Origin of the sequence: Psychromonas antarctica, assembly GCF_022267535.1 — a bacterium.
In the GTDB taxonomy this organism is placed as follows: domain Bacteria; phylum Pseudomonadota; class Gammaproteobacteria; order Enterobacterales; family Psychromonadaceae; genus Psychromonas; species Psychromonas antarctica.
This window is the reverse complement of record NZ_JAHNZV010000004.1, coordinates 1-57,671: the sequence shown is the minus strand read 5'-3', so window position 1 is coordinate 57,671 and position 57,671 is coordinate 1. Positions and strand designations below refer to the sequence as shown.

Sequence of the window (57,671 nt, the reverse complement as noted above, 5' to 3'; positions counted from 1 at the left end):
TAAAACGCGTGGTGGTATCTGCTCCAGTAAAAGATGCTGCCATAGCCAATATTGTGGTCGGTGTTAACGAGCATATTTTTGAGCCGAACAAACACCGAATTGTGACAGCCGCTTCTTGTACCACTAATTGTCTTGCGCCTGTTATTAAAGTAATTAATGAGAAGTTAGGTATTGAACAGGTCTGTTTTACCACTATTCATAATCTCACCAATACGCAGACTATTTTAGATGCGCCACACAAAGATTTGCGCCGCGCCCGTGCATGTGGCATGAGTTTGATTCCCACTACCACTGGCTCCGCCAAAGCGATTGTGGAGATATTTCCAGAGCTTAAAGATCGCATTGATGGGCATGCTGTACGCGTCCCTCTCGCTAATGCATCGTTAACCGATATTGTCATTGATGTTAGCCGCGATACAAATATTGCAGAAGTTAATGCATTACTCAAAAGTGCTTCTGAAAACGAACTCCAAGGTATTTTAGGTTTTGAAGAGAAACCCTTGGTTTCTATCGACTATCGAGGCGATCAACGCTCGACTATTGTCGATGCTCTCTCGACGATGGTGGTGGGGGCTCGCATGGTAAAAATATATGCTTGGTATGATAACGAAATGGGTTATGCAACACGCACTGCGGAATTAGTACGCTTAGTTGGCCGAGCAGATAAGTAACCCCTGATGTTTAATAATTTATCTGCTGAATTAAAGCAATATTGCGTTATTACGGCCAATTACTGGGCGTTTACGCTAACCGACGGTGCCCTGCGCATGCTGGTTGTATTGTATTTTCATCAGCTAGGTTATAGCGCGCTAGAGGTCGCTTTTCTATTCCTGTTTTATGAGTTTTTTGGTGTGCTGACTAATCTTTTAGGGGGATGGCTGGGGGCGCGTGTTGGGCTTAATCGCACCATGAATGTGGGGCTGCTGATGCAGGTGATTGCCCTGCTAATGTTAACCGTTCCCGGTGAATGGCTGATTATTCCCTGGGTGATGTTCGCGCAAGCCTTGTCAGGTATCGCCAAAGATCTTAATAAAATGAGTGCTAAAAGTGCGATTAAACTGTTTGTAAGTGATCACCAACAGGATACGTTATATAAATGGGTGGCTATTTTAACAGGCTCAAAAAACACCCTGAAAGGGGTTGGCTTCTTTTTAGGCGGACTACTGCTGACACTCGTTGGCTTTCAAAGTGCGATGTTATTAATGGCGGCTGGTTTGCTGGTGGTTTTCTGTTTAAGTCTACTCTTGCTTAAAAAAGATCTCGGTAGGGTCAAACGCAAAGTTAAATTCACTGAATTATTTTCCAAAAGCGCCAGTGTTAATATTCTCTCTGCGGCGCGTCTATTTCTGTTTGCTTCGCGTGATGTCTGGTTTGTGGTTGCGTTACCTGTTTATCTCAGTGAAACCTTTGGCTGGAACGCCTGGACGGTCGGTGGTTTAATCGCCCTGTGGATAGTTTTTTATGGTGGCATTCAATCTATCACCCCCTATTTTACAGGTAAAAAATCAGGGCGACTGCCCGATGGTAAAAGTGCCGTTGGATGGGCAATAGCGTTAGCTGTTACCCCTTTGCTGGTGGCTCTTTCGCTGCAATTTTCTAGCGCGTTGTTTATCGCAGGTTTGTTCCTCTTTGGCGCGCTTTTCGCTATCAACTCTTCATTGCACAGCTATCTGATTGTCAGTTATGCACAGAGAGAGGGGGTCTCGCTGGATATTGGTTTCTATTATATGGCCAATGCACTGGGTCGGTTAATCGGCACGCTACTTTCGGGCTGGGTATTTGTTAGTTTTGGTTTAAGTGCCTGTTTGCTCGTTGCCTCGTTTTTTATCGCTATCGCTGCTGGCATTTCAGTGTTTTTGCCGAGACACTCTTCACTTAGTGGGGACCGTGATAGTCACCAAGATAATAATATCTGATAAAAATAGTCAACCTCCTTGAGGTGTTATAATATAACAAAATAGAAATTTATTGAGACTATTTTAATGTTGTTATTAAGTATTTTTGCACTTTTTCTCGGCCCAATTACCTACCGCTTATTTCAGCGCCAACCCGGTTGGCTGGATCTACTTGATGCTTTTATTTTCGTCACTATTTCTGGCCTAGTCTTTTTGCATATCCTGCCTGAAATCCTGCACACAGGCGGATTCATGGTGTTATTGCTGATGGCCATGGGTATGCTTGCACCCAGCTGGATAGAGAAATACTTTCATAGAGCGGCACATCAAGCACATCAGACAACCCTGTTCTTAGGCGTACTGGGTTTAGTTTTGCATGCCAGCATTGATGGCTCCGCTTTAATCGTTTCTGAAGCTGATCATACTGGCTGGTTACTTGCTATTGGTGTGTTATTGCACCGTTTCCCGGTGGGCTTAACGATTTGGTGGTTATTACGTCCTCAGTATGGACGGTTATTACCGCTCGCTATTTTACTGACCATGTCTGCTGCAACATTAGGCGGTGGACTATTAGCGGGTGACTCACTGTTACAACTGGATGGGCAATGGTTAGCTTGGTTTCAAGCCTTTGTGATGGGATCTATTATGCATGTTGTGCTGCATCGCCCTTATCTACACGGCCATGCTCACGTTCATAGTGCGCACGAGACAAGCAACGAAAATAGATACGCAGCAGGAATTGGTAGTTTGTTAGGTGTGATTGTATTAGCTTCTGTGCTTCTACCGCATTGGCTAGGTTATATTGAGGATAGTCATGATAATAGTACTGAAATTGTTCACTCAATGGCATTACAAAACAGTGATACGCTGCTAACCGCAGTACAAGATGATTCTCAAGCGCTGAGTATGCCCCTACATCAAGAGGAGATGGACGACGATCATCAGCAGCTTGGTGATGCGGTAAATCATCAAAGCCACGAGACCGCATTAACACTGCTAAATTTTACTAATATAGCCTTGCACAGCGCGCCGATGTTACTGCTTGCATATCTGTTAAGTGGATTAATGCATTACTTCAAACCCAAATTCGCCATACTGCCTCAACAAAACAGCCAATCTTTTTTAAAAGACAGCTTAAAAGGGGTTCTTTATGGTTTACCTTTACCTGTTTGTTCACCCTCTGCCCGTAAAATGCATCAGCAATTATTGGATATGGGGGCGAGCCAAACCTTTGCGACCGCTTTTTTAATTGCAGCACCGATTATCGGTTTTGATGCGCTACTTATCTCTCTGCCCCTGTTGGGCGTGCAGATGCTGCTACTACGTATCGCTTTGGCGACTGTTTTTGCATGTGCTGTCGCTTGGTTATTAGGACGCCACTTCACAACAGCCCCTTGTGCAGCGCTGACGATAAGTGGGCAGGGAGAAAAATCAACCTCTCGATTTATCAATGCCATCCGGCAGGGGTATCAACATCAGCTTGATCATACCGCACCATGGGTGTTACTCGGTTGGACACTGGCCGCGACACTCTCTGCAACACCTGCTTGGGCGTTTTTTGATCAGGCTTTGTGGTTGCAAATACTGGTGATGATTATCGTTGCATTGCCATTATCATTGTGCGCAACGGGTATTACCCCTGTGATTGCTGTTTTACTCATAGCAGGCTTATCGCCGGGAGCTGCGATCGCTTTCTTACTTATCGCTCCAACCATTAGTCTGGAATTTTTGCAAACATTCAAACAGCAGCAGGGTATTTTTGCTGCAATCAGTTTAGCAATGTTGATGTTAGGTGGTGCTTTTTTGATTGGTTTAGCACTTAATCAATATATCGATGTAATTTCACTGCCTTGGTTAGCGCAGCCGGATACGGCTTATAGTTGGTGGAATATAGGCAGTTTAACGATTATATTACTCTTATATTTCAGCTCTTTATTACGCCGTGGTGCGCGCCGTTTTATTGCTGAATTAATACCGCAAAGTTTACTAAAAAGTCATCATCATTAGTGCGCAGTGGGAAATAATAGGAAATAGATTAAGCACAATAATACCGCTTGGCAGTGAGAAATAAACTGGAAGTGGATTTTATTTAAGCTTCTGTTAAGAAATAACGCTGATAATAGACAACGTTAACAACTTGTTAACCCTATTACAGAGTTTGGAGCCTACCATGTCAAAAAAATTATTGTTATTACCACTACTTTTTATCGCCTCTTACAGTTATGCCGATCCACAATGTACACAAATGCCAGAAACACAGTGGATGCCATTTGCAACGGCCAAACAACAAATAGTCGATCAAGGTTATACTATCAAAAAATTTAAAAAAACGTCGACTAACTGTTATGAGTTATATGGCCATGACAGTAATGGCAAACGGGTTGAAATTTACTTTAATCCGACCGATATGAGTGTAATTAAAGAAGAGAGAGAGTAATGAAACAATTAGTGAAACAATCTGGATGGGACTTGCTGGTGCGCTTCACTCATTGGGGAGTCGCAGCACTCTTTTTTAGTAATTATCTGTTCACTGAAGAAGGTAGTGATATTCATCAATGGGTTGGTTATACCCTGCTTGGCTTGATCGTAATACGCTTATTATGGGGATGTGTTGTTCAGTCTCCAGCTCGGTTAACACGTTTTTTACCTTCATTTCCAGCTGCTATAACCCATCTAAAAGAACTACGTAAAACTAAGCAAGATAATCATGATGGTCACAATCCTGCGGGAGCCTTAATGGTTTGGTTTTTATGGGGCAGTCTACTACTTATCTGTTTAAGCGGTTGGGCGATGGGAACAGATCTGTTATGGGGTGAAGATTGGGTAAAAGAAGTACATGAGTTTGCTGTTAATATGACTTTTATTGCGGTAATTTACCATGTGATAGCGGTTATTGTGATGTCCAAAATAACTGGCAAGCGTTACCTGCGAGGGATGATTAAAGGGCGGCATTAGTTTTACCGCTATCTCTGTTGATTTCCGCTAATTGGGTTCTTGACCGGTATTGCTTAAGCAAAACGATTAGTTAAATAATCGATAATTGCCGATGACTCATAGAGCCAAGTGACCTTATTGTTTTCCTCTATGCGTAAGCAGGGCACTTGTATTTTTCCCGCTTGGCTCTGCAATACCTTTTTATTATCAGCCTGCTTGGCATCGACGATGACAATGTTTAGCCCCTGACGACGCAATGATCTGCGTACTTTGACACAAAAAGGACAGGCTTGATATTGATAGAGCTGCAGTGATTTTGTTTGCAGATCTATCTCTGCTTGTGCTGATTCTGTGCGCTTTAGTTTTTTCGGGCTAAAGATAAAATTAAGTAATAAAATGATACGGCCTAACAGCCAACGAATAATAAACATGGAAAACCTCTTCTTTTGTTATCAGTTTGTTAATTTAAAAGGAGTTTAACGTAATCTTTGTTATCATTAAAGGCAATAGCAATAGGTCGACCAATTAAACCTCATCCCAGCCATTTATAGAGGTACTAATGACTAAAGTGGATTCTCCCTGCATACGTAACTGTTGCCTGAATAATAACGATATCTGTATTGGTTGTTGGCGTAGTCTAACGGAAATATTGCAGTGGCAGGACTCTTCTGACGCGCAAAAAAGTGCGATCTTAACTTTAACCGAAACACGTCACAACGCGCAGTTATCGGCACAGAATAAATGGCAGGCTCTAGCCGATTTAAACGCTAAATAATAACCTATTGGGGTGAAAGATGAATAACAGCATCAGTATCTTAGGCAGTGGTTGGTTGGGCTTACCTGTCGCACAAAGATTGTCGGCTGAGTTTGCGGTAGTTAAAATTTCAACCCGCAGTGCAGGCAAAATGCGATGCTTGGCTGAGGCTGGTTTACAACCTTTTCAAATCGATATTGAAAATTTGCCTGATAATATACAAGACTTTTTACTGTCTGATATATTGATAATTAATATCACCAGCAAAAATATTGCCGCATTTAAAAACTTGATTGCAGAGATTGAAATATCAGCGGTTAAACAGGTTTTATTTATTAGTTCAACATCCGTTTACCCTGAGCAAACCTTGCCTTGCAAAGAGTCCGACAATTTACAGCAGTCCACCCATCCATTGTTAATGATTGAATCTTTGTTGCAAAATAACAGACATTTTCAAACCACGCTTTTACGCTTTGCTGGCTTGATCGGTGGTAAACGACATCCGGGGCGATTTTTTATTGCGACCAAGCAAACTGATAAAGTGATTGGTTTTCCTAATGCCCCCGCAAATCTTATTCATCTTGATGATTGTTTGGCCATTATCGGGCTGATTATTAAAAATAGATGCTGGGGAGAAACGTTAAATGGCTGCGCGGATACGCATCCCAGTAAAGCGACTTTTTATACATATAATGCTTTGGCATTAGGTCTGGATAAGCCGAAATTAAACACCCAAACTAAGGTGCTGCACAAAGTCATTTGTAATAAAAAATTAAAACGTTTGCTGGATTATCAGTTTATTCATGGCGATCTTATGGGCATCGATCCGTACAAGAGTTATGATTAAGTTTGCTTAAAAAAGGCATAACATCCTTTGCCTTTATTTTTTGCTTGATACATTGCACTGTCTGCATTTTTAATCAAAGTATCGACATCACCGCCATCTTCCGGCTAGATACTAATACCAATACTGACACCAATATTCAGCTGTTCTCCACTTAACTCTATTGGAGAAGCGATTGACCGTATAATGCGGCTGGCAATCTGCGAGACAATCTGTTTTTCTCCAATGTCCTGCAATACTATGGTAAATTCATCACCGCCAATACGTGAAACCAGCATATTGTTGGGCAGCTCTGCGAACTTGATACTATCTTGTTTACGAATCACGGCGTTAAAGCGCTCAGCTATAACAATCAGCAGCTTATCACCAACTTCATGGCCAAACGTATCATTAATCGCTTTAAAACCATCTAGATCTAAAAACAAGACCGTCACTTGTTTTTTCTGATTTGCGGCTTGTTGCAGGGTCTCATTAATATATTTGTTAAACATATTCCGATTGGCGAGCCCGGTCAGGTGATCGTGAAAAGCTTGATAATGGATTTCTTTTTTATTTTTAAGTAAACGACGATTCATTTTATTAAAGATGGCGGCCAGTTGGCCTAGCTCATCGGAGCGGTTAAGCTCAATTCTATTCAGGTGATCCCCCTTGCCTGCTTTTCGCGCATGCAGAGCAAGTTGATGAATTGGCTGTGTTAATTTATTGGCGGTGAATATTGCCATTATTATGCCGACAATCAGTAGCAGCAAGGAAGCGACAATGACGATGAAAATATTTTTTTGAAAATCCCTTTCACTAAGCTCAGTTAATTCCTTTTGTAAGGTCTTTTCCATCTTTGATATATCCTTTTGGATATACAGTAAAGAGAAACCCAGATGGATCCCAGCGATAACCTCGTCGTCAATTTTAATGCTGCGTGCAAAGATCACTTTATCCGCTTCAATACGTGTATATATATTATCTGATTTTCGAATCGCATTGAGCATCTGTGGATCGTTAACCTGATTGCCAAACGCCCATAACTCAACACTGCCATCATTGATGATATAGCCCTTAGGATCAAAAATTTCAATAAACAAGAGATCTTGTTGTGTCAAACTTGACTGTAGCGCTTGTGTTATTTTAGCTTGATTTTCATAGTAAATATCATCGACAAGATAACGCGAAAAAGAATTGGTCATAAATTCGCCGCGCTTCATTATTTGCAGGATGATTGCGTCAGAGATAGCTTCGGTACTGACTGTCTGTTGAACTCTGGCGTTTTTACTAAACTGGTAAAATAAAATAGCAGACATGAAAGTGACGGCTATGCCGATAAGAAGCACCATAGCGATTGAATATTGTGTTCTAAGGCGCATTACTGGGTCGCTTCATCGACTATGTTTAGTCGCTTATCAACTTTATTCGAGCGGCTTAATGTTTGTCCGTTTAATTCATCGAAATTTCGGGTTTGTTGATAGCTTCTGAGGATCTCATCGGCATCAGGATCTTTATCAATATTAAGCATCAGAATTTTTATGCGCGCTTTGACCGCAAAGGGTAACCCCTTACGGAGTACTTCTATGGCTCGCGGAATAGAGATGCTTCTATGAATTATTTTTAAATCAGGGTGAAAACTGTCAGGCATTCGGTCATTTTTTTGCCAATCTAGATTACTCATTGCCCCTGCATTAACACGCCCTTTATGCACCCAAAGCGAGGTGTTAATCACCTGCTGAGAGAAAATATAACCGGCAAAATCTGTTTTTGCTTTTTCCCGTGGTGAGTTAAGCTGCTCTAAATTTAGTCCTGCCGTAATCAGATCATAGGCGGGTATATAGTATGCAACTGTGGAATTAGGATCCTCAAATGCGATAGTTTTCCCTTTTAAATCTTGCAACCTATTAATACCGCTATCCTTACGTACAAAAATAACTGAATGATATTCTGCTATGCCTTTTTTCCATTTACGCAAAATAGGCTCTACCCCCGCCTCTGCTAGAAGATACATGGTTGAAAATGGCGTTTCAGTCACGAGATCAATCTCACCTTGCTGTAAGTGTCTGGCGAGCTCTTGTTCGCTGCGAGAAAGTAATACCTTGCCTTTTGTATAACCAAGATCCTGCATATGAGAAACAAGGTAATTAGCCAGCAATTTTAGGGATTTAAGATGTTTTTTGGGCGATCCACTTACTTTACCAATGACTAATGTTTTTCCTATTGTCTTATTTGAGGCTTCTTGCGCGGATAAGTTATGGGGCATAAAACAGATAACTAGCAGAGTTATTATCGCTGCAAGCTTAAAATTAATCATTGCATTTGTAGTATTGAGAAATGGGCACATGGGAAGCATTGCAGTGATCCTTCGAGTAAACTAGTTATTATACCTATAAGCTATTAGCGTATCTCGGCAGTAATATATTTTTATCGCGCCTATGTTAATTGTGTATATAAATATAATCTACAACATTAACGCGGAAGAGAGAACTATCGCTTTAAACTAGGTTTATTTCAGGCTATTTAAATAAGTTGGAATCTGGGCTAACTGAAATTGGTTAAAAACCTTAATACCGTGCGCTTCTAATAATTGCGTAGTTAACCCCTTCCCGTTGATTAATCGGCGTTCAAAGCGGCCATTATAAATTTGTGAGCTGCCGCATGAGGGGCTTTTTTCTGTTAAGATTGCGATCTTAATATTATTTTCTAAAGCGAGCTGCAGCGTTTTTAGCGCGCCCTTTTTAAATGCGCCACTGACATCTTCACCCGCTTCTGTTTTAATCGAACCATCCTTCTGGATTTCAGCTGCCGGGCGCGGTGTCGCTAAACCGCCGCATACTTCAGGACAGCAGCTTAATAGGCAACCTTGTGCTAACCAGTTATCAATCATGCAATGCTTAAGTTTGTTTATTTGAGCATCATAACGAACCCGTTCACCTAATAAACAGGCACTGATTAATATGTTGCAACCCTCTTCAGGCATAACCAACTTCCTCTTCGTTATTAGTTTGCTCTTAATATTTATATTACTACTTTAATAACAAGGCTATAGTTAATAAAATTTTTAGCTTTTGTTCGGTATGTTATTAATTTTAATAAAGTTTTCCTAGTTAGTTTTTTGAGAATATATTTAATCTGCTTTTAAGTTAACTTATTGTGGGTGTCATTAGGAAATCTAGTGAGTGGCGTGTTTTTCATGGGTTTCGGTTACTAGTTTTCAACACCGAAAGCAGAACGGCCTGCTTTATTCAATCAAGCACAAGACATTGAATTAACAGTTAGAGTAGCAAAGTGATAGCAACTCCTTATAAATAATCTAAAAAGGCGTTCAGGTGATTAACCTTAGCGCCTTTTTTGTTGAGCTTTCAGTTTTCTAGCTTTTAAATATTTATTCTTTAAACGTGCATATCTTTAAATAACCACAGCATATAAGCAAAGTAACCCGCTAATAAAAGAGCACCTTCTACGCGTCCTAATACACCTGTTTTTCCTTTGCGCCATGAAATAGAAAAAATGATTAATGCAATGGTTAACGCTATCATTACTGGATAATCACGGGTTAAGACTTCTGGTTCAAAGCCGCCAGGTTTAATTAAACCCGGCAGGGCCATTACGCCTAATAGATTAAAGATATTAGAGCCGATAATATTACCGACTGCTAGATCAAACTCTTTCTTACGGGCAGCTGTAATGGTGGCTGCTAGTTCTGGTAGACTGGTGCCGATAGCGACAATAGTTAGGCCAATGATAAGATCACTAACGGCAAAATATTCAGCAATTTCAACTGCACCCCACACCAAAATACGAGAGGAGGCGATTAATAGCACAATACCCAGTATTAGCCATTTTATAGCCTCTTTCTTGCTTACTTCTTCGGGCAGCTCATCGAGTCTCTCTTGCGATAGTTTATCATCGCCATGACTTTTTGCTTCATAAACAGTGTAAATCAACATGGCAAACATCATGGAGATTAATATCAGCCCGTCAAAAAAGCTAAGATACTGATCCCATAATAGAAATAGGCTAATGGCCATAATCGCGAGCAATACTGGCATCTCACGTTTTATCAGCTTGGAGTGGATGTGCAGCGGGTAAAAGAGTGCGGTTAGTCCTAACATTAAGCCAATATTAGTGATATTTGAACCGAGGGCATTACCGATAGAAAGGCCTGTTTTACCTTGTGCCGCTGCGATAGCCGAAACTAGCATCTCTGGCGCAGAAGTGCCTAAGCCTACTATTACGACACCGACAATCAAAGGTGAAATAGAAAAACTACGGGCCGTATTGGATGCGCCTAAAACAAATTTATCGGCACTCCAAATGAGCAGCGCGAAACCGCTAATTATCGCCAGAGTGGGTAGTAATAACGTTATCACAACAGATAGATCCCTATTTATTGAATATAAAAAAACGCCGGACATCTGCATGTTCGGCGTTTTTTATAATTTTTAAGCCGCTCGGTTTATATTATTAACCACGACCTTCAGCAATGGCTGCCACTGCGGCTAATTCAGCCGCGTGTTTCTCATTCTTCTCTTGACGATCTTGAATATCCATTAACTCATTAGTAATGAGATTCAGTTCAATTTCACGCAACGCGATAACAGTAGGTTTATCGTTCTCTGGCTCAACTAAAGGTGTTTTACCTTGAGTAGCAAGCTGGCGAGCTCGACGAGATGCCATTAAGATAAGATCAAAACGGTTACCAACTACATTTACTGCATCTTCAACGGTTACACGTGCCATTGTTGAACTCCAAAAAATTAATTACACAAAAAAGGGTGCTAATTATATGCGTTAAATGTGATTTGATCCAGCAACTTCGTTTTAAGATTGTTGTTGTAGCAGCTCATTAATGGTTACTTGATACTTAATTGCTTGTTTTGCGAGCTTATTCCGCTGTGATTTAACGATAGCTGAGAATTCCTGCTTAGCGCGCTCAAAGTCATCATTAATAATTAGATAATCGTACTCATCATAATGTGACATTTCAGATTGTGCCTCTGCCATACGTTTAGTGATAATCTCGTGGCTATCCTGACCGCGTTTATTGAGGCGCGCTTCTAATTCTGCGCGGCTAGGTGGCAGAATAAAAACACTTTTTGCTTGGGGCATCATTTCCCGTACTTGTCGTGCGCCTTGCCAATCGATATCCAAAAAAATATCAATTCCTTGTGCTAATGCTTGTTCAATAGCTATTCGTGAGGTAGCGTAATAATTGCCAAATACCAGTGCCCATTCAAAAAAAGCATTTTCTTTAATTAACTGCTTAAATTTATTTACATCCACAAAATGATAATGCTCACCATCTTGTTCTCCCACTCTAGGTGAGCGAGTGGTATGGGAAACAGAAACTTGTACTTTCCAATCTCTTGGTTCAGTTAATAGGGCGTTGATCAGGCTGGATTTTCCTGCGCCGCTTGGGGCCGATACGATATAAAGCGTGCCAACTTGGGACATAAATAATGTTTCCTAAAGCAATAATTGGTTCAATCAGAGGCTAATATCGTATACTATTTGCCCATCTAATTTTTACTTGTCGCGGATTATCCCCTATTTTTAAAGGCGTGTCTTTGCAATTGACAAAATAACTGGGTTTTACACATTATAGAATGTGGCGTAATACTTGCTTATTTAATGAGAACGTTAGATTAAGAGCCATATTGGGCGATAATTAGTAATGGCCGAGGGGTTAATTGTGGATAAACTGCTGCTTAAAGTAGATGCATTGCAAAGTGTATTAAATGAAGTTGGTGCCTATATTTATACTAAAGATGTGCACGGGAGCTACACATTTTGTAACCAACCTTTCCTGAAACTATTCAATAAGCGTTGCGATCAGGTTATTGGCAAGAAGACGGGCCATTTTTTTGATTTAACCTCTACTGATAAATTATGCCGTAACGACCAAAAGGTGATGAGGGAGAATCTTACCCTTGAAACTGTGGATTTGAATGGTGTTAAGGGGCTTGCGGAAAATCGTATTTTCAAAACCATAAAAAAACCATTACATGATAAGCAAGGTAAGGTCATTGGCATGTGTGGTATTTCTACGGATATCACCGATCAGAAAAAGCAGGACATTATTATCAAAGAGCAAAAACATTTATTGGATGCGGTGTTAGATAATGTCGATGCACATATTTATATGAAAGATAGCACCCGTAATTTTCGCTATGTGAACCGTAAAACAGCGGAGTTTATTGGCCTGCCAGCAGATCAAATATCAGGAAAAAAAGATACCGAACTATTTTCTCAAAAGGTTGCGGATAGTTTTTGGGTCGCAGATCAAAAAGTGCTGGATACACAAAAAAAGCAAACCGTTGAAGAGCGTTTTATAAATGCAGAAGGTATAACTAACTACTATCATAGTGTGAAAATACCTTATCAAATAGATGATACAACCTCCGCGGTTATTGGCTTTTCTACTGATATGACAGAATTTTACAAACTCAAAGAGGCGCTGCAAAAACAAGCCAATACCGACTTCTTAACTGAATTAAATAACCGTCGCTATTTTGTCGACCATGCTGAGCGAGAATATTTTCGTGCCCAACGGCACAAGTTGTCGATGGCAGTCATAACCCTTGATATCGACAATTTTAAGTTAGTTAATGATAGTTATGGCCACCCCGTTGGTGATCAGGTCTTAATTGCACTAAGTACGAATCTTGCCGCTAATGTGCGCAGTGAAGATATTTTATCGCGTACTGGTGGCGAAGAGTTTTCTATCTGTTTACCTGAAACTAATAGTAAGCAAGCGATGGTTTTAGCCGAGCGGATACGTTCACTACAAGAAAAACAGATAATCACAAGTGTTCAAGGCGATAAAGTACAGGTTACAATAAGCATTGGTATTGCGACTTTCAAACCCTCTGATAGTCATTTTGACATGCTCTTTTCGCGTGCAGATAAAGCGCTTTATCGCGCCAAAAACAGCGGTAAAAATCGGATCTGTGTAGCAGATTAAATATCAGTCAGCGCTAAAAATTTAAATCCTTTCTGCTATCTGAGCGCCGTGACTTTTGTCCTCAAGTTAGTTCTTTATTAACCCTATCGGGTTGTTGTTATAATAGTTTTTTATCGGTTTAAGCGCTGCTTAAGTGGTGTTTTTAAGCGACTAAATGTAACCTTAGCACTTCTCTCGTTATATTATGGAAAAGCATGAACCGTTATCCCGTTATTGAAATCCCCTTTAACTACCGTGCCACCTGTTGGTTTTGTGGCGAGCCTAAAGATCAAATTATCAACTTTCCGAAATATAACAGCGAAGAGAGCTTGCTCACGCACAGCCCAATTTGCCTACCGAGCTGTGATGAGTGTGCTGCGATTATTAAACGTAGTGCATTTAGCTCGCTTTATGCCTATCGAGATGCAATAAAAAAAGCATTAGTAGTCAAACATCAGAAAATCCTCAGCATAGGATCAAACTGGACTAAGCAGGAACTTGCAGAGTCGCAACTGGAGGGTAGTGCTTTTGAAGGATTTAAACGTAGCGCTTGGTTCATGTTTGAGATGATGCAAGGGCGCATAAATTACCAAGGATGGCCACTCGTGATCGCTAATGAAAAACTCATTATTGAAAGTGAACATGAGAGTTTTGATTTTGATGGGGTCACCTATGTTAGCCTAGATGATGCCGTCACCCATGCAGTAAAAACATTCCATCTCGATGAACAGCTGTTTACCCGGGTGTTAAGTGTGATTGGCAAAGATAAGTTTGGTAATGCCATCCGTTTATGCCGTTTATATCCGGCACTGACCAGTAAAAACCGCGAATCGGTATTTTTAGATATCTTGGAAAGCATTGGTTTATAAAAGCTCCACAAGAGCCACCATTTAGCTCCAACTAAAGAACCGCTATGTTAACGATATGTTGGTTTTTGTTAAGGGTTGACGCCTTTTATTTATCTTCAACTTATTCGACTAAATTAACACCATAGGCGCAGCTAAGGTGATTATTATGTTGAATTTAAATGGTGTTGCTTGTCACTTCCCAGTAACCAAAGAGCAGACCTCGCACTATTTACCTCTCCTAAATGTCGATGCCTTCACTATACAATGTGCTGCGTCAGGAGGGTGAGGCATTCATCCAGTCTGGTTTTAAAAAACTTACCACGCCGATATCGAGGAGACTACGGCCTTTTTACTGGCTGTTAATAATGGCAAATTAAAAGCTGCCTTAGCGATCCGTGGTGGTGGAAGCAGAACAACAACGCCAAGAAGAGGTGGCACAGTGCTTAATTAAGATCGATAAAAAATAAAATAGAGTTAATCGAATCAGATCGCTCTTTGTAATCTAGGAATAGCCCTTTTCTGATAGCGACTAATTATTGCGCGCTTTTAGATGATCTAAAGCATCTGTTAACGAATCACTAATGGTATGGCCTAGGGCGATAATATCATCACTGGGTCTGACTAAATCCGGAACATGGTAAACCTGCATGCCGGCCGCCATTGCGGCGCGTACGCCGTTACTGGAATCTTCAAAAGCGAGGCACTGTTGCGGTAATGTATTTAAGCGCTTTGCTGCAAGTAGAAATATCTCCGGACTAGGCTTGCCATGGGTTACTTCACAACCCGCACTAATTTGCTCAAAATATTCCAGCAATCCTGCTAATTTTAATTTAGTAATGGCCAGTTCTTTATGGGTTGATGTGGCAACTGCAATCGGAATCTGTTGTGCTTTTAAGTAGTTGAGCAGCGCTATAACTCCCTCTTTCACTGGAATAGCTTGTTGCTCAACAATCGGGTGATAGCGGCCCATCCATTCAACACGTAATGCTTCATAATCAAGATCTGCTCCATAACCATTACAAATCACCTCTTTAATACCCTCGGCATTACAGCCGATAATCCCTAAATAGACCTCTTCTAACATAGGTAAAGATAGACTTATGCATGCGTCACGAAATGCTTGTTGGCACACTCTTTCTGTATCTAAAAGCAGTCCATCCATATCAAAAACAGCAGCTTGATAATTCATTCTGATTCCTATTGGTAAATGAGCAGGATAATATACAATAAAAATCGGCTTAGAGCATCTAACGAGTCAAATTGCTATAACCAACATAACAAGAGAGATTGGTATGACTAAAATTTTAACTGAAGACGCGTTTCATAGCGGGGATGTTCCTGTATATACTCAACAATGCGCTGAAAATAGTACGCGTTTTAAGATGAAAGAGGGGATCGCGAATGTCCTTTATTTACCTGCTCATAAAAATAGCGAAGCCCCCAAGGGACAGCAAGGGAGTGGGGAATTAGTGGGCAAATGGTTATATAACGAACAGCCTGATAAGCAGGAAGGGTTATTAAAAAGTAGTATCGAGCTATTTATGGATTCAAGTTTAGCACCTAATGCCAGCGTGGGGTTACATACCCATCTTGATAGCGAAGAGATTTACTATCTGCTAGAAGGGCAATTAACCATTGGGTTAATAGATAAAGAGGGGAAAGTGATAACTCAAATCATAACCCCCGGAGATACACATCTGATTCAACCAGGAGAAAGCCATTTTGTTGAAGCGGGTGAAGAAGGCGCCAGATTTATCGTTGTTGCCGCAAAAGTGCCTTTAAAAAGCAATTCAAAATCGCGCACTAGCAGATAGGTCACGGATAATGGCGCCGTTAAAGCGATGCCTCGATTTCGTTATCTGCATGCCTGAGCCATCTTTTTTCTAATTCAGAAACGGCAAGTGGGCGTGAATAATAATAGCCTTGAATATTGTTAATACCGCAGCTTATTGTCGCCGTTAGTTCATCGGCTGTTTCGACACCTTCAGCAATTACCGAGAGATTAAAGTTATTGGCAAGGCTGACAATGGTTTGCACTATTTTTTGGTTATCGATATTACGATGAATATTGGTAATAAATGCTCGGTCTATCTTTAAAATATCGATCGGTAACTTGGGCAGATAAGATAAGCTGGAATAACCTGTGCCAAAGTCATCAATACTAATTGCTATCCTTTTTTTACGTATTTTATTAAGTAGACCAGTGGTTTGCTCGATATTTTCCATCAGCACTCCTTCTGTCAGTTCTAGCTCGAGTAAATGGCCTGGTATTTGATAGCGTTCAAGTTGTTGAAATAGATACTCAGAAAAAGTCGGTTGACGCAGTTGAATAGCTGATACATTGATCGACACAGGAACCACTTCAAACTTATTATCAAGCCAGTTTCTGATTTGTTGTAGGACTGTTTTTATGACCCAATTACCCAATTCAATAATAAAACCATTCTTCTCTGCAATCGGAATAAAATCGAACGGTGAAATCCATTGTCCATCCTCTATTTCCCAACGCAGCAGCGCCTCACTTCCTATCAATTTCTCTGTACTTGAATCAATTTTAGGCTGATACACTAAACTGAGCTCTTGGTTTGTTATAGCATGGTATAACTGATTAGATAGCTTCATCTTATGGAGTAATTCATCGGCAAATTTCTGGATAAAATAAACACAATGTTTGTTCTTATGTTTTTTGCCTTGAGACATGGCTAAATCAGCGTGTTTTAAGAGGGTTTCATAATCACGTCCATCTTGGGGGGCAACAGCAACACCAAAACTGGCACTAATATCGTAGTTTATCTCTTTCAGTGCGACGGGAATGTCAAATTGTTGAAGCAGGTTAACTTGCAGTTTTTCGAGTGAATTTTCTAATTTTGAATAGTTATGCGCGATAGCAAATTCATCACCACTTAATCGAGCGACGATCGTATTCTCATCAACTAAGGATTTCAATCGTTGTGATATTTGCAGAAGCGCTTGGTCGCCGCTGCTATGACCTAAACTGTCATTAATTGTTTTAAAATTATTGAGATCGAATAAAATAACCGCTACAGCACAGTTATTAAGGTTTAGTAGCTTATTTATTTTTATGTGAAAAGAGGTTCTGTTTGGAAGGTTAGTCAGATCGTCATGGTAAGCAATATGGATCAATTTATACTCGGCATTTTTTCTTTGCGTAATATCCCGCGCCATGCCTGCCGTACCCATAACTTGGTGCTGATCATTAAATACTGGGACTTTAATGGTTTCCGCCCAAGCGGCCACGCCATCTGTGCCTGTGATTTGCTCTTCTGTATGGAATTTCTTCTGTTCCAACTGGGTTTTTAAATCATCTTGGTAGTAACCTTGCGCTTTCTCCGGATCGGAACTGAGATCAAAGTCTGTCTTACCGATAATTTCTTCTGTGGTCAGACCAAATGCTTTAGAAAATTGCGTATTAACAAATAAAAATCGTGAGTCTTTATCCTTAACCCAAGTGAGATCCGGGATGCTATTTACAAGTGTCTGCAAATGCTGGTGTATTTTATTGATCTTCCGGTACTTACGCTCAATTATCAGTAATCGACAGGCCGTAATGAGGAAAGTTATCAGTAGAATGAGTGACAATAGCGACATATATAATTCTAAGCCTGCTGAAATAACGTGTATTGATGATAGCGTTGCTGTGATGCTCTAGATAGCAAAAGCTAACGATAATGTGAACCATACTCATGTACAAGTCAGTGGTATGGATAATATGCAGATCTAGACGGATTTTTCACCTATCTTGTGTCAAATCACTATTTATTTTGAACCTCCGTAGGACAAGCCCAATTGTACGTATCTGCATCGTTGTAAAACCTTAATGTAGAATCACTATAATGCAATTTTATGCCTAGCAGCTAAGTATATTCAGTCTGCTCACTTTGCAGTAACATGGATATAGACGCATATAATAAATAATTCTTGCACATAACAAGGAATTTAAAGAACTTACTAATTATAGCAGACAAACTCAAATTACGTAAATGGGGGGAGGGGCCATTTCTATATTCATGATGCTTGAATATGCTTTAGTAGGAACTCTGCCCAGAGATCCGAATAAGGAATCACATCAGGGGGGCTTTCAAACTGAGTCTTTGCAGGGCAAGGCAAATCGCACCCGTCGGTGTCGTTCTATAACCTTAACGAACGACTGTACTGCCATTTTATACCTCGCAGCGAGGTGCAATTTGGCTTGCTGATTTTGCATCTTGAAGTAACATGGGGCATATCTATGTGCTGTTTAGATTATTTCTAGTCACCTCGTGGGGTGAACACGCTATTTTTTATTATTTGGAGATTTCTAATTGAACAGATTTATTCATTCCATTGCAGTCAGTGCATTGTTGATTGTTATCTTTTTTAGTTCGCTTGCCCAGGCTCGCGAACAAAGCTCAACAGGTTGGTTAATTAATCCCAACCATCCACCTGTTTCCGTGCAAATGCAGTTAACAGGGCAGAGCGATCCATTATTACAGACCGTTAATGGCGTTTTACAACTGCGTTTGGAAGATGACTGGAAAACTTATTGGCGCTCGCCAGGTGATGGGGGAGTCGCTCCCGCTTTTGATTTCTCGCCGTCAACCAATATTGACGATGTTGTTTGGGGATGGCCGGCCCCCAAACGTTATCCTGTACTCGGGGTAGAAACCTTAGGTTATAAGGGCGTGATAAACTTTCCGCTTACGCTGTATGTGCAGGATGTAGTAAAGCCAGTGCGGTTAAAAGGTCGGTTAACCATCGCCTCATGTACTAATATCTGCGTATTGAGTGACTACGACATTGAATTGAACTTTACACCTAGCCACTTGTTAATGAATAGCGACGCACTTTTCACTTATAATCAAGCCGTGGGTGCGGTGCCCATGAAAATAGATAGGCAGGCAATTGAAAAGAGAGAAACTAGCTCTACAATCAGCGGTTTTCGATCCGCTTGGGACAATCAAAAGCAGATACTTATTGTACAAGTAGAGAACAAGTTGGGTTGGCAATTACCGGATATTTTTATTGATTCATCAGATAGTGAGCTTGATGGTGTTAACTTTTCAGCCCCTAAAATAACCTTTTCGGGTGATCAAATTAATGCGCAAGTGGCTGTCAGTAGCTGGTCAGGACGGGTTGATTTAAATAATAAATTATTAAATGTCACCGTGATTGATAAAGATTTGGCGGTGGAGTTTGTTAGCCAGCCAACCGATCAACTTGTACTGAACGGTTCTAATAGCTTACTGTCGATCTTTATTTTTGCTTTAGTCGGCGGGCTTATCTTAAATATTATGCCTTGTGTTTTACCTGTGTTGGGGATGAAATTAAGTAGCATTCTCTCGGCACACGGCATTGAACGTAAACAAATTCGCCGACAATTTATAGCCTCGTCTTTGGGTATTTTAACTTCGTTCTGGTTATTGGCCGTTTTTTTATTACTCCTCAAGTTTTCAGGTGAGGCACTGGGCTGGGGAATTCAATTTCAAAGCCCTTATTTTATTGCTGTAATGGTTGTGGTCACCGCTTTATTCGCCGCTAACATGCTCGGATTATTTGAAATACAGTTGCCCACGGTTATGCAAACTTGGTTGGCGAGTAAAGGATCGCACTCCTATCTCGGACACTTTCTGCAGGGGATGTTTGCAACATTACTGGCTACGCCTTGCAGCGCGCCATTTTTAGGCACTGCTGTCGCCTTTGCTTTAGGTGGAAGCGCATTGCAGTTGTGCTTGATTTTTACAGCGTTAGGGCTGGGTATGGCCTTACCTTGGTTATTGATTGCTGTCTTTCCAGCACTTGTTCTGTGGCTACCCAAACCGGGGCAGTGGATGAACACGATTAAAACTATTTTTGCTTTAATGATGTTAATCACCAGTTACTGGTTATTAAGTTTATTAAGTAGTTTTATTGGTAACACGGCGACTCTTTCAATCGCCCTATTGTTGACGCTTTTATTATTGTTCTTAATAGGTACAAAGCGTGGCAAAAAAGTATTACTAATTGTTCTGGCTACTATTTTAGTCAGTAGCCTTGCCATTACATTTGTTACCCGCTTAAGCGCTAATCGATGGGCCGCACATTTGCCGGAACTGCAGTGGGTACCTTTGGATAGCCAGCAGATAGCGCAACAAGTTAAGCTCGGGCATGTGGTCTTTGTGGATGTCACTGCTGACTGGTGCGTGACCTGCAAGGCAAATAAAATTGGAGTATTGTTACAAGATCCTGTGTATAGCGCACTCCAAAATGAAGGTACTATCACTATGAAAGGAGATTGGACGCACGCCTCGAAGGATGTCACTGAGTATCTGCAATCTTACGGGCGTTTTGGTGTGCCCTTTAATATTGTTTATGGCCCAGGCGCTGAGCAAGGCATCCCATTGGCAACTATTTTAAGCAGCGATTCGGTGCTTACGGCGATACAGCAGGCAAAAGGAAAGTAGGTGCAGCTACTTATCCGCAAGCTATCAATCTGCATCCTGAGGTCTATTTTTAGATAACCTCAACTCGGGATAATGGAAACGTAATTGACATAAATATCAATTAGTTAAAATTTTACAATATACTGTATCGTTAGTTTTGCGTAGTTCAAGGCGAATCATTGTAGCAATAACTGGTTATTGGTAGATTATTTAACGCTGAAATCCGCGTAAATAACGGTATTGTATCGTTTTGCTTAACCCGAGCTGAGGTTAGATATTAACGGATAAATAAAAAATGCCGTGATGGGTTCCCACCACGGCCTTCTTAATAGTGTAGATGTGGGGTTACTTACATTTGCTGACCATCATCGTACCGCTATGAAGACTTTTATCGACTTTAAAGCTGTACACATAGGTGCCCGCTTCAGGAATGGTAATCGGTGATTCAGTACCATATCCAGATGCTGTCTGTATTGGCTGCTCTTGACCAATAATCACACTTTTTGATTTAACTACAGCAAATTCCGATGACCAATCCGCAGCCGCAAATTTAAAGGCAAATGCGCCGGGCTTAGCCTCTTTAACAACAACTTGGTAAACGCCATTACCTTTATACTTGAACTTACGTGAAGTAGGTGTCGCATTAAAGCCATCACCGCCTTTATAAGTACCGCGGATCCACATGGTTTTTTCAAGTGGTCCTTTTCCTTTTACGGTAGGGGCATCACATTTTGCAAGGATACCTGTACCCGTCAGACTTGCTACTTTAGTATTGATGCTTGGTCCCGCTTTTGTTGGCGAGGTTATTTTATAGAAAGCGGCAGTAAATCCAGGAAGGGTTATTTCATATTGGCCATTAATTAAGGAAACATTTTGTTTCGCTAATAAGTTAGTTAGCTCACCCTCACTCCCTATCGCACTACTTTTGAGCTTGATTTTGGCTTCTTTCCCTTTCGTATTGACTAAATACAGAACGTGGTCATCGGCTGCATCTTTACGATCGATATAAACATTTTCATCTGAATAGATATGTGTACGGCTACCGTTGTATAACGCTGGATTAGCAGCACGCATCGCCATTAAAGAAGATACATAATTTTTCAAATCAGCTTCTTGTTTATTCAGTACCGTGACTTTACCGCCAACAGTAGTCGCTATGCCTTCAATTTTTGCGCTGGTACGTGCAACATGATCATCACAAAGTCCGCTTGCACCATCACAGTTTTGATACTTCGCTTCAAAATCATCAACCTGATCACCAATCTCTTCACCGTAATAAATCGTAATAGGTCCACTATAAGCGGCCATAAAACTAAATGCAGCTTTGTGGCGATCCCAATATTCAGGATCTTTAGGATCGGCGATATAACCACGCTGCAATAGATCACCAAAGCGCACTAGATCGTGGTTACCTAACATAAGGTTGGGCATGGCGTGTTCAGGGTAGGCCATGTGAGAGAAAAGCCCATCATCTAGATGAGTTGCTGGGCGATTGCCGCCGCTATTTTCATCAACCGCAAAAGTTTGTACTACAGAGTAACGAACTGGAAAATCGAAAGCCGATGGCAGGGCTTGAGCCTTATCGCTACCATAACCTTGTAGAGCGATATCATTGGCGCCAGTGCGCCAAATTTCAGCGACCATATAGCCAAGCGGATTAACTTTTTGGCCTGCTAATTTATACGTTTGTGCAGCTGACGCTTTCTCGACTGCTTTGCGAATTTCAGCCCAATCTTTAACCGGCACTTGATAAGCTTGATCTAAACGCCAGCCATCAATTTGTAGCTCATTAACCCAATAGGTTGCGACCTCTTTGTAGAAAGCGAGATCGTCTGGATATTTTGCTTCAAAACCGACATTACCGACAGGCGCTCCTGAGGTGGGTAAGCGTCCTTCTGGTGAAGGAACTACATTGCCTTTGTGATGACCAAAAACACCATCAAAAATGACATACATACCTTTTGCATGGGCTTGTTTAACTAACTCTTTAGCCTGTGCTAATGTGCCGAAATGAGGGTCTATTTTAAAATAATTACTGGCAAAATAGCCTGTCGCATCAAGTCTGTCTATCCAATCACTCTGTCCTTCAATGGCAACCGACTCAAATATAGGGGTCAACCAGACGGTATTCATGCCTAATGATTTAATGTAATCAAGCGACGCGGTAATACCAGCAATATCACCTTTATGGTGACTGGTTCCGTACGCGGTCCCGAAATCTGCATTGCTGTCGGCATCAATAAAGGACTCAACCATGACCTGATACATACGCAGGTTACAGGCGGGTTTGTTGCTCTGAGGTTGATTACAGATGAGGTGGTTATCAGATGCCGATTTGGCTTGAGTAACATTTACGCTATGAATTTTTGAAGAAATGGCTGATTTAGCAACCTTGCTCTGATTGATGGCCGTTTCACTTGTTGTGCTGCAGGCAGAAAGTAAAGCGGAGATCGATAGGGCTAATAGTGTTTTCCGTAACATTATTTGTTTACCTTATAACTTGAAAATTAAATGAACTTATCAAAAAAAGTGGCTAATTCTAGCCTAAATAGAGAAACAGCTAGTGGTTACAGATCACACTCTATTATTTGCAAGCAGAGCAGAATAGTAAAACTATGATCAACTAAGAAATCATAGACAAAAAAATGAAAATCTGTTTATAGTTCTACAACTATTGTGTTAGGGCGTAGATGTACTTGTGCTTAGAGGGGCGTAGGATATTTTCAATGGCGTTTTAGTGGGTATTATTTTGCACGCCTGTAGTAGCCGCTTTATAGATCGTGTTTGATCAACGGCGCTAACATTTTCTCCAGACCATTTAATTTCACCTCGTAGATTAATGCCAGCTGCTGGCCTAATTTCCCTTCTGGGAAGCCTTTGCTACAGAACCATACCAAATAGGGCTCCGGAAGGTAAATGAGTTTACGACCCGCATATTTACCAAAAGGCATCTTTTGGTTGATGGCGTCACTGAGTAGTTGTGGATTATCTAACAAGATATTTACCCTTATATTATGGTGAATGGCCTTTTTAGGCGCGTTACTTTAACATAGCCAACAGGTTTGTCTTGGTGATAATGGCGGTGTTATACACTCAGACTATCTGAAGATACTTGCGGATATTAGAGCAAGATACAACACCTGATAGTGGTCATTCCCTTCTCAAGTGTTATAACGCCGAGCTAGTTTTGCATATTGAAGTAACATGGGGATATATTCTACCGTGATCTGAAACAGAATCCGCTTATTGACCCTCGATACTTAAATTATTCTAAGATGCTGGATTCAGGAAATCGAGTTCTGAGCCTATTACCAATCCAAGGAAATTGATGGTTAATCATATTAAAGCATGCTCCTGCGAGCAGTTAGAGCTGCTGCGAGATATTTCAATCGAAACTTACCGCGATACTTTTACTGACAGCAATAGTGACGCGTTGATGCAGCAATATCTGGACACCGCGCTAACCCGTGAAAAATTACAGATGGAATTTCATCACCCAGGCAGTCAGTTTTACTTTATTTATTCAGCAGGGCAGGTCGCTGGATTTTTAAAGGTTAACGAAGCCAGTGCACAAATTACCACTAACGTTGCTAACGCGCTTGAAGTTGAACGTTTTTATATTCGCAAAACGTTTCTGCGTAAGGGGCTCGGTAAAGAGTTAATGGGTTTTGCCTGTGAATTAGCGCAACAAGCAAAAAAAGAATCGCTCTATTTAGGGGTATGGGAAGGAAATTTTCGCGCTTTACATTTCTATAAACGAATGGGATTTGAGAAAGTTGGGTCACACCTATTTGATATGGGGGGAGAGATGCAAACCGATTGGGTTTTGAAAAAAGAGATCAAAGAGCAAAAGAAATAAAAATGGGTCTATCTTAGTTATAAAATCCAGCCTAGTAGGGTTTAAAACCGCGCCAGCATAAATACGGATGCGGTTTTTGTGACGCTATAAATGTTGCATTAGTCCATCAAGTGTTCAAGTCCATACACTAGCTCATGGCGTTTAACGACTTCCTTGCATGCTAAGCAAATGCCCGGCATGAAAGATTCTCGGTGCTGTGAATTATGCTCAATTTTTAATGTTTCACTTAACCCACCAAAGAAAACGGTCTGTTGTGCAACGACACCCGGTAAACGTATCGAATGCAGTTTGATACCATGTAACTCGGCACCACGCGCGCCTTCGATGAGCTCTTTATCGCTACAAGGCGTCGCCGCTTTAATGCGTGCTGCAGCAATCAGTTCAACGGTGCGTATCCCTGTCCCTGATGGGCTTTCTTCCTTTTGTGGGCTGTGTGCTTCAATGATCTCAACATCGGGGAGATATTTGCCTGCCTGAGCTGCAAATTTCATCATTAATACCGCACCAACAGAAAAATTGGGCGCGATCAGACCACCAATCTGTTTTTCTGCCGCCAATGCCTGCAGTTGATTTACCTGCTCTGTTTGGAAGCCACTGGTGCCAATGACCGGAGACGCACCAGCATTAATAATAATTTGAGTATTAGTAAAACCGGCAGAAGCTGTGGTTAAATCTACGACGACTTGTGCACCGCTCTGTTTAATCAAAACAGCAAGGTCATCACCAAAATCACACTGGCCCACGAGCTGTAATTGAGGATCATTTTCAATGGCTTTAACCGCTTCACTACCCATGCGCCCTTTGGCACCATTTACTATGACTTTAATCATGGTTATTCCTTTCGTATTTTTAATATGACAAAGGGCAACGTTATTCATGCTGCTTTGCATTTAATTATGAGTGCTTATAAAAAATATAAGTCGCGAAACCTACCCAGCTTAAAACGAATAACGTCCAAGGTAAGTAGTTATTACTCTGTTCTTTTGTATCAATTTGTATTTCAGTCGCTTGCTCAGGTTGTTTTTTTCTGTTTTTCTTATTCGCTTTATCGGCTTGGCGTTGTTTGTTTTTGGCCATTTTTTTGTATTCAGCAATACCCTTTTGGATGCCTTGGGCAATAAGACGCGTCTGCTCTTTTGTTTGCCCTGGTTTTTGCGTTTTTTTGGCTACGACCAGTGCCTCATCTTGGGTTTCTGCTGAGATCTCGTTATTTTTATGTTTAGCCATTTTATCTACACTTTTTGTTTTTAAGTTGCGTTAATCGTGTCAGTGATTTCTTATTGATCATCTTTAGAAAGCTTTCTGGATCATCATAATTATATTCAAAAAGATGCGCCACCACTTTGCCAACCAGCGCTTTACTCTCTCTGATTTCAGCGTGGCTGCGTCCGCATCCTTGGCAAAAATCACCATCACTAGTACATTGGCTAGTGCAGGGGCTAAATTTCATGGTCAACTCCTTGTGTTGCTGAACTCAGCTGTAAAATCGAATATAATAGTAAACCCAAAGGGGGGTAGACAAGCCAGTCTAGCAATTTTAGAGCGTCTAATCATGAATTTTAACCTTCTTATATTTGCTATTACGGTTTGATCCCAATGGCATGCCTAAACTACTGCTCAGTAAGCAGAGCTGTTTAAAGGGGCTGGTAGATCATTATCCTTAGGTTATTTTCGTTGCAATCGCAATTTTGCTCATTAGATAGTCTATTTTTTGCACGTGCAAATGAATAGATAACAAGTCGATTTTTTATGACCGCAGATCACCTCGATAACCGCTCACGCGTGAAGGAAATATAAAATGAAATTTCAATTAGACCCGCGTTTACAAAATGATTGTTATCTACTGGCTGAGAGTGACAATAGTCGCTGGCTACTGCTTAACAATAGCTATTTTCCCTGGTTCATTATTGTCCCTAAAACCACTCAGACAGAGCTTTATCTGCTACCAAAAAAGCAGCAAGAACAGCTGCAACTGGAAAGTAATTTAATCAGTGAATTTGTGATCAATCATTTTAACTGTGATAAATTGAATGTGGCCAGTATCGGTAATATTGTTAAGCAGATGCATGTGCATATTATTGCCCGCAACGAATCAGACCCTTGCTGGCCGGGTGTTGTTTGGGGAACCAACCATAAACAACAATACACGCTTGGCGCCGCCTTAGAAATTCAGATAAACTTAAAGCAGTTTTGCCTGCATTCGGGGATAAATGAATTTCAATTTGCGCCACTTCAATAAAGCTCCTGCTGAGCATTGATTTTATCTGTACAAAGGTTCTATTATTCAATTCAATTGAAAACGAATGAATCTATATTTCTAATTTAATTTGGATCTATCATATTATTAATAGTTAAGGAAATGTGGAATGATTGAACTTTCACAACTGTTTAAAGATATAAAGCAACTGCCCGTTTTGCCTATTTTATTACTTGAACTAATGGAAAGCTTCTCCCAAGAAGGTGCTCGTGTTGAAGATATTGCCAAAAAGATAGGTATGGATCAATCAATCAGTGCAAAAGTAATTCGCATGGCCAATTCAGCTGCTTATCGTCGCGGTAATGAGGTTGAATCAATTGAACGCGCAGTCATTCGCTTAGGTTTTAATCAGGTGCGCAGCATTGTTGTGGCGACTTCGTTATCAAATGTTTTTCCCGATACCCCTGGCTTTGATAAAAACAAGTTTTGGAAAGATACCTTCACCACGGCAAGTATCGCTAAAGCGCTTGCCAAGCATGCTAATATTAATGAAGAAACCGCATTTACCTGTGCCATGATGCATAATATTGGTGAACTATTATTACAGATTCTCAAACCTGAAGAGTGCTCTTTAATTATGATGGCAATTGAAACGGGTGAGCCCCGTTTGTCTGCGCAACGAGAGACTTTCGGCTTTGATTACAGTCAAATTGGAGCGGAGCTCGCTAGACGTTGGAATTTTTCAAAAGTTTTTTATGATGCAATAGAGCAACAACTTGATCCTCTTTCTTATGAAACACCATCCAAAGAGGCGATCTTAATTCGTTTATCTGTTTTTGCTAGTTTCGCATGGGCAGCTGGACTGCCCGCTAAAATGATAGTGGCACGTTTCCCTAGCACATTAACTGACTACCTGAATTTAAATAAAGAAGGCTTGGTCGATGAATTTGATGAGATGATTGAAGCCGGGCAGGAACTTGGTCGTTTACTCGCCAATTAGAAGCGTAAATCGTGTTTATTCTGTTGTAAAATATAAAGTGGCTTTGCATATTTATGGGCTATTTTTTCTGCCCGCGTATTATCTTTACCATCATAAAGACAGAGCTTATCAGCTTGTCTAATTAATGCTAAATAACCCTCATTTTGTAGATATGTAGTATTACTTAGCTGCTGTTCGGATAATAGGCAGATAGTCGCTTTAAGGTCTAATACTGGCAGATAAAACTGACCTTGTAATAATTTTTGGATATTAACGAGGTGGCCTGCACCAGAAGGTTCAATAAAAATACGCTGTGGATTAACCTCTTTAATTAGGCGGTTTAAAGCGACCCTAAAAGGGAGACCCGCACTGCAGCATAAACAGCCGCCATAGACTTCTTTAATAAAAATATTATCGATTAGGCAATCGGCTTTAGCATAATGCACATTGCCAGATTCATTGACTAATACCGCCCACTTTTCATTAACTGGCTTATAAGTTAATAGTTGCTGAATCAAGGTGCTTTTCCCTGCCCCTAAGAATCCCCCAATAATATGGCAAGTTATTTTTTGTTTCATTAAATCTACTCCGTAAACCCCATTATCATAGCATGTATGCAACTTCCTCAGTTATACTGCTAATGAAAATTTAAAATAAGCAAATTAACCGAGGTGATTATGATTTACAGCATGACAGCATTTGCACGTAAACAATTTAAAGGTGATTGGGGAATTGCCGTCTGGGAAATTCGCTCTGTAAATCAACGTTATTTAGAGACCTACTTTCGCCTTCCTGAGCAGTTTCGCGGTCTTGAAATTAAATTAAAAGATATTTTCCGCAAACGCCTCCAGCGAGGAAAAATAGAATGTAATTTACGCTTTGAAGCCAGCAGCGGTAATGAAAATGCGTTAAGCATGAATTGTGAATTAGCGGCACAATTGATTCAAAATGCGCAATGGGTACTCGATACAGCGGGATCGGGTACATTAAATCCAATCGATATTCTAAAATGGCCTGGTGTAATGCAAGCACCAGAACAAGATCTCGACTTAATAAGTATTGAACTAATGGCGGGTTTTGAAGAGACGTTAGAAGAGTTTATTGACGCGCGTATTGATGAGGGCAGTAACCTTTCCGTGTTTATCGAACAACGTTTAGCTGCTATTAGTGTACAGGCGAGCAAAGTCCGAGCTTCTATGCCTGAAGTACAAGCATGGCAAAAAGCGCGTATTCTTAAAAAATTCGAAGATGCTAGCGTTGATTTAGATAGCACGCGTGTAGAACAAGAGTTGGTGTTACTAGCACAAAAATCCGATGTGGCAGAAGAGTTAGATCGCTTAGATTCTCATATCTCGGAAGCACGCAATGTATTAAAGAAAGGTGGGCCAGTAGGTCGTCGTTTAGACTTTATGATGCAGGAGTTTAATCGTGAAGCAAACACCTTGGGTTCTAAAGTGATTAACAGCGAGATCACCGCGGTCGCAGTTGAATGCAAGGTGTTAATCGAGCAAATGCGCGAGCAGGTGCAGAATATAGAATAGTGTCCGGATAGGTTCGTAACTGCCTTTTGGGTGCTGGTTTTGCTGGGTTTGTGTTGTTTTGTTGTCCGTGGTGGTTCGTCTTAGTGTGGTGGGTTCCATTGCTAAGTGGTGAGTTATTCGGTGGGTATGTTATACTTTAGCTAATAATGGGTGGTGGGTAACTTCTGCCCCCCAATTTAACTGGGGTGAACAGGCATATGGGCAAGCTAACAGCAAAAGAAGTAGAAGCTAAAGCAAAGGGTAAGGTAGGACGATTCGCAGATGGGGATGGCTTGTATTTTGTCGTCCCTAAGTCTGGCAAGGCACATTGGATGTTAAGGTTTTCCTCCAATAAAAAACGCAAAGAGATGACGCTGGCCAAGTATAGTGATCTGTCTTTAGCTGATGCGCGTACTGCTGCGTCCCTTAAAATGCAACAACTCCGTCAAGGTGTTGATCCCCTCATTGAAAAGCGTCGTACTCAGCAAGGCTCAATTAAAGTAGTTGATGATCTTTTTGCTGATTGGCAAGAGGGTAATGTAAAACGCTTAAAACACCCCTCTATCCCTGCTCGGGTTTATCGTAAAGATATTGCGCCTGTTATTGGTGAAATCAAACTCGATAGCATAAATGCTAGAGATATCAGGCGAGTAATAACTTCAATTAATGATTCAGGCCGTCCGGCTATTTCTAATGATGCCTTAGGCTACTGCAAACAACTCTTTAATCACGGCATAAAACTAGACCTGCTGGGCGCGAACCCAGCAAGCGCATTTACGGTAACTGATGCTGGTGGAATAGAGAAAAGTAAGGATAGAGCCCTAAGTCTTGATGAACTTAAATTCTTTTTCCAAAAAGCGCGTGATAATCGTGATAGTTTTAGTCGTGACAATTATTTAGCTTGTGCATTGCTGGTGGTGTTAGGTGTTAGGAAAGGGGAGTTAACAGAAGCTTTATGGCAGGAGTTTGATTTAGTAGAAGGTAAGTGGAGCCTTCCTAAAGGGCGTAGTAAATCAGGTGTCGGCATTGTTATTCCATTGCCGGAAGTCGTTTTAGAATGGCTTCAGGAGCTTAAAATTAGGGCTTGTGGTTCAGATTATGTATTTCCCAACAGGCGAAGCAGCAAACGTCCATATATGGGGGCAGATACCCTAAACAGGGCAATTACTAAGCTATTTGGTCACGAGGCGGGTAAGAAGAAACAGCCTCCTAATCAGATGGGGGATATGGAACACTTCACCGTACATGATCTACGTCGTACCTGCCGAAGTCTCTTAGCGGCACAAGGAACGCCCGGCCATGTGGCCGAGCGCTGTTTGAATCATAAGTTAAAAGGTGTTGAGGGTATTTATGATCGGTATGATTATTTTGATGAGAGGTTGCAAGCCTTTCATCAACTTGCTCACACAATAGAAAAACTGATTGTTTGAATAATAGTTCTTATTACTGCGTTTAACGGCATAAACACCATCACCTTCCAAGTGAGCTCACTTGGAAGGTGATGGTGTGATTCTATTTATATTACTGTCTTTCAATAGCTCCAATCCTCATAAGCAAGCGGTAAGCTGTTAAGCAAGTTTCTGCGTTCTCGCCAATCGGGCATGTTTTTATCCATAATACGCTTAAAGCGGTCATTATGATGACGTTCTATTAAGTGAACTAATTCATGGACTAGAACAAACTCAATACATTCAAAAGGTTTTTTAGCTAACTCAAGGTTTAACCAAATCCGTTTGGCTTCAATGTTGCAACTTCCCCATTTGGTTTTCATCTTCCTAATACCGATAGTTTCCGGTTTTACATCAAGTTTTTTTTGCCAATAGGGGAGTAGCTTTTCTAATGATGTTTTTATTTCTTGGCGGTATAAGTTATTTAATAACTTAAGCCTATTTTCTACGCTTGTATTTTCAGTGATAGATAGCTCTATTTTATCGTCGCCCTTTACTTTCACCTGGAACTTTCCCGTTGTTTCAATTATTGAAAGGCGATACTGCTTACCCCATAAATAATGACTTTCACCTCTCACCATTTCGCGAGTAAGTTGGCGAGGTTGATTAGCAAAATCTGCTTGTTGTTTCTTTATCCAGGCAAGCTTATTGATCACTGCAAGGCGAATTGCTTGTTCACTCGTTATATGAGGCACAGACAAGCGTACTCGCCCATCAGGAGGCAGTACGCTTAAATGTATATTCTTAATAGTTTTACGATTGAGGTGAACCTTAATACCAGCAATGATCAGTTCACTGTTTTGATCGGCTAATGGCATTAATGATAATCCTTTTGTGCTTTAACCAGATCCATTACTTCTACAATATCAACGTTATAGCTGGCTGTTTCTTCTCTAATCGCATTTGCTATTTCACGTTCTTTGAAGCGATCACCTAACCAGTCAGCTTTCTTCGTGTAACGAACCGCGGAATCAATTTTAGTGGTTAATACCTCATCCTTGCCCAGGTTATCGTATAAAGCTTGTTTTGCTGCAGAATCAACGGTATCGGGGTAATTTGCTTTACTCGTACCGCTTGGATTCACTACCTTTCTAGCTAATGCTTTAATCTCTTCAAGGTATGTTTGATAATCCAGTGCTTTTTCACGTCGAAGTTTAATGATGTCATCTAATAGTGTAGACATCTGCTCATAGTACTTAGGGTTAACAGGGTTTTCATCAACAATGGTTTTACGCACATTATTTTCAATGGCCTCAGCCATTGCTTCTTCATCACCTTTTATACCTTCAGGTAATGAATAAAGACCTTCTCCATTATTATTAACAACGAGATCGATTAAACCTAACTCTTCAAAATCCATCAGCAATTCACTATCATCTGCACGGATATACATATCGAGTAAACCACGCATAGCCGGTTCGAAACGTTTCATTTCTAGCAGATCACCACTAGCAACTTTTACTTCATCACGCACTTTTTCGAAATAAATAACTGCTTGTTTAACTTTTTCTGCTTCTGCCACAGAATAACCTGCTTGTTGCATTTCATTTGCAAGGTTTGCGTAAGACCTTAATAACTTAGCAACCGCTTTATACAGCGTAAGCCGTAGCGCTTCTTTCTCGGAGCGTCCTTCTTCTTCCGTCAGTTCTACACCTGATTTACCACAGAAATAATGAATAAAGTCAGTGGTATGACGAGGGGCTTTAACGGGTTCACACACTGCGCGGACAGTTTCTAATGCAGTATCGAGATCTTCTCTTGCTTGTACCAATCTATCTTTTAATAATCCAGCAACATCTGCTTCATCGTAGCCATCGAAAGCTTCGGCTGTATAATCTTTTATCGCTTTATCTAATGAACGAAATAAATCTTTATAATCGACAATATAACCGTACTCTTTATCTTCGCCATCTAAACGATTAACACGGCAAATTGCCTGAAATAGATTGTGATCAGCCATATTTTTATCAATATACAGATAGGTTGCTGATGGCGCATCAAAGCCCGTTAACAGCTTATCCACTACAATTAGCAGACGCATTTGTCCTGGCTCATCAACAAAACGCTTCTTGACCGCTTTTTCAAATTCCTCTACTCGTTTAGCCGCTTCATCTTCACTTTGTTCAAAATAGTCTGCCAACATTTTACGATAGGTGTCGTATTTGAATAACTTTTCAGTTTGCCCCTCACCAGACTCTTCACCTTTAATGGTGCTTGCGGCTGGTTGATAGCTGGTCACAATGGCACATTTTCCGGCTAAATCAGTCTTATTAAAGAGGTCATAAACGACACAGGCTTGATGTACGCTTGCACACACAAGCATTGCATTACCTCGTCGAGACATTAACGCTGGTTTCAATTCCATGTCCATCAAAATGTCGCTAACGATTTGTTCTAGGCGTGACTTGCTAGAAAGCAGTTTTTGCATCGTTCCCCATTTCTGCTTCAGCTGCATACGCGCTAGATTAGAGATACCTTTTGTTTTCACTTCAAACCATTGATCTACTTTTTTAGTCGAGGTTAAGTGTTGGTCTATATCACGAGCTTCATAACGTAAATCAAGTACTACACCATCACTAACCGCTTCATTAAATTTATAGGTATGAATGTAAGGACCAAACACCTCTAATGACTTTTTCTTATCCTTCTTCATCAGTGGTGTACCTGTAAAACCAATAAACATGGCATTAGGGCCCTCTCTACCACTAAGTAGGGCTTTCATTGCGGTATGTAACTTACCTGATTGTGTACGGTGACATTCATCCACCAGCACAAATAAATTACCTTTTGGGGAAAAGTTAGTGGGGAGGTGTTCGGCTAAGGAATCAATATATTCAGAAGTCGCGCTATCATCATCTTCATCTGTGACGACTTCGCCATTTCGCCCAAACTTATGGACTAATGAACAGATTAACCAGGGGTTTGCTTCATTTAAAGTGGTTATTAAATCTTGGCCGCTTGTCGTGCGATAAATATCTTCATCAACACCAGAGAATACACCTTCAATTTGTTGGTCTAGTTCAGTACGGTCTGTCACAATTAAAACACGCGCGTCGGTAATGTTTTCTCTAATCCACTTAGCCAACCACACCATGGTTAAACTTTTACCAGACCCTTGCGTATGCCAGATAATACCACCTTGTTTTGCTGCGATATGTTTTTTAGCTGCTTGAACACCAAAGAATTGATTATGACGACAGGTCTTTTTAATACCTGCATCAAATACTATAAAGTTATGAATAAGTTGTAAAAATCGCGTTTTATTACAAAACAGGGCAATATGTTGATCAAGTATTGTTTCCGCTTCGATACCAGCTGTTAACAGTGTTTTTTCGCTATCTGGTTCTTTCCATTCTAGGTAATATTTTTCAGTGGTTTCAATGGTGCCGTAACGAAGACCTTGCGTATCATTACCTGCCATCACTAACTGCATCGTCGTAAAGAAATTGCGAATAAAGGACTTTTTCTGATTATCTAAGTTTTGGCGAATACCTTCACTAACGGAAACCGATGAACGTTTTAATTCAATGACACCTAAAGCAATACCATTTACATAAAGTACAATATCAGGACGTTTTTTTAACTCACCTTTTATGGTGACTTCTTCTGCAATCGCAAAATGGTTAGCTTCAGGATTCTCCCAATCAATAACCCAAACCGTTTTTATGGCTTCACCAGCACCTTCTTTCTCTTTCACGCCATAGCGTAATAATCGATATAGCTCTTTATTGGCATCAAAGAGTTTTTTACCTTCACCTAATGCTGAAGCTGCATCAAGTTTGCGCAAGGTACGAGAGATTAAGCCGTCAGAAACACCGCGCTTAGTTAGCCATTGACTGAGCAGACCGACTTCAATATTGCGATTGTTTTCACGATATTGCCAATCACCTAAATAGTCGTAACCAAGCTGTTTCTTGAAAAACTGAACAACGCGATCTTGGGTGACACGTTCTTTCTGACCAACTTTACTCATGAACCAAATCCTTTCAAATCATCATTACGATCAAGCAACGATCAAGCAAATTAAAAGCTATAAAATCAAATTGTTAAGGGCCATTTTCTTTTTTACAGCTTGATTTTAAGCCCTCAAATCAAGCAATGATCAAACAAATTAACACCAATGTGGAATGTAGCGCATCGCTTTAGTTCCGGCGTCGGCATCGTATGGCTTCACTAATCCAGCACTAACCGCATCTTTAATGACACGGCTCACATAACGTAAACAACTCTCTATGAGTTTGTGTATTCTTCAAACTTTAAGATTTTTTATAAAACGTGATGGTGATTGGTATTTAATATCACCCCATGGCATTGTTCTTCTTTGTGGGTATGTAATATAAAGCCACCTTCTAGCTCTAGTCACAGCAACAAAGGCACTATTTTGCTCTTCTTCAATGTCTTGAGCTGTTTTGGCGCGATAATCAGGAAAGACTCCTTCAACCATGCCAACTAAAAAGACAATATCTTTCTCTAGGCCTTTCATTGTATGCACCGTACTTAAGGTTATACCTTTACCTTGAGCACTTTCTGCAAGTTGTCCTAGTGCAAGTGCATTTCTGAATGCCTGTAGTGATTCACCAAGACCTTTTAACTTGAAACGGGTCCAAGCACTCCTAAACTCTTCTAATTCTTTGATACTACGCTCAATTTCTGGCTTTTTATCATCAAGCTCAGCATCATTTGCTAACTTGTTGAGTTGTTCAGAAGATTCTTTATAAAATTTGGGAATGTTTGGCTCTTCACTATCGAGAGAGTCAATGTTTGCTAAAAGTTCAGCTTGAAGGCTTGGAAATAATATATCGGCATTAATTACTTCACGTGACCAAGTACTTAGTAAATTATCGCCATGCCACTCCTTAGGAGGTTTAATTTTCAGAAGAGCACATAACTTTTTACCATCTACCCAGTCTTTAGGGTTTAATTTTAAGCGAATAGAATAATCTAATATTTTCCCAAACAGTGAAGTCGGCTCGGCTTGCCGCTCTCCTTTCTTAAAATTAAAGGCGATTTTTTCTTGTTCAAGTTTTTCAGTCAGCGCTTTAAAAACAAATCTGTTTCTAGCGATAATCACCATGTTCTCTAAAGTTATGTTTCCCTCGATTTCCCCATGATTTTCAAGTTTTAATAACTCATTGATTTGGTTTACCACCCATTGAGCTTCAACATATTCATCTTCACATTCTTGCTTATGGAACAAACCATTTAATGCCATTTCATGTTCAGTTTGTGATTGAGGTTTAATTTGATTCGCGACTTTAATAATGGCTTTCGTACTGCGATAGTTTTCAGTTAACTTGTATTTTGTCGGGTTGTAATCTTCTACAAATTGGGTTGTTAAGTACTTCTCAGATGAACCATTAAAACCATAAATCATTTGATTTGGGTCACCAACCATCAAAATACTTTTCACCTTATCTCCGCAGAAGGCATTAATAAATTCATACTGTGCTTTATTTAGATCTTGAGCTTCATCAACACAAATATGCTTGAATTTTGTTCGATATAGGTCTGCTATCCATTCTTGTGTCAATAACAGCTTATGGGCAAAAATCAGAATGTCGTCATAATCGATGCCACCACTAGCCAATAATGCACTTTGGTAATCCTGATAGATTTTCCATATACCAGATTCAATTGAAAAACGATCTTCAACCTCCTCTTGAGATAACAATTCCCTTTTGATAACTGAAAATGTATCCATGTAATTTTGCATTACTTGCTGGCGATTCTTTTTCTCTTTTGAGTCTTCAATATTGAGGTACTCGTCTATATCAACACCCTCATCCCTCAAAGATTGAAGAAACACTTCCATTCGATCTTTATCGCGATCATATATGTGCAGCTCTGATGGTAAGCCAATGGTATGACCGTATTGCTCAAGTATTCGTTGTGCAATTGAATGGACAGTAGATATCCACGTCCTATCTTCGACTTCATCAACGTCAACTAGCCGCTCTTGCATCTCTTCTGCGGCCTTATTGGTGAACGTAAGTGCGATGACCCTATCTTTTTTAGTATTATCTAAAATAAATCTGATGCGTTCAGTTAAAACTCTCGTTTTTCCAGAACCAGCCGATGCAAGTATTTGTATCGGAGTACCGATAGGTGCGCGAACAATTTTCGTTTGAGTTTCTGAAAGATTAATCATGATGATATCCACCCTCTCACTTGTTCAAATGCATTTCTAAAGGCTGTTGGAACTAGTGCTCCGGTTGCTCTAGCTTGGGGGTTTCTGTAAATTACCGCCGCTAAAAATCCAGCGTAAGATGCTTTCGCTGACCTTAACTTTTCGAGTAATGCGTCATTATTTAATTCCGATATTTCTTGCTGTTTAGCTGCAACATAGTGAGGGTTGCCTGAGCCTTTTGTTTCAGAGAGTACCAAGGCTTCAGCTAACTCCTGTGTTATTCCTAACTCATTAACAAGTTCAGCTTCAATATCGTTGTTATCAGACAAAAAGAAAATTTGAAACTCATCTGTATTTAGTGCTAATCGAGTATCACGTCTAATGTTTTCAATTTGGGATTCTACCGTAATTTTTGCATTCCCATCGTTATCACCCACAACGCAAACAGGGATACCTAAACTGCAAGCCAATTTAATAAAAGGAGCGTAATTTTTCCCCGCAACGCTGATGCAATTTACACCTGCGGCAAATGCTGTAAAGCCAAAATAGTGCTCGAACATTGCAGGAACAATTTGCTCTTCTGTAACACCTTCAAAGAGTATTATCCCTCTGGCAAATAAAACTTCACCACGAAATCTCATAACTTCTCGCTGAAGTATTAATAAATCTTCAGCATCAAAAACGTTTGGAAGTTGTTTTACACTAACATTACTTGCTGTCTTTACCATTGAGCGGAGATCTTGCAGATTTCCCATCGCAGCAAGAAAAGGGGAGTGTGTACTAACGATTACTTGTCCTTTTGAATCTCTCAACTGTTGATAAAGTGTACGCTGCGCATTTGGATGCAAATGCGCTTCTGGTTCTTCGGCGGCAATAATTGGGAAAAATGGTTTTACTTCTTCTGCGTGCTTTTTAGCTGAAAGCTCAGTAAATGCTTTTACTGTTAGCATTGAAGCCCAACTACGAGTGCCCATACCGTGATATTCCATAGAGAACGAATTACCCTCATTCTCTCCAAAATGAACAGTAAATCGTTTCGATAAGTCTCTAATTTTCTTAGGAAAAGGAGTAATATCAGTTTGGCCGCTGCCTTCGAATGATTGACTCAATGCATCAAGGTGAGTTTTTAGCTCAGATAAAGGTTCACTTTTAACGATTGCCTTTTCATTAATGTCAGCTACCATTTTTTCGAGTTCTTTTACGTCTTCATCATCGTATTCGACACTAGCCAAAACCTTACCAATATAGGATGTTTTCTCTCTAAGCTCTTGATGTATATCACGCTGTGCATCAATAGAAATAAAAGGCAAGGCATCAAATCGCTTACGTATTTGTCGCTTGGCGATAGTTTTAACGTCAATCCACCCATCAAACTCAGGCCACGCCTCTAGCCAGAACCTAGCAGTTAAAAAACCGCCTCTAACCTTATCCCGTTCACATTTAGTCCTGATCACGACAAATTGAGAACCATCAGCCTCTGCCTGAATAATATCACCAAGCTCTTCCAGCCATTCAGCTTCAAAGATTTTTGCTCTTTTATCATGTTCATCCATAGCAACAATTCTTACATCAATAACAATACACTCAACAACATGATCATCATTATCAATGTGGAAGTCTTCTTCGGTTAAATATCTGGAGTAATCACCCAAGGCAAGCTGAAGGGCTTTAATGATTGATGTTTTACCAGAATTATTTGTCCCAATTAGTACTGTCACTCTAGGGAGTGATATCTCTACATTGGCAATGCCTCTAAAGCCAGCGATTCTTGCTTGGTCGATTAATATATTCATTTTGCCTCCGTGCAAACAGGCAACCGTGTGCGACCTGTTAGAAGCTCTTGCATCATGCCTTGTTTGATTTGGCGTGTTTTAGATAAGCGTTTGCTTAAGGCTTGGATCTCTTCATCCATATCGGAGAGGATGGTGGCGATGGCGATTTGTTCTTCTTTAGATGGCGGACAAGGTATTTGATAGTTTTGGATTGCTAAAAAAGGAACCCTACGATGCCCTGCACTGCCTACCATTTCACCTGCAAGTTCTTTCCGCAAACAGTCCCTTATAGTCCAGAAATAAATAAAGTTAGAATCAGCTAAGTTTTTTGCTCTCAATATGTGGAATTCTGTACTACCAAACCCTATTTTTGTTTCTAAAATATGTGTTTGACTACCTTTGCCATTTTCAAAACAAGGTGTGATTTTAGCAACAAGTACATCTCCTTTTTCAAAATATGTAAACCCTGAACTTATTTTATAAAAAGGAACTTGTTTTTGTGTGACTAGTTGAGCGTTTTCGCTAACATCTTGCATTCCAACAAATGTCGTCAACACATCAGGATGAAGCTTCTTTCTATGAATGGTTTGTTCAAATAAATCCCCAAATGCAACAACTTCCCAATCTTTTGGTATTTCACCTAGTTCGCTGGGTTTTGTGCCTTTTTTCTTGCCTTGGCTTGGCGTTGTGCCTGTTGTTTGGTTGCTTGTTGGACTTGATGTTTGATGAATTGCCTTATTCTTTAGTTCGCCTTCTGTCGACTCGTCTGAATTAACATAGGCAAATTGCGGTAGACGGGTTTTACCTGTGAGCAGTTGTTGCATGGTGGCGGTTTTAATCGCTTGTTTCTTGGCAATCAGTTTTTCTAGTTCACTGAGTAATAAATCCACATCCGATAAAGCATTAGCGATGGCAGTTTGTTCTTTTAACTTAGGAAATGGAATTAATGTGCTTTTAATGGTGCCTAACCCAAGGTTTTGAATAGTTGAACCTGTTAATCCATCTTCGAATCGTTGCTGTGTTGCCTCACATGAAAGCGCATGGTACATATACTGTACATCAGCGGTGTTACGTATATTTATATATGCAGCACTTTTCCCTAAAATAATTGGTTCGTTATTGTAAAAACATAAATTACCAATGGTTCCATTGATAGATAAAAACAACGTTCGGTTATTTATGTTTTTCTTATGTTTCTGGTATTCACTCTCATTTACTCTCTTGGTATTTTCAGTAAGTTTGATACTTCCATTATTTATATTATTCCCGTTAACGAAATAATAGTTGCCATTAGAATCATAAACAGGAGTTGAATGAATTCCGTCTCCAATTAAAGTCGCTGTATCACCGATAGATATAGCGTCCCATTCATCAGGAATAACCCCAACCTCTGTTTGTTTATACCCATCAGGTATCAATTGCTTTGAACTTATTTGGTTACGTCGGCTATCCATGCCTCCGCCCTGCGGGCCGTCGCTAGCGACGTTCACTTTTTTTGAAGGAAATGGTACTCCCGATAAATTTGTCATAACGTCCACTCCAAACCCATCGTTTTAAGGTGACTTGCTACTTTATCGCTTAAGCTATCTACGGACTGGGTTAAGTTGGGTAATGGGGTGTTGTAACGTTCGCTTAACTCGGTAACGCGATTCGCCATTTGCTGCGTCACACGTTCTATCTCCGCAACAATATTGGCTTGTAATGTGGCTAACCATTTATCATCGACGATTAAACTTTTCACTTCTTCAATTGTCAGTGTCGGATAATGATTAAACACTGCGAGATCAAGTGCTTCCTGTGCTATTTTTAATTTATTCTTTAATGAAGCAACTTCATCTAGGCAAGTTAGGTAAGATTGAACTATCTTAATTTCTGCTAAGAAAATTGAGTTAGAATCTGACTGTAATGCTTCATTAACCTGTTTAAAACCGGCAGCAAACGATGCGTTGACCAACTTATTTCGGTCTTTAATTTGCTTATCTAAGTCAATATAGCCTTGAAGCTGAGATTCTTCGGCAGCATCTACAGTCACCATAAGTGCTTTAATACCTTTGAGGGTTAGCTTACCTTTTGCATTTTTGGCTAATTCAAATACAGGCTGAGCAGACACTGCTAGCAGCTTCTCTTGTAGTTGTTCAATAGAATTTTTTAATTTTTGATACTTATCGAATTGATCGGAGTCTAAGCTTTTCCAAGCTAACACTATAAATTCATTTAGTGCTGTATTAGCCTCTGTTTTGTTACTTATCTTTTCTAAAGTACCTTCATCACAAGAATGCTCTTCAACTAAAGACTCTAATACTTGAGTGGCCGTGTCTTGTAACGTTTGTAATTTATCAAGTTCACTTTGCTGTGTTGCAAAATAACGCTTCACGATTAAGCTTGGTGGAATTAACTCGGCTTTGTATTTCTTCTTATTAATAACTAAGTCTGGAACCTCTTTTAGTTTTTCACCTTTTGCGACCACTAATTCACGTAAACTATTACCAGCTTCCCAGCCATCTTGGATCAATACATACACATCGTCTTGTAATGTTGTTGACCAGTAATCCATCAGTATTTGGTAAATGTCGTATTTACTTAATAACTCGCTGGTGGCGTAAGTGGTTAATAGCATCTCTGAGATGCGGTGAATAAACTCTTTGGGGTTATCACCTAGGGCTAGGTCTGAAAATCCAGCTTGCGTTGACCATGCAGTAAAGGGCAATAAGCTACGGCTGGCAAAGTCTTTAAACTCACTGTGCGCTAAAATGTTATTTTTAACTTGGCTCGCATCTACCAAGCACTGGCTATAACCTGCGCGCGTTGGTTTAAATAATGTTGATCGAATATTAGGGAACACCTGCCAGAAATGCTCTAGCGCATCAATATCACTATTAGGAATACCACCTTGTAAATGCGCACTTAAATCGTGCAAATCTTCAGGTTCACTGGAATCGATATAACGTGGAATATTGAGGTTGTAATCATTTGCTGCAATTTCATCAATCGCCACTAAACGGCTAAAGCGCTCAATGGTTTGCTCTTTGTTGAACACATCGACAATTTTATGGATATCTTGGCTACGTAAACGGTTTTTATTACCGTCTTTAATAAAGCCTTTACTGGCATCAATCATAAAGATTGAACGACCTTCCACTTTGCCGTCACTATCACTGGTATCTGTTAGCACCGCTTGTTGTGCATGCTCTTTATCTATCACGATAATACAAGCTGGGATGCCTGTACCGTAGAATAGGTTAGCTGGTAAACCGATAATGCCTTTGATGTAACCTTGTTTAATGAGGTTCTGGCGTATATTGGCTTCTGCATTACCACGGAACAATACCCCATGAGGCAAAATGACAGCCCCTTTACCGGTGCTTTTAAGGCTAGTGATAATGTGCAATAGGAAAGTGTAATCACCGTTTTTTTCAGGTGGAATCCCCCAAGTAAAACGATTAAAGAGATCATCGTTAGGGTTTAAACCACTGGTCCAGTTTTTATTAGAAAAGGGCGGGTTAGCAACGGCAAAATCAAAGGTTTTTAATTTATTAGCCGCATCTTTCCATTGTGGTGAAGACAGCGTATTGCCTTTCCAAATTTTAGCGGTGGCGTTGTTATGCAAGATCATGTTCATTTTAGCGAGAGCGGCGGTGGGGCCTTCGTTTTCTTGACCATAGATAGACAAACCGCGTGGTGCTTCATCACTGGCTTTTAATAATAATGAACCTGAACCACAGGTCGGATCGTAAACCGTTGCGTCCTGTGGCGTTTGTTTTTTAATGCCCACAACTTTAGCTAGAATTTGTGAGACTTCAGAAGGGGTATAAAATTGCCCCTTTGATTTACCTGACTCTGTTGCAAAGTGACGCATTAAATACTCATAAGCATCACCGAGTAAATCATCACCATCTGCACGGTTATCGGCAAGATCTAGCTTTTGGAATATACCCACCAGCTTAGTGAGTCGATCCACCATCTCTTTGCCTTTACCGATTTTATCTTCATCGTTAAAGTAGGCAATGTCGATCACGCCTTTTAAATCATTCTCTTCGGCTAATGCAGCGATGACCTTATCAATGCCTTCACCGATATCTTTTTTACCTTTAAGTAATACTAAGTCATCGAAACTTGCCCCTGCTGGCACCACTATCATGCCGTATGGGTCACCTTTATATTTGTCAGAGACGTATTTCATAAATAACATGGTGAGTACGTAGTCTTTATATTGGCTGGCATCCATGCCACCACGTAGTTCATCACAACTTGCCCAAAGGGAGGAATAGAGTTCTGTTTTTTTTATGGCCATTTTTATAAAACCTTAATAATGATTGGGCGGTTATAGTTGTGTTGTGTTTAAGCCTGCGCTTTTTAAGCGAGCCGTTAAATTGCGCATTTTAGAGAATTCAGTGCCGAAGCTACTTTTCAAGCCAACACCTGCGCAGAACTCTTTAGCGGTAATGTTTTTAAGGTCATCTGCATACTTGATCATTTGCAGGTGTAATTCAGCAGTGTACTGATTACGCGGGGCATCATTTAAGGCTTGTTTGATGTTGTTGAAAATAGTTTCTTCGTTCATATTGTTACGCCCTGATATATTTGCAGTTATCTGTTTTTAGCTAATTTATATAATTTAGCTAAAAGGGCGGCGAAGCGCAATGTAATTTTTCATAGACTTCGATATTGGATCTTAAGCAAGTTCAGCTGCATGCGCTTCCCCCTGCAACCTGTAGCTCCGCATCATCTCGTTGCTCAATCTTATCTAAAATCCACTCTTGTACCTCATTTTCCACCCATGCCACTGATTTGCCGATTTGCGTAACTGGCTTAGGGAATAACCCTTCTTTCATGTATTTATAAACGCTTGAGCGGCCAAGTGCGGTTTGCTTCATTACTTCTGCTAATTTGATGAGTCTCATGAGTAATCTCCCCTCAACTGTTTATTGCTCATCAGATAAGAGGCATTACTAAAAAATAAAAAAATCACAGGTTAGATTGAAAACATTTACAGATATATTTCATCACTGTGCATAACCAAACCACCAGCAAAAGGAGCTATTTATGCACACTAAAACAAATCGGGTTTACACCCTACAGAAGCCTATGACAGATCATCAGGTGTTAGAAAAAGCATCTGAAATTTTAGCAACCAAGTACTTCCGTGATAGTGCCTTTACTAACGCACAAGCGACCATAGACTTCCTCAGCTACAAGCTGGGGAAGTTTGATAATGAGGTCTTCGCGATCATGCTATTGGATACACAGAATCAATTGCTTGAATACCGAGAGCTGTTTTACGGCACAGTTGACAGTGCCAGCGTTTATCCCCGAGAAGTTGTAAAAGCGGTTATGGCAGCCAATGCCAGTGCGGTGATCTTTGCTCATAACCACCCGTCAGGCATTGCAGAACCTTCTGAGGCAGATAAACGCATCACGGTGAGACTCAAGCAAGCCCTTGCCCTGATTGATGTGCGGGTGTTAGATCATATTGTCGTCGGCAAGAATTCAGTATCATTTGCAGAGCGGGGATTAATCTAATGGATATTAAAATCAACCAGAATCCGTTAAAGGTTTCAGCGAAGTTTCATAAACAATTAAACCAGCAAATAAAACAAAAGCGGATTACTGAAGAGGATACTCAAATCACCCTCAACTTTAGGGATCTCTCCTATTACAATAAACAGGGCGGTTATCACCCTATTGAAATCTCGATGCAAAAGGATCAATCGACGGGGAATTGGGATTTGTTGTACATAACAGACTTTGCTTATTATGGCTATCCCTATCCGGAGTTGGCTACTGAATTTGATTTCAATTTCAGTATGCAGACTTTCTTCATGATTGGTTGTGCAGGCAAGCCATTATCTCACCCAGAAGTAAAAGAGTTTTATAAGCTCTGGCAAAGTAACTTTACGTGTTATCTGGAAAGTGGCGCTTTTGATGAAATAGTCGTGAATTCTTGGTAATGAAATCCAACTACCCATTTTAGTATTTTGGGAACTTGAGATCCCTTGTGTAGCAAGGCTCTACTCTAATTACCCCCTCTGAAGTTCCCCAAACCCCGTTTCACATCAAAAAAGGAAGCAGACTATGGCTGAAGTTCATGCAGTTAAAAAACTCGTGAGCTTACGGCTGCATAGTTTGACTTGGGCGGTTAGCCCGACGAATTGAGGACATCCATACCTTTTTGACGAATTGATGATGAATTGAGTGATGAATTGAGGGCATCCATACCTTTTTGACGAATTGTGAATTTATACCTACTATATAACCAGTGGTTTTATAAACACTAGTGGAGGTAAGTATGACGCAATCACGTTCAACATTAATTTCACTTGTTGATACACCCTATTACCACTGTATTTCACGTTGTGTTCGGCGTGCTTTTTTGTGTGGTGAAGATAAATACAGCGGTCGAAGTTTCTCACACCGACGTCAATGGATGGTTGATCGTATTCGTCAACTCAGTGATATTTTTGCTATTAATGTCTGCGCCTATTCCATCATGTCTAATCACTATCATCTTGTTTTACATGCCAATGAAGTCGAAATAGAGGCTTGTTCAGATGAAGATATCTGCAAGCGCTGGTGTCAACTTTATTCGGGCTCACCGATTGTATCGCGTTGGCTAAAAAGTGAGTTAACCAGCGATGCCGAAATTACTATGGCATTGGAGGTAATCGCTAGATGGCGACATCGTTTAGTTGATATTTCTTGGTTTATGCGTTCATTAAATGAATTTATCGCCCGAAAAGCGAATAAAGAAGATAACTGTAAGGGGCGGTTCTGGGAAGGCCGCTTTAAGTCTCAAGCATTATTGGATGAAAAAGCTTTATTAACCTGCATGGCGTATGTTGATTTAAACCCAGTGCGCGCAAAAATGGCAGAAACTGTTGAAGCCTCCGAATACACCTCTGTATTTGAACGTGTTCATGGCAGTTGTTGTGATGATGAAAAAACGTGCTCAGACTTCACAAGTAAACCCCTATTCGGTTTTGTGGCAGGAGAATGTAACGAGCAGCCGCAAGGCATCCCCTATGCTTTCATCGACTATTTAGAGTTGGTTGATTGGACTGGCCGTGCTATTCGTTCAGATAAGCGAGGTGGGATTTCAAATAAGATACCTAGGTTGCTGAGTACACTCGGTTTAGATGGCAATACATGGTTGGAATTGGCTTGTCATTTTGGTGGAAATTACCACTGTGCTGTCGGCTCATTGGAAGAGTTAGATAAGTTTGCCAGTCATACTGGCAGATGTTGGGTGTCGGGCCAAAACAAATTACGATGTATGCTTCATTAAACAGTCCTCATCCCGTCATATTGTATAATTAGTTGTTTGCTAAGGGGTGCTGACGTCTAAATATCGTATACTTGTTAAAATTTAATAGATATTCTCGTGGTTAAGCTAGAAATGTTTTTAAGAGCTAATGGTTATCGCGATAACTTGTAAAAATTATAACTATCTATCTTCTTAAAAAGATTTGGATGTCCGCGATTTTGAAGCTAGAAATGTTTTTAAGAGCTAATGGTTATCGCGATAACTTGTAAAAATTATAACTATCTATCTTCTTAAAAAGATTTGGATGTCCGCGATTTTTTACGTTAAAAAGATTTGGATGTCCGCGATTTTTTACGCGATTTTTTAATTAGTGTTGGCTTAATTGATGTGATCTAGCCAACCTTGCTGTATTTTTGTTAATGGCTTTGTATGCATAATAGTTTCCCTTTAAGGTAAAAGGAAAGAGTGACAGTTATTTTATCGCTTTGTTAGATGGGGTTTGTAGATCGCTTACGAATAACTAAACCGCATTCTTCGCCTCTTGAGTCCCAGCGTTATATAAAAAAACGGACAAACACATAATTTTTGGTTATTAAAATAGAGATACAAAACTATTGGAGGTGATTAAATTGAAGATTGGGTTAATTGGTACAAATTGGGGACGAATTTATTTCGGATTCGTTAAAAAATGCGGATACTCTATTGATTGTGTTTATGGAAAAAATTTAGAGAAAGTGCAGAGAGTGGTTGAAAATGAGGGGATGGGGAAAGCAACAAATAATTTAAACGATTTAGATGAGATGGATGTGATTATAATAGCCAGCCCAATTCATACCCATTTTGAGTATATTAAACGTTTTTCTGGAAAAAGAATATTTTGCGAAAAGCCCTTGCACGGATCAAAACAAAACGATAAATCAAAAAATCTTTATTTAACAGAAGATGTTTTTGTTAATTATTCATATCCATTTTTCAACACCTCTAAAGAAATTGAAAGAATTATAATAAAGGAAGATTTTGCAGAGGTGTATAAGATCACTTTAGATGTGGGGATCAAGTTTGATGCAATAAGAGACAGTAAGGATTGGTTTGTTGATGTGGCGGTTCATCCTCTTTATTTTCTTCAAAAACTATTTGGCAAGTTTGAGATGATCGATTTAGAAACGGGGATTGGTGAAATGAACCTAAGTTCAAAACTTGAAAGTAACAATATTATTCTAAATCTAAATTTATTTAAAGGTCATGAAGAGGGCATCAGTTTTGACTTGAAAATTTACGGAAAAGATAAGGAATTAAGTGTTTTTGGTGGATATAAACCAGCAAAGATGTGGTTCTTTGAACCCATAAAAGTTGCTGGCGTAGAGGTTAATACTGGCGAATATTCAACACAAGAAGATATTTGGATGATAGCAAATGGGGAAGCTTTCAAGATATATTTAGATTACGCCTCTGGCAATATTGAGCGTAAAGATGCCATTTCATTAGGTTTAGCAGATGCAAGATCTGCAATAGATTTAGAAGATGGAATTCAAGTCTTATTAGAGTAAATAGATTAACTCCTAATGGTTGTTGCCTTAGTTTGTCTAAGCTAAGAGAAAATAAGGTGCTGCTGAAGGGCTTCAACAAACAATGCCAGTCCTTGTTCATCTGTTTCATTAAATCTTTCTGTGATGGGGCTGTCGATGTCTAAAACAGCGATTGTTCTGCCATTGATATTAATGGGCAGTACGATTTCTGACTGGCTCGCTATATCGCAGGCGATGTGGCCCGTGAACAGATGTACATCGGCAATACGCTGGATAGTATTACTACTAAAAGCCGTACCGCATACACCTTTATCCAGTGGGATGCGCACACAGGCGACGTTACCCTGAAATGGGCCTAGCACTAACTGTTTGTCCTTTAAAAGATAAAATCCTACCCAGTTGATATTATCTAAATTCATATTAAGCAGAGCGCTGATATTTGCAAGGTTGGCTGTTAGATCTCTCTCCCCCTCAATTAAAGCCACCGCCTGCTTTGTCAATAACTGATACTGTTCTAATGTTTGCATGTTTATGGCCTTATCCGAGATTACGATTAATTTAGATTGTAAACAATAAGGTTTTTTTTATTTAATACAAGCAGAATCTCCTAAGTAAAGGTAGTTAGCTTTCTTAGGGGGTGCATAAATCGCAGTTAAAAAAATACCCACTTAAAAGCAGGTATTCGTCTGTTAAATTGTCAGATTAGTTAAAAAATTTAAAATCAGTATCTAAATTTTAAATTGCTTGACTAGTGTATCCAACTTCGCCCCTTCGGTTTCTATATTATGGCTAACGCTTTCAGCTGCTGTGCTGCTCTGTGTCAGCACACCGACAATATCCTGAATTGCATAAATATTGCGGTTAATTTCTTCTGTCACTGAGCTTTGTTCGGTCGCTGCGGTGGCAATTTGAGTGCTCATATCGTTAATTGATCTTACCGCTGTTGTCACTGAGCCTAAACTATCTGAAATTAAACGCGAGGATTCAACCGAACGTGTACTCCCTTCTTGACTGCGCTCCATTGCTGTAACCGCAAGCGCGACTAAACGATGCAGTTCACTAAGCATTTCGTTGATTTCTAATGTGCTTTCTTGAGTGCGGCTTGCAAGCGTCCGTACCTCATCGGCAACGACGGCAAAACCTCGACCTTGTTCACCTGCGCGTGCTGCTTCAATGGCTGCATTTAATGCCAATAAGTTAGTTTGTTCAGCAATCCCACCAATTACGGAGAGCACATTGTTGATCTTTTGCGACTGTGCACTTAATGCATTCATGCTGTTAGCGGCACCATTGATCTCGCCCATTAAATCGGAAATTTCAGATAGTGATGCATCAACGCGCTCTTGAGCTCGCATGACATCTTGAGTCACCGCCTGGGTCGCTTCGGCGACTTGGTTGGTATTGCTAGCCACTTCGTTGGCGGTGGAAGACATCTCGGTTATGGCGGAAACAATCTGTTCAGTTTCATTATTATGACTAAGCAACTGCGTTGTTATTTCATTACTCTGCTTACTCATTTCGCGGCCAGCGATATTAACCTCTGCAGTTGACGAGGTGATTTCTTGGATCATATGCTGTAGTTTATCGACAAATAGATTAAATGACTCACCGAGTTGTGCGATTTCATCTTGGCCAGTGATGGTTAACCTTTTGGTTAAATCACCTTCCCCTTGGGCAATGTCATTAAGATTATTTGCCATTCCCTTAATCGGCGTAATCATCTTCGTCGCAGCAATAATAATGGCAATAATGGTTAAAAGAACCAATCCCATGGCGACGCTTAATAATAGAGTCAATTTATTCGAGGAGGCTGTATTGGCGTTTTGTGCATATTTATTAATCGCTAACTCAATATCATCAATGTAGGCGCCGGTACCGATTATCCAATCGGTACCGGGTAATGTAATGGCGTAGCCTAGCTTCTCAATTTGTTCTTGTGAACCGGGCTTTTGATAAAAGTAAGGAAAAACACCATCACCTTTTTGTGCGGCATTAAGTAAACCAATAACTATTTTGGTACCTTTGGGATCGGTTAAGGAAGACAAGTCTTTGCCTTCAAGGTCTGGCTTTAAACCATGAAAGATATTAATGCCTTGCGTATCATAGATGTAAAAATAACCCGCTTTACCAAAGCGAATATTGCGTAACGCCCCATTAACATCGCCATTATCACCCAGTGATTGTTGATAAGAAACGATGCCTGCTGCAACTTCAGTGACTTTTTTAAGTTCATCTTTACGTTCGTTAATCAAGCTCGATCTAAAATCAGTAATGTTGTTTTCCAACGCTTGCTCTTCGGCATAGTAAGTGATCGACATAATAAAAAATAGAATAATCAGAATAGGCAATAATGCCAGTAGCAGTAATTTATTACGCAGGTTTAATTTCAACATATTGGGTCCTTTATTTTCGCATTTTCTATGCTTCTTGAGGGGCCATACAACTAATATATTAGCATAGGTAATCACTGCGTTTGTGATAGGAACCCTATCTGTTGCCAGAGATTCTTTTTAAGATCACATTTCTGCAGCTTAACTGTTACACAAGCGGGTGCTTGTTTGGCGCGTCTTACGGAGTTGATTTGGGATTATTAGATGCGGATCGCGTTAAAGGCTAAAGCGCAGATAAAAACCGCTGTTAGAAAACGAGAGATCGAAAGCAGGGGGCTCATCTAAAGTATCAGCGGGAGACCACTGTGCAGCTTTGTGTGGATTTTATAAATCGCAGGCAAAAAAATACCCGCTCGAAAGCAGGTATTTTTATCATCAAAAGTTTAAGCGAGAGATTACTCTGCAGCGACAACTTCAATGTTAACAATCGTTGATACGTCAGAGTGTACTGAAACAGCAATTTCGTAAGAACCAGTGTTACGTAAAGCGCCTTCAGGAAGACGTACTTCACTTTTAACTACAGGAACACCAGCAGCAGTGATTGCATCAGCAATGTCACGCGTACCGATTGAACCGAATAGTTTACCTTCATCACCCGCTTTAGAAGAGATAACAACCGCTTCTAATGCAGCTAATGCGTCGCCACGTTTTTGTGCAGCAGCAAGGTTCGCAGCTTGTTTAGCTTCTAATTCAGCACGACGTGCTGCAAAAGCTTCTAAGTTTGCTTTGTTTGCTGGAACAGCTTTTTGTTGTGGGAAAAGGAAGTTACGTGCGTAACCTGCTTTAACATCAACTTTATCGCCAAGTTTACCAAGGTTAGCAACTGTATCTTGTAGAATAATTTCCATAATATATAGCTCCTAATTTACTTATGTAAATCTGTGTAGGGTAAAAGCGACAAGTAACGTGCACGTTTGATAGCGCGCGCTAGTTGACGTTGGTATTTTGCACATGTGCCAGTAATACGGCTAGGTACAATTTTACCACTTTCAGTGATGTAATTTTTTAACGTAACAACGTCTTTGTAATCAATTTCGCTAACACCTTCAGCGGTGAAACGACAGAACTTACGACGGCGGAAGTAACGAGCCATGGTATTTCCTCAAATTTGTTCTATGTACTGAGCATGCAATACGAGTTTACCAAGCTTATTTGCGCTTTGGTGATAAGTGATAAATCCACTTACTCTAATTTGCATCCCTTTCGATAATTTATCTTTTAACTGATCGGCTAATGTTCCACTTATTGCAACGGGCATATAACAAAAAACGTTGCGTGGTAATCCGGCCTCTTCTTGCATTGAACTGTGTTCAACCACTAAATTGCAGTGTTGTACACCGCTTGGACTTTTTTTGAATGTAGGCTTTTCAGTAACTACACCCGAAAGTCGCAAAAAGTTATCAGTCACTAAGTAGCTTATGCTTCAGCAGGTGCTGGCGCTTCTGCATTGAATTCTGGACGTGGAGCACGAGGAGCACGTTCAACACGTTCTTCTTTTGCTTTTGCCACTACAGAAACTTCAGTCACAGCAGCTTTAGTACGCATGATCATGTTGCGGATCACAGCATCGTTGAAACGGAAAGCAGTTTCCAAGTCATCGATTACGTTCTGTGCAGCTTCAATATTCATAAGAACATAGTGTGCTTTGTGTAGTTTGTTGATTGGGTAAGCCAGTTGACGACGGCCCCAGTCTTCTAGACGATGAACTGTACCACCAGCTTCTGTGATAGATGCTGTGTAACGTTCGATCATACCATTAACTTGTTCACTCTGATCTGGGTGAACCATAAATACGATTTCATAATGACGCATATAAAAATCGCTCCTTACGGGTTAGTAGCTTCTTAGATTGGCTCAGCCGTACCAAATAGAAGCAAGGAACAAAAAAGGTTGGCTGATTTAAGGCGGCAAAGTGTACATTTTAGTAGCAACCGGTGCAAGCGATGATTTGCATAATAATGGAACATATTTAAGTAAAATGGGGGTAATCGTTGCATCTAATTGATTAGCGATTAATATAGCGTTTTATATTAGCCTATTTACTATTTATGAGCGCGCATTGTTGAATTCGAAATCATTTTTTATTTTAGTCATTAATATTGGGCTACTTGCGCTGAGCACAATACTTTTTGTGCATAGAGAGAAGACGCCGACACTAAAAGAGACAGCGCTAACAATAACAGAAAGCAATCGCCAACCTACCTCGACAGCGGCTGATGCAAGTCTCGTTAGCGAAGAACCAGCACAATTTACGCCACGCGCTCCAGTGCCTTTGGTTATCGAAAAAAAAGAAAATGTAGAAACGACTCAGCGACGTTTGCGAGAGAGGCAAGCAAGCACAAAAGAGAATCGTTTATTAGTGGAAAAATTGACTCTCTTACTTAAGCAGAACGAACAATTAGCGGAGCAGATAAGCGACCTTCGAAGTGCCGCTGAAACACAAGATGATTATATCGCGCAGCTGGAAAAAAATAATCGTGAACGATCCCTTCATAAACGTAACACGCCATCGTTAATTGCCTCTGAGAGTGACTTGTTAAAAACCAATATTCAGCGTCAACCTGATTTAATTAAGCAAAAATCACCCATCAAAATTATACCCCAAACAGATGATATTGAGCTGCCAGAGGTAGCTGAAGGTGAACCGCTAGATAAATTTTCAGGCGCGGTTGAATTTGGTTTTTCCTATGAGCAGGATAATAAAGTTGCTCGTTCTATTGATGGTCGGCTTGTTCTTAATTACGAAGAACCTAATAAATATAAATTAAATAGTAATTTCATGTTTGAACTGGAAGAGGAAGATCGCCAGATGAGCACTGAAAAATACCGTTGGCAGTTACAGGGGGATCACTATTTAAATCTGCGTAACCTGATCTTTGCGCGCAGTGATCTAAAACGCAGCCAATTTGCCAGTTATGAGCAAGAAGATGTGTATACGGTAGGATATGGGCGAATTATATTTGATCTGAACAAGCATAAGTTTAATGTGGAAATTGGTCCCGGTTACCGGATGGCGGTACCAAATGTTGGTGAAGATGCGGTTTCCGTTGATGAGTTTATTGTGCGAACGCGCCTGCATTATGAGCGAATCGTTTCCGAGTCGTTACAGATAGCGATGGATACCGTGTGGATAATGGGTAATGAAAACAGTATTTATAGTGTGAATTTTAAAGCTCAGAATAAAATCTATCGAGAGTTGTATTTGATTTTTGATTCTGAATATCAATATACACAAAATGTGCCCGTCGATAGTTTACATAAAGAGGTCTCATCGGGGCTTAAATTAATGTATGCGTTTTAACTGAATAGAGTCGTCAGTGTCAGCCTATAACTGACAGCTGACAACGCTTTGCTAGCGGCGCTGGCGAACAACTTCAAAAAGACAAATACCGGTTGCCACAGAGACATTCAAACTGGAAACCGCACCAGCCATTGGCAGCTTAATCAACTCATCGCAGTGCTCGCGAGTGAGACGGCGTAAGCCTTTATCTTCAGCCCCCATTGCTAAGGCCATTGCACCTGACAGTTTGCAGTCGTAGATGTTTTGCGTCGCTTCTCCTGCCGTGCCGTAAATCCAGACTCCTTTCTCTTGCAGCGCACGCATCGTACGCGCGAGATTGGTCACATGTATAAGTGGAACCGATTCTGCTGCGCCACAAGCGACCTTACGTACCACCGGCGTGAGACTTACGGAATTATCTTTGGGGATAATAACTGCATCAACACCGGCCGCATCGGCACTTCGTAAACAAGCCCCTAAATTGTGCGGATCGGTGATACCATCTAAGATCAGTAAGAAGGGTGGTTTATCCAAGTTATCAAGAATTGGGTCTAAGTCATTATCCGTGAGTATTTTCACGGCTTTTACTCGTGCAATAATACCTTGGTGCTGCTCTCCTTCTGATTTTTCATCCATGGATTTGCGCAGCATTAACTGCACTGAAACACCCCATTCACGTGCCTTTGCGAGTAACGTATTTAAGCGCTCGTCATCACGGCCTTTTAGCGCATAAATTTCAATCACACGTTCAGGTTGTTTTTCTAATAGGGCATCCACTGCATGCATACCATAAATTAATTCACTTTTACTCATTTATTTCTCTAATTCAATTTGTTAATAAAAAATGTTATTCAGCTAATCGCGGTCAGTTATTAGCTGTAAGCACGAAGCGGGTAGCCGTTAGTTAATCCGCTTTCTTCGCTTTACTACGAGTCCGCTCGGCACGACCTGGGCGTTTCTTTTTGGGTGTCACTTTTTTCTGTTTAGAGGTCGGGGTATTTTTTTCACCCTGCTTTACACTTTTCTTCTTTTTCGGTTGGTTCTGCTTTTGAACAGACTCTTTATCACCTTCGCCAGTAGACGGCTTAGCACTTTTATCCACTTTCTTTTTATCACCTTTAGGGTGAGCGCGTTTATCCATTGGGCGAGAATTCTCTTTTGTGGCGGTTGTACGCGCCCGTTTACGTTGTCCTGCCGCTTCTTGATCTGCTAGCTCAAAGTCGATTTTTTTATCATCGAGATTAACGGACAGTACCTTCACTTCCAATACATCACCAATACGATAAGTCCGTCCAGTACGATCCCCTTTAAGGGTCTGTTTCCCGGCATCAAAAATATAGTAATCAGAAAGTAGGCTGGTGACATGTACTAGGCCATCAATATGGATATCGTTTAGGCGTACAAAGAAACCGAAGTTAGTCACCGCTGCAATGGTACCTGTCATTTTATCACCGACATGATCTTGCATATATTCGCATTTCAGCGCATCACCTACATCGCGGGTCGCATCATCTGCGCGACGTTCGGTCATTGAGCAGTGTTCGCCTAAAACGCCCATCTCTTGATGTTGGTAGTGATAACCGCCAGTACTGGTCCATTTGGACTTTTGCTGATCTTTTTCTGTATGCGCAACCAGATACTTAATTGCACGATGTAAAATAAGATCCGGATAACGACGAATTGGCGAAGTAAAGTGGGCATATTCATCAAGCGCTAAGCCAAAGTGACCTAAATTCTCATCTTGATAGACAGCTTGTTTCATTGAGCGTAGCAGCATGGTTTGCAGTAGCTCTTGATCTTCGCGTCCAGCAAAAGATTCCGCTAAAGTTGCGTAATCTTTTGGCGAAGGTTTATCACCGCCCGCTAAACTCAAGCCTAGCTCAGTCAAAAATGAGCGGAAGTTTGTTAGTTTTTCATCGCTGGGGGTTTCATGAACACGGTATAATGCCGCTGCTTCTGCACGTCCAATTAATCGTGCCGCTGCAACGTTTGCCTGAATCATACATTCTTCAATAATCTTGTGTGCATCGTTACGCACGAGAGGTTCGATAGACTCAATTTTACGGTTTTCATTAAATAGAAAGCGCACTTCCAGCGTTTCAAATTCCATACCGCCACGGAGGTGGCGTGCTTTTTTAAAGGCTTTATAAAGATGCTCTAATTCTTCAAGATGCGGTACAAGCGGTTTATATTGCTCGCGCAGCGGCTGATCGCCTTGTAAAATAGCAGCCACTTTAGTGTAAGTGAAACGTGCATGGGAGTTCATCACCGCTTCATAGAATTTATAGTCGCTCAACTGTCCGTTTCTGGAAATAACCATCTCACTGACCATACATAAACGGTCAACCTGCGGATTTAACGAGCATAGTCCGTTCGATAAAACTTCCGGAAGCATAGGAATTACTTGATCAGGAAAATAGACTGAGTTACCGCGTTTAATCGCTTCGGTATCTAAAATTGTACCATTGCGTACATAATAACTGACATCGGCAATCGCAACCCATAAACGCCAACCACCATCTGCTTCACGTTGACAGAAAACCGCGTCATCAAAGTCACGCGCATCTTCTCCATCAATGGTTACTAAAGGAAGCTTGCGTAGATCTACGCGCCCAGCAATCGCCTCTTCAGGCACAAACTCAGTAAATACGGTAAGTTCTTTATCTAAACCTTCAGGCCATTCATGAGGAATATCGTGGGTACGCAGGGCAATTTCAACTTCCATGCCCGGTTCCATATCCTGACCTAACACTTCAGTGATCTTACCTTGTGCCGTAAAACGCGGTTTTGGACGTTGGGTAATTTCGACAACAACAATTTGTCCATGGCGCGCGCCGTTACTATTTTCTTTGCTAATCAGAATTTCTTGAGTAATACGTGAATCATCGGGAACAACCAGCGCCACTCCCTCTTCAACAAAATAGCGGCCAACAATGGTTTCTTGGCGAGGGGCTAATAAACGCACAAATCGCGCTTCAGTTCGCCCGCGTGCATCAACCTTTACAGGTTGAACGAGAATTTGATCGCCGTGAAAAAGGGTGCGCATTTGGTGTGCAGGGAGGAAAAGATCTGCGCCAACTTCTTCGGTTTTTAAGAAACCAAAGCCATCTTTATGACCAATGACTTTTCCTTTGACCAAATTCAGTTTATCAGCTAGGGCGTAGGTTGCATTGCGACACCAAACTAATTGACCGTCACGTTCCATTGCTTTTAAACGGCGGCGTAAGCCTTCTGCTTCTTCTTCACTGCTAAGTGAAAATATACTGAATAGCGCATCTCGGCTGACAGGTTTCGCCTGTTTTTCCATGTATTCTAAAATGAATTCACGGCTTGGCACGGGGTGCTCGTAAGTTTGTGCTTCGCGATCTAAAAAGGGGTCTAGTGTCATAGCTGAATGCTCTTGTATAAAATAAATTAATTAAAGTATATCTGAAAACAACAACAGTCGCGTATTAATAATAAATTCAATCAATTAATTATTAATTAAGCAATTCGTTCATAGAATAGTCTGTTACAAAGTTTTTTTTTGAAATTTAAAAAAAATACTAGACAGAATCTTTAACTCACAGTAACATCCGCGCCACGCCTAAAGACGTGAGCACCCGTAGCTCAGCTGGATAGAGCGTTGCCCTCCGGAGGCGAAGGCCACAGGTTCGAATCCTGTCGGGTGCACCATTCTTCGGAAGACAATAGTTAAGTTTACGGTGCAAAGTAGTATTAGTGGCGGATGTAGCTCAGTTGGTAGAGCCCCGGATTGTGATTCCGGTTGTCGCGGGTTCAATCCCCGTCATTCGCCCCATCTTTTCTCGATGTAAAACAAGATATTCGGTGGATAGTCCAGTTTGATAGGGCACCTCCGTGGGTTTACAAAGAGTTGGACCAGGGGGTTGACCCCGAAATTGTAAGCACTAAAAGATAGTTTTTCGGTGATTAGCGCAGCTTGGTAGCGCACCTGGTTTGGGACCAGGGGGTCAAAGGTTCGAATCCTTTATCACCGACCACATTTAGAAAAGCCCGTAACGTTTCAACGCGTTACGGGCTTTTTGTTTTTAAACTCCCCGCAATCAATAACTCAAACGTCTTATTTTTATTAATATTATCTGTTCCTGCAAACACTTCTTCATCGCATGATTTGAGAATTTTTCCATAAGCCAAACATCGTGACCATAAACTGCTCCTGTGCATATCCTGTGAGTACGTGAAGCAAAATGACGCTAATTGGTTACATGTATATCCAAGTAAATACTTATGTGCGAGCATCGACTAGAGTTGCTTGGCTTTTGCCTAAACAGTAATTTACTGTCTACCTCTGGTTCTTTTTCTAAATATATCGCATTTTTAAAATTCATAGATAGATCAGTTGGCTAGCTAGAAGGTATTTTAGAATTGCTATTGAAATGGCTCAGTCAGTTGATTGTTTCGTTGGAGTAAGTCGTAAGTATTATAGGATACTTTGCACATATTTGCGGCTAGAAAGCTGAGGCGCTTTCGCCTCTTATACTTTAAAAAATCAGAGCCATTTATTAGCAAGAGTTAAGCATAAAGAGCATTAGCATCAAACTTTATGACCCTGTCCTGAAATCTGTGTAATTGCCTATCATTAATTTAATCATTTTAAGGATAGGTAATTATGAAAAAAGAAGAGATAGAAGCATTCGCCCTTAAAGCATCAAAAGGTTTAAAGTCTCAAAAA

Annotated in this window: 52 protein-coding genes and 3 tRNA genes (1 of these 55 running past the window's edge); 24 read left to right on the top strand and 31 right to left on the bottom strand. The window is 40.5% G+C overall.

What is annotated here, in order from left to right; translation table 11 throughout:
- The 5 genes from KSO91_RS02225 to KSO91_RS02205 form a co-directional block, all read left to right on the top strand.
- Positions 1-671: the 3' portion of an ArsJ-associated glyceraldehyde-3-phosphate dehydrogenase gene (locus tag KSO91_RS02225; RefSeq protein ID WP_238740926.1), read on the top strand. The gene continues 337 nt to the left of window position 1, outside the view; 671 of the gene's 1,008 nt are visible here — the last part of the coding sequence; the start codon falls outside the window, past its left edge; it ends in the stop codon at positions 669-671.
- A 6-nt stretch (positions 672-677) separates the two neighbouring features.
- A complete protein-coding gene (gene arsJ, locus KSO91_RS02220; RefSeq protein WP_238740924.1) occupies positions 678-1,916 on the top strand; it encodes an organoarsenical effux MFS transporter ArsJ in 1,239 nt (412 codons plus the stop codon).
- A gap of 66 nt (positions 1,917-1,982) precedes the next feature.
- Positions 1,983-3,902: a permease gene (locus KSO91_RS02215; protein WP_238740922.1), complete on the top strand. Its 1,920-nt coding sequence runs from the start codon at positions 1,983-1,985 to the stop codon at positions 3,900-3,902.
- Between the two features lie 163 nt (positions 3,903-4,065).
- Complete coding sequence (locus KSO91_RS02210; RefSeq protein WP_238740920.1) at positions 4,066-4,332, top strand: PepSY domain-containing protein; 267 nt, start codon at positions 4,066-4,068, stop codon at positions 4,330-4,332.
- Positions 4,332-4,850, top strand: coding sequence for a cytochrome b/b6 domain-containing protein (locus KSO91_RS02205; RefSeq protein ID WP_238740918.1), 519 nt, complete (start codon positions 4,332-4,334; stop codon positions 4,848-4,850). Before KSO91_RS02210 ends, KSO91_RS02205 begins: the two co-directional genes overlap by 1 nt.
- A gap of 53 nt (positions 4,851-4,903) precedes the next feature.
- On the opposite strand, the gene KSO91_RS02200 is transcribed toward KSO91_RS02205, so the two are convergent.
- Positions 4,904-5,260 (bottom strand): glutathione S-transferase N-terminal domain-containing protein, encoded by a 357-nt coding sequence (locus tag KSO91_RS02200; protein ID WP_238740916.1) that lies wholly within the window; start codon positions 5,258-5,260, stop codon positions 4,904-4,906.
- Positions 5,261-5,388: 128 nt separating this feature from the next.
- On the opposite strand from KSO91_RS02200, the gene KSO91_RS02195 reads away from it, so the two are divergent.
- Complete coding sequence (locus KSO91_RS02195) at positions 5,389-5,604, top strand: DUF1289 domain-containing protein (RefSeq protein ID WP_238740914.1); 216 nt, start codon at positions 5,389-5,391, stop codon at positions 5,602-5,604.
- Between the two features lie 19 nt (positions 5,605-5,623).
- Positions 5,624-6,430, top strand: a complete 807-nt coding sequence (locus tag KSO91_RS02190; protein WP_238740912.1) for a Rossmann-fold NAD(P)-binding domain-containing protein — start codon at positions 5,624-5,626, stop codon at positions 6,428-6,430.
- A 104-nt stretch (positions 6,431-6,534) separates the two neighbouring features.
- On the opposite strand, the gene KSO91_RS02185 is transcribed toward KSO91_RS02190, so the two are convergent.
- The 6 genes from KSO91_RS02185 to gmk all read right to left on the bottom strand — a co-directional run bounded on the left by KSO91_RS02185 (position 6,535) and on the right by gmk (position 11,863).
- On the bottom strand, positions 6,535-7,785 hold the full coding sequence (locus KSO91_RS02185) for a diguanylate cyclase domain-containing protein (RefSeq protein ID WP_238740909.1): 1,251 nt from the start codon (positions 7,783-7,785) through the stop codon (positions 6,535-6,537).
- The gene (locus KSO91_RS02180; RefSeq protein ID WP_238740907.1) at positions 7,785-8,759 is read right to left on the bottom strand and encodes a phosphate/phosphite/phosphonate ABC transporter substrate-binding protein; all 975 of its coding nucleotides are present in this window, start codon (positions 8,757-8,759) and stop codon (positions 7,785-7,787) included. The genes KSO91_RS02185 and KSO91_RS02180 overlap by 1 nt, the downstream gene beginning before the upstream one ends.
- A 153-nt stretch (positions 8,760-8,912) precedes the next feature.
- On the bottom strand, positions 8,913-9,386 hold the full coding sequence (locus KSO91_RS02175) for a 2-thiouracil desulfurase family protein (RefSeq protein WP_238740905.1): 474 nt from the start codon (positions 9,384-9,386) through the stop codon (positions 8,913-8,915).
- Between the two features lie 412 nt (positions 9,387-9,798).
- Entirely contained in the window at positions 9,799-10,779 is a 981-nt protein-coding gene (locus tag KSO91_RS02170; RefSeq protein WP_238740902.1) for a calcium/sodium antiporter, read from the bottom strand.
- Between the two features lie 94 nt (positions 10,780-10,873).
- Positions 10,874-11,149, bottom strand: a complete 276-nt coding sequence (gene rpoZ, locus KSO91_RS02165; RefSeq protein ID WP_238740900.1) for a DNA-directed RNA polymerase subunit omega — start codon at positions 11,147-11,149, stop codon at positions 10,874-10,876.
- Between the two features lie 81 nt (positions 11,150-11,230).
- Positions 11,231-11,863, bottom strand: coding sequence for a guanylate kinase (gene gmk / locus KSO91_RS02160; protein ID WP_238740898.1), 633 nt, complete (start codon positions 11,861-11,863; stop codon positions 11,231-11,233).
- 238 nt (positions 11,864-12,101) lie between these two features.
- Here gmk and KSO91_RS02155 point away from each other — a divergent pair, with 238 nt between their 5' ends.
- Entirely contained in the window at positions 12,102-13,373 is a 1,272-nt protein-coding gene (locus KSO91_RS02155) for a sensor domain-containing diguanylate cyclase (RefSeq protein ID WP_238740896.1), read from the top strand.
- 194 nt (positions 13,374-13,567) lie between these two features.
- On the top strand, positions 13,568-14,221 hold the full coding sequence (locus KSO91_RS02150) for a hypothetical protein (protein ID WP_238740895.1): 654 nt from the start codon (positions 13,568-13,570) through the stop codon (positions 14,219-14,221).
- Between the two features lie 508 nt (positions 14,222-14,729).
- On the opposite strand, the gene KSO91_RS02145 is transcribed toward KSO91_RS02150, so the two are convergent.
- Positions 14,730-15,389, bottom strand: a complete 660-nt coding sequence (locus tag KSO91_RS02145; protein ID WP_238740893.1) for an HAD family hydrolase — start codon at positions 15,387-15,389, stop codon at positions 14,730-14,732.
- A 103-nt stretch (positions 15,390-15,492) separates the two neighbouring features.
- On the opposite strand from KSO91_RS02145, the gene KSO91_RS02140 reads away from it, so the two are divergent.
- Positions 15,493-16,014: a cupin domain-containing protein gene (locus KSO91_RS02140; RefSeq protein ID WP_238740891.1), complete on the top strand. Its 522-nt coding sequence runs from the start codon at positions 15,493-15,495 to the stop codon at positions 16,012-16,014.
- Positions 16,015-16,033: 19 nt separating this feature from the next.
- On the opposite strand, the gene KSO91_RS02135 is transcribed toward KSO91_RS02140, so the two are convergent.
- Positions 16,034-17,809, bottom strand: coding sequence for a sensor domain-containing protein (locus KSO91_RS02135; RefSeq protein ID WP_238740889.1), 1,776 nt, complete (start codon positions 17,807-17,809; stop codon positions 16,034-16,036).
- Positions 17,810-18,522: 713 nt separating this feature from the next.
- Here KSO91_RS02135 and KSO91_RS02130 point away from each other — a divergent pair.
- Positions 18,523-20,640, top strand: a complete 2,118-nt coding sequence (locus tag KSO91_RS02130) for a protein-disulfide reductase DsbD family protein (protein ID WP_238740888.1) — start codon at positions 18,523-18,525, stop codon at positions 20,638-20,640.
- A 324-nt stretch (positions 20,641-20,964) separates the two neighbouring features.
- Here the strand turns inward: KSO91_RS02130 and KSO91_RS02125 are convergent, their stop codons facing one another.
- Both KSO91_RS02125 and KSO91_RS02120 read right to left on the bottom strand, forming a co-directional pair.
- The gene (locus KSO91_RS02125) at positions 20,965-23,100 is read right to left on the bottom strand and encodes an alpha-amylase family protein (protein ID WP_238740886.1); all 2,136 of its coding nucleotides are present in this window, start codon (positions 23,098-23,100) and stop codon (positions 20,965-20,967) included.
- A 290-nt stretch (positions 23,101-23,390) separates the two neighbouring features.
- Entirely contained in the window at positions 23,391-23,615 is a 225-nt protein-coding gene (locus tag KSO91_RS02120) for a DUF3820 family protein (RefSeq protein WP_238740884.1), read from the bottom strand.
- A gap of 332 nt (positions 23,616-23,947) precedes the next feature.
- Between KSO91_RS02120 and KSO91_RS02115 the strand changes: the two genes are divergently transcribed.
- Positions 23,948-24,478 carry a GNAT family N-acetyltransferase gene (locus KSO91_RS02115; protein WP_238740882.1) on the top strand — a complete coding sequence of 177 codons (531 nt, stop codon included), beginning with the start codon at positions 23,948-23,950 and terminating at the stop codon, positions 24,476-24,478.
- Positions 24,479-24,576: 98 nt separating this feature from the next.
- Here the strand turns inward: KSO91_RS02115 and dapB are convergent, their stop codons facing one another.
- The 3 genes from dapB to KSO91_RS02100 all read right to left on the bottom strand — a co-directional run bounded on the left by dapB (position 24,577) and on the right by KSO91_RS02100 (position 25,928).
- Positions 24,577-25,308 carry a 4-hydroxy-tetrahydrodipicolinate reductase gene (dapB, locus tag KSO91_RS02110; protein ID WP_238740880.1) on the bottom strand — a complete coding sequence of 244 codons (732 nt, stop codon included), beginning with the start codon at positions 25,306-25,308 and terminating at the stop codon, positions 24,577-24,579.
- Between the two features lie 64 nt (positions 25,309-25,372).
- Complete coding sequence (locus KSO91_RS02105) at positions 25,373-25,705, bottom strand: DUF2956 domain-containing protein (protein ID WP_238740878.1); 333 nt, start codon at positions 25,703-25,705, stop codon at positions 25,373-25,375.
- Position 25,706: 1 nt separating this feature from the next.
- Positions 25,707-25,928, bottom strand: a complete 222-nt coding sequence (locus tag KSO91_RS02100; RefSeq protein ID WP_238740876.1) for a DUF1289 domain-containing protein — start codon at positions 25,926-25,928, stop codon at positions 25,707-25,709.
- A gap of 348 nt (positions 25,929-26,276) precedes the next feature.
- Between KSO91_RS02100 and KSO91_RS02095 the strand changes: the two genes are divergently transcribed.
- A complete protein-coding gene (locus tag KSO91_RS02095) occupies positions 26,277-26,717 on the top strand; it encodes an HIT family protein (RefSeq protein ID WP_238740874.1) in 441 nt (146 codons plus the stop codon).
- A 127-nt stretch (positions 26,718-26,844) separates the two neighbouring features.
- Complete coding sequence (locus KSO91_RS02090; protein ID WP_238740872.1) at positions 26,845-27,675, top strand: HDOD domain-containing protein; 831 nt, start codon at positions 26,845-26,847, stop codon at positions 27,673-27,675.
- On the opposite strand, the gene KSO91_RS02085 is transcribed toward KSO91_RS02090, so the two are convergent.
- Positions 27,672-28,232 (bottom strand): GTP-binding protein, encoded by a 561-nt coding sequence (locus tag KSO91_RS02085; protein WP_238740870.1) that lies wholly within the window; start codon positions 28,230-28,232, stop codon positions 27,672-27,674. The genes KSO91_RS02090 and KSO91_RS02085 overlap by 4 nt on opposite strands.
- Before the next feature lie 99 nt (positions 28,233-28,331).
- Between KSO91_RS02085 and KSO91_RS02080 the strand changes: the two genes are divergently transcribed.
- On the top strand, positions 28,332-29,195 hold the full coding sequence (locus KSO91_RS02080; RefSeq protein WP_238740868.1) for a YicC/YloC family endoribonuclease: 864 nt from the start codon (positions 28,332-28,334) through the stop codon (positions 29,193-29,195).
- A 197-nt stretch (positions 29,196-29,392) separates the two neighbouring features.
- The gene (locus KSO91_RS02075; RefSeq protein ID WP_238740866.1) at positions 29,393-30,604 is read left to right on the top strand and encodes a tyrosine-type recombinase/integrase; all 1,212 of its coding nucleotides are present in this window, start codon (positions 29,393-29,395) and stop codon (positions 30,602-30,604) included.
- Between the two features lie 101 nt (positions 30,605-30,705).
- Here KSO91_RS02075 and KSO91_RS02070 read toward each other — a convergent pair whose 3' ends face one another.
- From KSO91_RS02070 to KSO91_RS02035, 8 genes are all read right to left on the bottom strand, one after another.
- On the bottom strand, positions 30,706-31,440 hold the full coding sequence (locus KSO91_RS02070; protein ID WP_238740864.1) for a M48 family metallopeptidase: 735 nt from the start codon (positions 31,438-31,440) through the stop codon (positions 30,706-30,708).
- On the bottom strand, positions 31,440-34,595 hold the full coding sequence (locus KSO91_RS02065; protein WP_238740862.1) for a type I restriction endonuclease subunit R: 3,156 nt from the start codon (positions 34,593-34,595) through the stop codon (positions 31,440-31,442). Before KSO91_RS02065 ends, KSO91_RS02070 begins: the two co-directional genes overlap by 1 nt.
- A 276-nt stretch (positions 34,596-34,871) precedes the next feature.
- Positions 34,872-36,770, bottom strand: coding sequence for an ATP-dependent helicase (locus KSO91_RS02060; RefSeq protein WP_238740860.1), 1,899 nt, complete (start codon positions 36,768-36,770; stop codon positions 34,872-34,874).
- Complete coding sequence (locus KSO91_RS02055) at positions 36,767-38,542, bottom strand: ATP-dependent nuclease (protein ID WP_238740858.1); 1,776 nt, start codon at positions 38,540-38,542, stop codon at positions 36,767-36,769. The genes KSO91_RS02060 and KSO91_RS02055 overlap by 4 nt, the downstream gene beginning before the upstream one ends.
- Entirely contained in the window at positions 38,539-40,050 is a 1,512-nt protein-coding gene (locus KSO91_RS02050; RefSeq protein ID WP_238740856.1) for a restriction endonuclease subunit S, read from the bottom strand. Before KSO91_RS02050 ends, KSO91_RS02055 begins: the two co-directional genes overlap by 4 nt.
- Positions 40,047-42,812: a type I restriction-modification system subunit M gene (locus KSO91_RS02045; RefSeq protein WP_238740854.1), complete on the bottom strand. Its 2,766-nt coding sequence runs from the start codon at positions 42,810-42,812 to the stop codon at positions 40,047-40,049. The genes KSO91_RS02050 and KSO91_RS02045 overlap by 4 nt, the downstream gene beginning before the upstream one ends.
- Positions 42,813-42,842: 30 nt before the next feature.
- Entirely contained in the window at positions 42,843-43,082 is a 240-nt protein-coding gene (locus KSO91_RS02040; RefSeq protein WP_238740852.1) for an HTH-like domain-containing protein, read from the bottom strand.
- 121 nt (positions 43,083-43,203) lie between these two features.
- A complete protein-coding gene (locus KSO91_RS02035; protein WP_238740850.1) occupies positions 43,204-43,422 on the bottom strand; it encodes an AlpA family transcriptional regulator in 219 nt (72 codons plus the stop codon).
- A 142-nt stretch (positions 43,423-43,564) separates the two neighbouring features.
- Here KSO91_RS02035 and radC point away from each other — a divergent pair, with 142 nt between their 5' ends.
- The 4 genes from radC to KSO91_RS02015 all read left to right on the top strand — a co-directional run bounded on the left by radC (position 43,565) and on the right by KSO91_RS02015 (position 47,329).
- Positions 43,565-44,041, top strand: coding sequence for a RadC family protein (radC, locus tag KSO91_RS02030; protein WP_238740848.1), 477 nt, complete (start codon positions 43,565-43,567; stop codon positions 44,039-44,041).
- Entirely contained in the window at positions 44,041-44,469 is a 429-nt protein-coding gene (locus KSO91_RS02025; RefSeq protein WP_238740846.1) for a DUF2787 domain-containing protein, read from the top strand. Before radC ends, KSO91_RS02025 begins: the two co-directional genes overlap by 1 nt.
- Positions 44,470-44,807: 338 nt before the next feature.
- Entirely contained in the window at positions 44,808-45,803 is a 996-nt protein-coding gene (locus KSO91_RS02020; protein ID WP_238740844.1) for a transposase, read from the top strand.
- A 608-nt stretch (positions 45,804-46,411) separates the two neighbouring features.
- The gene (locus KSO91_RS02015; RefSeq protein WP_238740842.1) at positions 46,412-47,329 is read left to right on the top strand and encodes a Gfo/Idh/MocA family oxidoreductase; all 918 of its coding nucleotides are present in this window, start codon (positions 46,412-46,414) and stop codon (positions 47,327-47,329) included.
- Between the two features lie 41 nt (positions 47,330-47,370).
- Here KSO91_RS02015 and KSO91_RS02010 read toward each other — a convergent pair whose 3' ends face one another.
- From KSO91_RS02010 to rpsF, 6 genes are all read right to left on the bottom strand, one after another.
- Positions 47,371-47,835, bottom strand: a complete 465-nt coding sequence (locus KSO91_RS02010; RefSeq protein ID WP_238740840.1) for a GAF domain-containing protein — start codon at positions 47,833-47,835, stop codon at positions 47,371-47,373.
- Positions 47,836-48,036: 201 nt separating this feature from the next.
- Positions 48,037-49,701: a methyl-accepting chemotaxis protein gene (locus tag KSO91_RS02005; protein WP_238740838.1), complete on the bottom strand. Its 1,665-nt coding sequence runs from the start codon at positions 49,699-49,701 to the stop codon at positions 48,037-48,039.
- A gap of 392 nt (positions 49,702-50,093) precedes the next feature.
- Positions 50,094-50,546 carry a 50S ribosomal protein L9 gene (gene rplI, locus KSO91_RS02000; RefSeq protein WP_238740836.1) on the bottom strand — a complete coding sequence of 151 codons (453 nt, stop codon included), beginning with the start codon at positions 50,544-50,546 and terminating at the stop codon, positions 50,094-50,096.
- Positions 50,547-50,563: 17 nt separating this feature from the next.
- Positions 50,564-50,791: a 30S ribosomal protein S18 gene (gene rpsR, locus KSO91_RS01995; protein ID WP_011771657.1), complete on the bottom strand. Its 228-nt coding sequence runs from the start codon at positions 50,789-50,791 to the stop codon at positions 50,564-50,566.
- Between the two features lie 9 nt (positions 50,792-50,800).
- Positions 50,801-51,106, bottom strand: a complete 306-nt coding sequence (priB, locus tag KSO91_RS01990; RefSeq protein ID WP_238740834.1) for a primosomal replication protein N — start codon at positions 51,104-51,106, stop codon at positions 50,801-50,803.
- Positions 51,107-51,114: 8 nt separating this feature from the next.
- Positions 51,115-51,510 carry a 30S ribosomal protein S6 gene (gene rpsF / locus KSO91_RS01985; protein WP_238740832.1) on the bottom strand — a complete coding sequence of 132 codons (396 nt, stop codon included), beginning with the start codon at positions 51,508-51,510 and terminating at the stop codon, positions 51,115-51,117.
- 247 nt (positions 51,511-51,757) lie between these two features.
- Here rpsF and KSO91_RS01980 point away from each other — a divergent pair, with 247 nt between their 5' ends.
- Complete coding sequence (locus KSO91_RS01980; RefSeq protein WP_238740830.1) at positions 51,758-52,999, top strand: DUF481 domain-containing protein; 1,242 nt, start codon at positions 51,758-51,760, stop codon at positions 52,997-52,999.
- Between the two features lie 51 nt (positions 53,000-53,050).
- Here the strand turns inward: KSO91_RS01980 and rlmB are convergent, their stop codons facing one another.
- Together rlmB and rnr are read right to left on the bottom strand one after the other, a co-directional pair.
- The gene (rlmB, locus tag KSO91_RS01975) at positions 53,051-53,791 is read right to left on the bottom strand and encodes a 23S rRNA (guanosine(2251)-2'-O)-methyltransferase RlmB (RefSeq protein WP_238740828.1); all 741 of its coding nucleotides are present in this window, start codon (positions 53,789-53,791) and stop codon (positions 53,051-53,053) included.
- A 91-nt stretch (positions 53,792-53,882) separates the two neighbouring features.
- Positions 53,883-56,366 (bottom strand): ribonuclease R, encoded by a 2,484-nt coding sequence (gene rnr / locus KSO91_RS01970; RefSeq protein WP_238740826.1) that lies wholly within the window; start codon positions 56,364-56,366, stop codon positions 53,883-53,885.
- A 210-nt stretch (positions 56,367-56,576) separates the two neighbouring features.
- Between rnr and KSO91_RS01965 the strand changes: the two genes are divergently transcribed.
- The 3 genes from KSO91_RS01965 (at position 56,577) to KSO91_RS01955 (ending at position 56,979) form a co-directional block, all read left to right on the top strand.
- A tRNA-Arg gene (locus tag KSO91_RS01965) sits at positions 56,577-56,653 on the top strand.
- 48 nt (positions 56,654-56,701) lie between these two features.
- Positions 56,702-56,777 (top strand) — tRNA-His (locus KSO91_RS01960).
- Positions 56,778-56,902: 125 nt separating this feature from the next.
- Positions 56,903-56,979, top strand: a tRNA-Pro gene (locus tag KSO91_RS01955).
- Positions 56,980-57,671: the final 692 nt, after the last annotated feature.

Excerpts from the sequence above, each read along its gene's own strand:
- arsJ (WP_238740924.1), top strand. The coding sequence starts at position 678 with ATGTTTAATAATTTATCTGCTGAATTAAAGCAATATTGCGTTATTACG.
- KSO91_RS02215 (WP_238740922.1), top strand. The coding sequence starts at position 1,983 with ATGTTGTTATTAAGTATTTTTGCACTTTTTCTCGGCCCAATTACCTAC.
- KSO91_RS02210 (WP_238740920.1), top strand. The coding sequence starts at position 4,066 with ATGTCAAAAAAATTATTGTTATTACCACTACTTTTTATCGCCTCTTAC.
- KSO91_RS02205 (WP_238740918.1), top strand. The coding sequence starts at position 4,332 with ATGAAACAATTAGTGAAACAATCTGGATGGGACTTGCTGGTGCGCTTC.
- KSO91_RS02200 (WP_238740916.1), bottom strand. The coding sequence starts at position 5,260 with ATGTTTATTATTCGTTGGCTGTTAGGCCGTATCATTTTATTACTTAAT.
- KSO91_RS02195 (WP_238740914.1), top strand. The coding sequence starts at position 5,389 with ATGACTAAAGTGGATTCTCCCTGCATACGTAACTGTTGCCTGAATAAT.
- KSO91_RS02190 (WP_238740912.1), top strand. The coding sequence starts at position 5,624 with ATGAATAACAGCATCAGTATCTTAGGCAGTGGTTGGTTGGGCTTACCT.
- KSO91_RS02185 (WP_238740909.1), bottom strand. The coding sequence starts at position 7,785 with ATGCGCCTTAGAACACAATATTCAATCGCTATGGTGCTTCTTATCGGC.
- KSO91_RS02180 (WP_238740907.1), bottom strand. The coding sequence starts at position 8,759 with ATGCTTCCCATGTGCCCATTTCTCAATACTACAAATGCAATGATTAAT.
- KSO91_RS02175 (WP_238740905.1), bottom strand. The coding sequence starts at position 9,386 with ATGCCTGAAGAGGGTTGCAACATATTAATCAGTGCCTGTTTATTAGGT.
- rpoZ (WP_238740900.1), bottom strand. The coding sequence starts at position 11,149 with ATGGCACGTGTAACCGTTGAAGATGCAGTAAATGTAGTTGGTAACCGT.
- gmk (WP_238740898.1), bottom strand. The coding sequence starts at position 11,863 with ATGTCCCAAGTTGGCACGCTTTATATCGTATCGGCCCCAAGCGGCGCA.
- KSO91_RS02150 (WP_238740895.1), top strand. The coding sequence starts at position 13,568 with ATGAACCGTTATCCCGTTATTGAAATCCCCTTTAACTACCGTGCCACC.
- KSO91_RS02145 (WP_238740893.1), bottom strand. The coding sequence starts at position 15,389 with ATGAATTATCAAGCTGCTGTTTTTGATATGGATGGACTGCTTTTAGAT.
- KSO91_RS02140 (WP_238740891.1), top strand. The coding sequence starts at position 15,493 with ATGACTAAAATTTTAACTGAAGACGCGTTTCATAGCGGGGATGTTCCT.
- KSO91_RS02135 (WP_238740889.1), bottom strand. The coding sequence starts at position 17,809 with ATGTCGCTATTGTCACTCATTCTACTGATAACTTTCCTCATTACGGCC.
- KSO91_RS02125 (WP_238740886.1), bottom strand. The coding sequence starts at position 23,100 with ATGTTACGGAAAACACTATTAGCCCTATCGATCTCCGCTTTACTTTCT.
- KSO91_RS02115 (WP_238740882.1), top strand. The coding sequence starts at position 23,948 with ATGGTTAATCATATTAAAGCATGCTCCTGCGAGCAGTTAGAGCTGCTG.
- dapB (WP_238740880.1), bottom strand. The coding sequence starts at position 25,308 with ATGATTAAAGTCATAGTAAATGGTGCCAAAGGGCGCATGGGTAGTGAA.
- KSO91_RS02105 (WP_238740878.1), bottom strand. The coding sequence starts at position 25,705 with ATGGCTAAACATAAAAATAACGAGATCTCAGCAGAAACCCAAGATGAG.
- KSO91_RS02100 (WP_238740876.1), bottom strand. The coding sequence starts at position 25,928 with ATGAAATTTAGCCCCTGCACTAGCCAATGTACTAGTGATGGTGATTTT.
- KSO91_RS02095 (WP_238740874.1), top strand. The coding sequence starts at position 26,277 with ATGAAATTTCAATTAGACCCGCGTTTACAAAATGATTGTTATCTACTG.
- KSO91_RS02090 (WP_238740872.1), top strand. The coding sequence starts at position 26,845 with ATGATTGAACTTTCACAACTGTTTAAAGATATAAAGCAACTGCCCGTT.
- KSO91_RS02085 (WP_238740870.1), bottom strand. The coding sequence starts at position 28,232 with ATGAAACAAAAAATAACTTGCCATATTATTGGGGGATTCTTAGGGGCA.
- KSO91_RS02080 (WP_238740868.1), top strand. The coding sequence starts at position 28,332 with ATGATTTACAGCATGACAGCATTTGCACGTAAACAATTTAAAGGTGAT.
- KSO91_RS02075 (WP_238740866.1), top strand. The coding sequence starts at position 29,393 with ATGGGCAAGCTAACAGCAAAAGAAGTAGAAGCTAAAGCAAAGGGTAAG.
- KSO91_RS02070 (WP_238740864.1), bottom strand. The coding sequence starts at position 31,440 with ATGCCATTAGCCGATCAAAACAGTGAACTGATCATTGCTGGTATTAAG.
- KSO91_RS02065 (WP_238740862.1), bottom strand. The coding sequence starts at position 34,595 with ATGAGTAAAGTTGGTCAGAAAGAACGTGTCACCCAAGATCGCGTTGTT.
- KSO91_RS02060 (WP_238740860.1), bottom strand. The coding sequence starts at position 36,770 with ATGATTAATCTTTCAGAAACTCAAACGAAAATTGTTCGCGCACCTATC.
- KSO91_RS02055 (WP_238740858.1), bottom strand. The coding sequence starts at position 38,542 with ATGAATATATTAATCGACCAAGCAAGAATCGCTGGCTTTAGAGGCATT.
- KSO91_RS02050 (WP_238740856.1), bottom strand. The coding sequence starts at position 40,050 with ATGACAAATTTATCGGGAGTACCATTTCCTTCAAAAAAAGTGAACGTC.
- KSO91_RS02045 (WP_238740854.1), bottom strand. The coding sequence starts at position 42,812 with ATGGCCATAAAAAAAACAGAACTCTATTCCTCCCTTTGGGCAAGTTGT.
- KSO91_RS02040 (WP_238740852.1), bottom strand. The coding sequence starts at position 43,082 with ATGAACGAAGAAACTATTTTCAACAACATCAAACAAGCCTTAAATGAT.
- KSO91_RS02035 (WP_238740850.1), bottom strand. The coding sequence starts at position 43,422 with ATGAGACTCATCAAATTAGCAGAAGTAATGAAGCAAACCGCACTTGGC.
- radC (WP_238740848.1), top strand. The coding sequence starts at position 43,565 with ATGCACACTAAAACAAATCGGGTTTACACCCTACAGAAGCCTATGACA.
- KSO91_RS02025 (WP_238740846.1), top strand. The coding sequence starts at position 44,041 with ATGGATATTAAAATCAACCAGAATCCGTTAAAGGTTTCAGCGAAGTTT.
- KSO91_RS02020 (WP_238740844.1), top strand. The coding sequence starts at position 44,808 with ATGACGCAATCACGTTCAACATTAATTTCACTTGTTGATACACCCTAT.
- KSO91_RS02010 (WP_238740840.1), bottom strand. The coding sequence starts at position 47,835 with ATGCAAACATTAGAACAGTATCAGTTATTGACAAAGCAGGCGGTGGCT.
- KSO91_RS02005 (WP_238740838.1), bottom strand. The coding sequence starts at position 49,701 with ATGTTGAAATTAAACCTGCGTAATAAATTACTGCTACTGGCATTATTG.
- rplI (WP_238740836.1), bottom strand. The coding sequence starts at position 50,546 with ATGGAAATTATTCTACAAGATACAGTTGCTAACCTTGGTAAACTTGGC.
- rpsR (WP_011771657.1), bottom strand. The coding sequence starts at position 50,791 with ATGGCTCGTTACTTCCGCCGTCGTAAGTTCTGTCGTTTCACCGCTGAA.
- rpsF (WP_238740832.1), bottom strand. The coding sequence starts at position 51,510 with ATGCGTCATTATGAAATCGTATTTATGGTTCACCCAGATCAGAGTGAA.
- rlmB (WP_238740828.1), bottom strand. The coding sequence starts at position 53,791 with ATGAGTAAAAGTGAATTAATTTATGGTATGCATGCAGTGGATGCCCTA.
- rnr (WP_238740826.1), bottom strand. The coding sequence starts at position 56,366 with ATGACACTAGACCCCTTTTTAGATCGCGAAGCACAAACTTACGAGCAC.